This is a genomic window from Paraburkholderia pallida (assembly GCF_004524855.1).
GTDB classification, from domain to species: Bacteria; Pseudomonadota; Gammaproteobacteria; order Burkholderiales; family Burkholderiaceae; genus Paraburkholderia; species Paraburkholderia oxyphila.
The window spans coordinates 1545771-1602154 of sequence record NZ_CP038148.1; the positions used below are offsets into that span (position 1 = coordinate 1545771).

Sequence of the window (56384 nt, forward strand, 5' to 3'; positions counted from 1 at the left end):
ACGTTGGGCGCGTAGGTCGAGCCGGCGTCACTGGCCGGACCGGAGCTGGCCGCACCGGCTTGCGAGTTTTGAGTCATGGAGAAAGCTTCCCTCTGTGTGTCGTCTGTTTTGTCTGATGTTTATTGGGGTCGGCCAACCGGGGCGCGAGGCATCGCGTCTCGCGCTGCCGCCCGGGCTGTCATAATGCACGACTGCATCCGGCGCGGCGGGCCGTTTTCGGGGGCGCGAACACACGCCTTCGAAATCGTCCAGTCCCCGGGAAAGCCGACATTATCGCGAAAACGTCATGTTTGAAGAAACCCGTGCCAACGTTCCGCTCGCCGAGCGGCTGCGCCCGCGCTCGATCGACGAAGTCATCGGCCAGAAGCATCTGCTCGGGCCCAACAAGCCGCTGCGCGTCGCCTTCGAGTCGGGCGAGGCGCATTCGATGATCCTCTGGGGGCCGCCCGGCGTCGGCAAGACCACGCTCGCGCGCCTCATGGCCGACGCTTTCCACGCCCAGTTCATCGCGCTCTCGGCGGTGCTCTCGGGCGTGAAGGACATCCGCGAGGCCGTGGAAATGGCGCAGATGCACCGCGCGCATGGCCATCAGACGCTCGTGTTCGTCGACGAAGTCCACCGTTTCAACAAGAGCCAGCAGGACGCCTTCCTGCCGCACGTGGAGTCGGGCCTGTTCGTGTTCATCGGTGCGACGACGGAGAATCCGTCGTTCGAGGTGAATAGCGCGCTGCTTTCGCGCGCGGCGGTCTACGTGCTCAGGAGCCTTGACGAGGAGCAGCAGGGCGAGCTGCTCGCCCGCGCGAGCGAGGAGCTGGGCGGCCTGACCTTCACCGACGAAGCGAGAAAGGCGCTGATCGGCTCGGCCGATGGCGACGGGCGCAAGCTGCTGAACAATCTCGAAATCGTCGCGCGCGCGGCCGCGCAGCAGAAGAAGCGCGAAATCGACGGCGAGCTGCTCGGCAGCGCGCTCGCCGAAAACCTGCGCCGCTTCGACAAGGGCGGCGACGCGTTCTACGACCAGATCAGCGCGCTGCACAAGTCGGTGCGCGGCAGCAATCCGGACGGCGCGCTCTACTGGTTCTGCCGCATGCTCGACGGCGGTGCGGACCCGCGCTATCTCGCGCGGCGCATCGTGCGCATGGCGTGGGAGGACATCGGCCTCGCCGATCCGCGCGCGGCGCGCATCACGCTCGACGCCGCCGAGACCTACGAGCGGCTCGGCTCGCCCGAGGGCGAACTGGCGCTCGCGCAGGCCGTGATCTATCTCGCGGTCGCGCCCAAGTCGAATGCCGGCTACAACGCGTACAACGAGGCGCGGCGCTTCGTCGGCAAGGACCAGTCGCGCGCGGTGCCTATCCATCTGCGCAACGCGCCCACCAAGCTCATGAAGGAGCTGGGCTACGGCCACGAGTACCGCTACGCGCACGACGAACCCGACGCCTACGCGGCCGGCGAGACCTATCTGCCCGACGGCATGCGCGAGCCGCGCTGGTATCAGCCCACGCCGCGCGGGCTCGAAGGCAAGATCGGCGAGAAGCTCGCGCGTCTGGCCGATCTCGACGCGCAATGGCGCGAAGACCACCGCGACGAAATCCGCGAGCGCAAGCGCAAGGGCTAGCCCGCGCCGGTGCGCTAAAATCGGCAATTCACACAACGAAACTGCGTCTCACAATCCCATGCTCGACATCCAGCTGCTGCGCAAAGACCTCGACGGCGTCGCCAGGCGCCTCGCCGACCGCGGCTATACCCTCGACGTCGCGGCGTTCACCGCGCTCGAAGCGGAACGCCGCGCCATCCAGACCCGCACCGAAGAACTGCAGGCGCGCCGCAACAGCCTGTCGAAGCAGATCGGGGCGATGAAGGGCCGCGGCGAGGACACCTCGGCGGTCATGGCCGAAGTGGGCGGCATCGGCGACGAAATGAAGGCCTCGGCCGCCAAGCTCGACGACATCCAGACGAAGCTCTCGGACCTGCTGCTCGGCGTGCCGAACCTGCCGCACGAGAGCGCGCCCGTGGGCAAGGACGAAAACGACAACGTGGAAGTGCGCCGCTGGGGCACGCCGCGCGAGTTCAGCTTCGAAGTGAAGGATCACGTCGACGTGGGCACGCCGCTGGGTCTCGATTTCGAGACGGGCGCGAAGCTCTCGGGCGCGCGCTTCACGATGCTGCGCGGCCAGATCGCGCGCCTGCACCGCGCGCTCGCGCAGTTCATGATCGACACGCACACGCTGCAGCACGGCTACACGGAAACGTACACGCCCTACATCGTCAATCCGGAAATCCTGTACGGCACGGGCCAGCTGCCCAAGTTCGCCGACGATATGTTCCGCGTGGAGAAGGGCGGCGCCGAGAACACGGTCACGCAGTACCTGATCTCCACCTCGGAGATCTCGCTCACGAACACCGTGCGCGATAGCATCGTCGAAGGCAGCGCGCTGCCCATCAAGCTCACCGCGCATTCGCCGTGCTTCCGCTCGGAAGCCGGTTCGTATGGCCGCGACACGCGCGGCATGATCCGTCAGCATCAGTTCGACAAGGTCGAGATGGTGCAGATCGTCGCACCGGAAACGTCGTACGACGCGCTCGAGCAAATGGTCGTGCATGCGGAAACCATTCTGCAGAAGCTCGGCCTGCCGTATCGCGTGATCACGCTGTGCACGGGCGACATGGGCTTCTCGGCCTCCAAGACCTACGACCTCGAAGTGTGGCTGCCAGCGCAGAACACCTATCGCGAAATTTCGAGCTGCTCGAACACCGAAGCGTTCCAGGCGCGCCGCATGCAGGCGCGCTACCGCAACGCCCAGGGCAAGCCGGAGCTCGTGCATACGCTAAACGGCTCGGGCCTCGCGGTGGGCCGCACGCTCGTGGCCGTGCTCGAGAACTACCAGGAAGCGGACGGCTCGGTCACGGTGCCGGAGGTGCTGCGTCCGTACATGGGCGGTGTCGCGCGTCTCGAAGTGGGTGCCTGAGCGTTGCGCGCAGATCGGGCCATGTGAATCGCTTTGCCCTCGAAACTTTTCTTCGACAAGGGCTTGCAAGATTCAAAAAATGTTCTATAATCTTCGCTTCTCTGGTCGCCGACCAAGACCGGAGAAGCAGTAAAAAGTAGTACCCCGGAGAGGTGGCAGAGTGGTCGAATGTACCTGACTCGAAATCAGGCGTACGGTTTCCCCGTACCGTGGGTTCGAATCCCACCCTCTCCGCCAAATTCAGAAAACCCCTGCATGCCTAACAGCTGCGGGGGTTTTTGCTTTGCGGCCGCTACTTCCCCGTATGCCCGCGCCGCTCCAGCGAGCGCAGGAACGTGCCCGAAATCGCCGAGGTACCGTGGTGCACGATCTTCTCGTCGATGAGCGCCCACACTGACATGCCCACGCCGCGCACGCGCTGGCAGAACGACAGATCCTCCGAGAGATAAACGCCTTTTTCGCCGACAGTGTCGAAGAACGCGTAGAAGTTGCCGTCGGGCAGATACGGCGCGTATTGCGCGGGCGGCCGGTAGCGCTGCGTGACCGGCACGAGCGCCTCGAGCGCATCGCGCCGGATCAGGAAGATACCGGTGCCGATGTGGTTGACCTCGACCCAGCCGTTGCTGACCGTGCTGCTGCCTTGTTCGTCGGCGCGAATCGCCGTGTTGTAGTCCACCGTCTTTTCCTGCCATTCGCGCAGGGAGAGGCCCACATCCTCGCTCGTGATCTGCTTGTCCATATCGAAGAACCGGTATGGGCACGCAATGCCCGCCACCGGCTTGTTGCCGGCGATCAGGCGCGGGACCGCCTCGCGCGAGAAGTCCATGTCCGTGTCGAGGAACAGGACGTGCGTGTACTCGGGATGGCTCAGGAAATAATTCGCGAAGAAGTTGCGTGCGCGGATGATGTGCGACGAAGCCGTGTGGATGTACTCGAAGCGCACGCCGCGCTCCTTGAAGGTCTCCATCAGGCGGGCCAGCGCCATCGCGAAGTCGAAATGCACCGAATTGTCGTAGGTGGGCAGCGCGATCAGAACGTTGAGTGGGGCGTTCGGTTGCGCACCGGGCGCGGCGCCCGGAGTCGGGTCAGGTTGGGTCATGATCAGGCGTTCCGCCCATGTCGTTGTAAGATATTTCTCATTTTTGAGGGTGGCTTGCGTGCGAACAATCGGACGGCTCCGAATCATCGCGAATCGGCGCGGGCCGGACGGGGCGGACACCCCGGTACAATGAACCCTTCGACGCAGCTCCATTGTTGAATTCGCTGCGAGGCGCCTCGCGCGCCGTCGCGCTCACTTATCGTTCACAGATGGCTATCACCTACAAATCTGCCGACGACCTCGCGCGTCTGCGCATTTCCGGCCGGCTCGCCGCCGACGTGCTCGCCATGATCGGCGAACACGTCAAGCCCGGCGTCTCCACCGACGACCTCGACGCGATCTGCAACGACTATATCGTCAACACGCTCAAGGCAGTGCCGGCCAACGTCGGCTACCTCGGCTTTCCGAAGACGATCTGCACCTCGGTCAACGCGGTGGTGTGCCACGGCATTCCGAACCGCAACGAGGTCCTCAAGGACGGCGACATCATCAACATCGACGTGGCCGTGATCAAGGACGGCTATTTCGGGGACACGAGCCGCATGTACACCGTGGGCACCGCGAGCGCGGTCGGGCGCCAGCTCATCGACACGACTTACGAGGCCATGCTCGCCGGCATCCGCCAGGTGAAGCCAGGCGCCACGCTCGGCGACGTCGGCCACGCGATCCAGCGGCGCGCCCAGGCCGACGGCTTCTCGATCGTGCGCGAGTACTGCGGCCACGGCATCGGCAAGGTCTATCACGAAGAGCCGCAGGTGCTGCACTACGGCCAGCCGGGGCAGGGCGTGCGCCTGAAGCCGGGCATGGTCTTCACGATCGAGCCGATGGTGAACGCGGGCCGCGCCGGCACGGCGGTGCAGCGCGACGGCTGGACGGTGGTGACGAAGGACCGCTCGCTCTCCGCGCAATGGGAGCACATGGTGGCGGTCACCGACGACGGCTACGAACTGCTCACGCCCTGGCCGGACGGCACGGGCGCGTACGAGGCCCCGTGAGGGCCGCGGTGCGTCGGGCTGTGCGGCTCATCGAGCAGCCTGTCAAGGCCGTGTGTGTGGCGTTTGCGGGGCAATTTTGTTAAATAAGGATTTGACTCTCTCGCCAGTTCGGTTAAAGCTACGCGTTAGTGCTTTATTGGGGTTTACGACTGCATGAGTCCGTCACTGACCGTTCGCCGTATCGCTGCCGATCAGGGTGCCGTGCTCCGCGAGCTTCGAACCGCTTCGTTGCGCGACGCGCCTTATGCGTTTGGCGACTCGCTCGAAGATGCGCTGTCCGCCGATGCAGCCGTTTTTGACGCCGCGGCTGCGCGTCACGCGGATTCGCATGCCGCCACCTCGTTCATCCTCTACACAGAGGGTCATCCTGCCGGCCTGATCGGCGCGAACTTCGAGAACGCGCCGGCCCGCCGCGCGTTCGTGTTCGCGTTGTGGGTGGCGCCGGCGGTGCGGCATTTGCGCGGCGGCGAACTGCTCGTCAACGCGGCCATCGAGTGGCTCGTGAGCGAAGGCGCTGCGCAGGTCTACGCCTGGGTGACCGATAACAACATCACCGCCATGCGCTTCTATGAGCGGCTCGGCTTCGTCGCCACCGGCGACCACGCGCGCAGCACGCAAACGCCCGAGCAGTGGGAAACGCTGCTCATGCGTGACGTCGCGCTGGTGCCCAAGAGCATGTCGGCCCAATAACGGAGCACCTGCCCAGCGTCCTTTTCCCGTGCTTTTCATGCCATGACGTGTGCACCGCACGTCATGCGCCGGCACCCCCGCCGTCTTTGCATCGTTCCCTATGTCGCAGCATTTTGAGCCATTAAAAATAATGGCTACGCGCGTCGACGCCTGTAAAATACGCAAAATTTTTCGCCGATCGCCATGTCGCCCAAGAAATCGCCATATTTTGAACTGAAGAGCGGTTCAGTCGATACGCTTTTGTTCGTGGTTAAAACGACTGAACTCGATGCGATGCGCGCCGAGCTTACGCGGCGTTTCGAGGCGACGCCCGAATTTTTCGCCAACGACACGGTGGCCATCGACGTGCGGCGCCTCGCCGACGGTGAGCAGGTCCCGCTCGCCGACATCGCGCGCCTGCTCGAAAGCGTGCGCATGCGCCCCGTGGGCGTGGTCGCCCAGCCCGCGCAGCATGGCTGGGCAGCCGTTGCGGGCCTGCCGTTCCTCGAAGCGCGCGACAAGCGCGTCGCCAGCGGTGTAAGCGGGGCAAACGGGACGAGCGGTGCGGCCGGCACGGGCGGCGATACGCCTGCCGCCGCGCAAGAAGCCGACGCCACTGTCAACGCTGCGAACACCGCTGCACCGGGGCAGTCCGCCGATACCGGCGCAAATGCAGCCGCGAAGCCGGGCGACGCTGCGGCAGCGGCCTCGGGCGCTTCCGCCGTGCAGCCGGAACTCTTCCCCCAGGACGCCGCGGAAGCGGACAGCCCCAATGCGGGCGCGGGGAGCGAATTCGACATCGCCGCGCCGCGCGTGACGAACACGGAGCCGACGCTCGTGATCGACCGGCCGCTGCGCTCGGGCCAGCGCATCTACGCGAAGGGCGACCTCGTGGTGCTCGGCATGGTGTCCAACGGGGCGGAAGTGATCGCCGAAGGCAACATCCATATTTACGCGCCGTTGCGCGGCCGCGCGCTCGCGGGCGTGCACGGCAATCACGACGCACGCATTTTCTGCACGAGCCTCGAGGCGGAACTGATTTCGATTGCGGGGATCTACCGTACCGCTGAAGTTCCACTCGCCGCCGAGGTAAAGGGCAAGCCGGCGCAAATCCGGCTCGACGAAGAGAAACTCTTGATCGAACCGTTGAGGCTCACCTGAGTGCCGCGCGAGCGTGAGCAACACGCGAGCGCGAGCGGCACGCGATGAGACCAAACTGGGAAACTGACGAACGCAAGGTAAGGGAATGGCAAAAATCATTGTGGTGACTTCGGGCAAGGGTGGCGTCGGTAAAACGACCACGAGCGCGAGTTTCGCATCGGGCCTCGCGTTGCGTGGCCACAAGACCGCGGTCATCGATTTCGACGTGGGCCTGCGCAATCTCGACCTCATCATGGGTTGCGAGCGCCGCGTCGTGTACGACCTGATCAACGTGATCCAGGGTGAGGCGAACCTCAATCAGGCGCTCATCAAGGACAAGAAGTGCGAGAACCTGTTCATCCTGCCGGCCTCGCAGACGCGCGACAAGGACGCGCTCACGAGGGAAGGCGTGGAGAAGGTGATCGAAGATCTGCGCAAGATGGACTTCGAATACATCATCTGCGACTCGCCGGCCGGCATCGAATCGGGCGCGCTGCTCGCGATGCATTTCGCTGACGAAGCGCTCATCGTGACGAACCCGGAAGTGTCTTCGGTGCGCGACTCGGACCGCATCCTCGGCATGCTGTCGTCGAAGACCAAGCGTGCGATCGAAGGCAAGGATCCGATCAAGGAGCACTTGCTGATCACGCGCTACAACCCCAAGCGCGTGAGCGAAGGCGAAATGCTCTCGCTGTCGGACATTTCGGAGATCCTGCGCATCGAGCTGATCGGTGTGATCCCGGAATCGGAAGCGGTGCTGCATGCATCGAACCAGGGCCTGCCCGCAGTCCACCTCGACGGCACCGATGTCGCCGAGTCGTACAAGGACGTAGTGGCGCGTTTTCTCGGCGAAGACAAGACGCTTCGTTTCACCGATTACCAGAAGCCGGGGCTCCTGCAGCGCCTCTTCGGTAGCAAGTAAGGGAGGCGCACGTCATGTCGTTTCTTTCGTTTTTTCTCGGCGAGAAGAAGAAGTCCGCCTCGGTAGCGAAGGAACGCCTGCAGCTCATCATCGCTCACGAGCGTGCAGGCGGTCATCCGCCCGCCGATTATCTGCCGGCCCTGCAACGCGAGCTGGTCGCGGTGATCTCGAAGTACGTGAAGATCTCCGACGACGACATCCGCGTGAGCCTCGAGCGCCAGGACGACCTCGAAGTGCTCGAGGTCAAGATCGAGATTCCGCAGGCCTGATGCACCCGATGCGCGCGGGGCGATTGTGCGCCGCGCGCATCTCGATATTCCCACCGCATCGCTATCGCTTTGCGTGCAGGCGCGTGCGCGCGTGGATGCGCGTGCCCGTGCCCTGCGTGACGCACGCGTGTCGCGCATGAGCGGTTACGCGCCGCTTTCCCCACCGAAATATTCGGTTTCACTTCACCCCTCGCGGTAACAACGCCGTTGTCAGCGCAGGCGCGTGCTCGCGCATTGATCGGGTAACGCCACTTTCGGCGTCCAACTCGAAGGGGAGATTTACATGAACAGCTCCATCCGCCTGCTCGTTGCCAAGGCCGCCATTGTCGTCGCGGGCGCTTGCGCCGTCGCGGCGCCCGCACTCGCGGAAGAAGTCATCGTCGTCGCGCCCAGCGCGCCGCCGCCCGAGCGCGTCGAAGTCGTGCCGGCGGCGCGCGTCGGCTATGTGTGGGACAAGGGCCACTGGCGCTGGGATCACGGCCACTACGTGTGGATCGGGGGTCACTGGCAGGCCGAGCGTGTCGGCTATCACTGGGTGCCGGGCCACTGGGTCGCGCACGGTCCGAACTGGCGCTGGATCGAAGGTCACTGGGCAGCGTGAGCCGGCGGTTAATGCGCCAACCCGGGTCCAGGAGAGAAACACTATGAGCAAAAAACTGCTTGCTGCCGCGGCGCTCGCGCTCATGCTGGCCGGCTGCATCGTCGTGCCGGCGCGGCCCGTGTATGTGCGGCCCGCTCCCGTCGTGGTCTATTGACGTCACGCCAACGCGACGCGCCGCTTCACGGCGCGCCAGGCCCGGCGCACATCAGCGGTCAGAGGTTGGGTCCGCTGCGGTGTAGCCGGGCCTGTCGTTTTGTGGAGCGGCTTCCTGTGCCGCCATCGTCACGGGTGCGTCGGCCGCGACGCTGGCGTCGTTTGCCGCTTCAGACTCGCGCGCAGCGGTCTCTGTGTCTGCGGCCCGTGCCGCGCTTGCGATCGCCATGGGTGGCTGCGCATAGCGCAGCGAGAGCGTCTCATAGAGCGGCGGCGCAAAGATGCGCGAGATGCGGCTCGCAATCAGCGCGGTGGCCATCAGCGAGATCACGAGCGCGTGGCCGTCGATCATCTCCATGACGATCACGAACGAGGTGATGGGCGCCTGCGTGACCGCCGCGAGATAGCCGACCATCGCGAGCGCGATGAGCATGGGCAGTTGCAAGTTGCTGAAGAGCATGTGCAACACGTTGCCGAAGCCCGCGCCGATCGACAGGGAAGGGGCGAAGATGCCGCCCGGAATGCCCGGCAGGTAGGAGCCGACCATCGAGGCCATCTTGAGGAACGGATACGCGACCGACAGATGCTCGCTGCCGTCGAGCAGGCCACGCGCTTCGGCGTAGCCGCTGCCGAACGTCCTGCCGCCCGAGACGAGACCGATCAGCGCGATGGCGAGCCCGCAAAGCGCGGCGAACGCGATGGGGCGCTCGCCGTGCAGCTTGCGCAGCGGCTCCGGAATCCAGCGCTGCGTGTTGAGCAGCAGCCAGGCAAAGATGCCGCCCGCGATGCCGGTGACAAGCGCGGTGATGATCACGGCCACGGCGAGCAGATCGGGGAAGTGCGCACCGATCTGGATCGTGCCGAAGTACGTGTAGTTGCCGTTCAGGCCGAGCGCAATCACGCCGGCGATGATGATCGAGGTGATGACCACGCCGCTTGCGCGCGCCTCGAAACTGCGCGTGAGTTCTTCGATCGCGAACACGATGCCCGCCAGCGGCGTGTTGAACGCCGCGGACAGCCCCGCGGCCGCGCCGGCGAGCACGAGCTTGCGCTCGATGAGCGCGTTCGAGCGCGGGTAGAAGCGGCGCATGTTGAACATCAGCGCCGCGCCTACTTGCACCGTGGGCCCTTCGCGGCCGATCGTGAAGCCGCCGAGAATGCCGAGGAAGGAGATGGCGATCTTGCCGGCGAGAATGCGCAGCGTGAGCAGGCGCGTTCCCGTATCGCCCGTCTTCGTGTGCAGCGTGGCGATCACCTGCGGAATCCCGCTGCCTTCTGCGCCGCGAAAGAACGTGCGGGTGAGCCACACGGCGGCGGCCGCAACGGCGGGCGTCACGATGAGCGGTAGCCAGACATGCTGATGCTGCACGCGCAGAAAGGCGTTGTAGCCCCAGTCGATGAGACGCGCGTAAAACACCGCGACGAGGCCGACCGCGATCGCGCCGAGCCACAGCACGCCGTACTGCCGCCACAGACGTCGCGCGCGGCGTACGAGCAGCGAAATAATGTCCGGATTCACGGTCCGCATGGATCTATTCGGGGCGCAAAGGAATCATTGTAGCGGCGTGAGCGGGGGCTGTCGGATTCATCTCTGTGACAGATCACGGGTTTCCGGGTCCCGCATCAGGTGCCGGATCGCATAAAGTAGGGTTCGATGAATGGCGAACGGCTCCGCAATTTGTCCTCTGAGCCGCTTCGCGCTCCGTTAAAATCTCGGGAAAATTCAGGCAAATCAAGGAAATCGGGCCTCGCAGGTCCGCAGCACAATGAAACGAGTTTTGATTGTCAAAGTGACCTCGCTCGGCGATATCGTCGAGGCGCTTCCGGTCGTGGCCGATGTCCAGCGCGCCTTCCCCGGCGTGAAGGTCGACTGGGCCTCCGACGAGTCGTTCGCCGATATCGTGCGCTGGAACGCCGGCGTCGACCGCGTGCTCTGCGCACCGCTGCGCCGCTTCAAGAAAGCGCGCCGCTGGAGCGACTTCAAGGCGATCTGGGCGTCCATCTCCGAGCTGCGCGCCGAGCGCTACGACGCGATCGTCGATATCCATGGTGTCTACAAGAGCGCGATCATCGCGTTTCTCGCGCGCGGGCGGCGGCGTTTCGGCTACCTCGCGCAGGATCTCGGCGAGCGCGGCGCAGCCTTTGCCTATAACGGCCGCTTCGGTCCGCGTCCGAAGTGCGATGCGTGGCTCGGCATGCGTATCAGCACGGGCGAGGCGCTGGGCTACAAGGTCGACACGCCGCCCGACTTCCAGATGCGCATTCCGCGCGACGGCACGGCGCTGCCCGCGCCCGACGCGCCCACGGCGCTGATCTTCCACGCCACCTCGAAGGAAGAGAAGAAGTGGCCGGTCGAGCATTGGGGCGAGCTGTGCCACGCCCTCATTGCGCGCGGCCTGCGCATCGAATTGCCATGGGGCTCGGACGCCGAGCACGCCACGGCGCGCGAGATCGCCGCGCTCGTGCCTGGGGCGACGGTGCTGCCGCGCCTCACGGTCTCGCAAGTTGCGCAACGCATCGAAGACTCCGCGCTCGTGGTGGGCACCGACACGGGCTTCGTGCATCTCGGCCACGCGCTGCTCAAGCCCACCGTGATGATCTTCGTCGCGACCGACGCGGAGCATCTTGGCGTGCGTGCGCCCAACCGCTCGATTTCGGTCGGCGACGGCCATCACGTGCCGCCTGTTGCGGTCGCGCTCGATGCCGTCGATCGCGTCTATCCCGCACGTGACGGCGGCGGTGCGGCGAAGGGGCCGCTCGCTACTGCGGCCTGATCTCCTCCACGCGCGCTGTCTTCGCGGCGCCCTTCCCTGGGCGCCGCTTTCTCCCTGTTCGCACGCTGTTTTCCCGCTGCTTTCCATTACATAGTTGTTAAAAGTGTCGCCGTTGCGTAGCACGCGGCGCGCCGACAGCGCGTGCGCCTGCGAGGCGTTGCGCAGGCTGTAACACGGGCCACACCGCTACTTACAAATTGCAACGCCTCAGACGTTCGCCGTCGTGTTCAATCCAAAGCGTCCGCAGCCCGCATGGCCCATGCAGGGCAAAGCCGGACAACAGACATTGACTCGATGGGAGAACGAAGTGAAACGACTGACGCGTACCCTGATTGCAGGTGCATTGCTCGCAGCGGCGCTGAGCGGGTGCGTCGTGGTGCCGGCGGGTGGCTATTACGGCGGAGGCTACCACCACGGCTACTACTACTGATGAGGCTCCCGTGGGGCGCGGCGGTGCGCTCAGGCGAGCAGCAGCTCGACAGCGACCACCGCCGCGATGGCCGCGGCATTGGCAAGCAATGCTTCCAGCACGACTGAGCGCCAGCTTGCCGTGCGCAGCCGGAAGGCCAGGACGAGCGAGATACCCAGCGCGAGTGCGATCATCAGCACGACATCGGCGTTGCTCAGATGCAGGTTCATCGTTGACCTCGCTGGCAGACAGACGCGGACTTCGTCCATTCGAGTATAGGCACGCTGGTCTCGCTCACGAACAAAAAAGCGGAATCCGCCTCGCGGACTCCGCTTTTTTATTACCGGTGCGTTGCCGGGCGCACATGGGCCGGCGCGCCTTTACAACTCACGTCAGCGACGTGTGACGCGTCTCGCGCATGCACAAGACGCCGAACAGGCTCACGGCTGCCGCGATCGACACATACGCGCCGACCCACGAGAGGCCGCCGCGCGCCGCGAGCACCTGCGCGATGTACGGCGCCACCGATGCGCCCAGGATACCGCCCAGGTTGTACGCGACACCCGCGCCCGTGTAGCGCACGCTCGTGGGGAAGAGCTCGGGCAGCAGGGCGCCCATCGGCGCGAAGGTGGCGCCCATCAGGAACAGCTCGATCACGAGGAACAGCAGCACGAGCGGCAGCGAGCCGCTGCCGAGCAGCGGCTGCATCGTGAAGCCCGAGAGAATGGCCGCAATGCAGCCGACGATCAGCACCGGCTTGCGGCCGAAGCGGTCGGAGAGCCAGGCCGAGATCGGCGTGGCGATGCCCATGAAGACCACCGCAATGCAGAGCATGCCGAGGAACGTCGGGCGCGGGATATGCAAGGCGCTCACGCCGTGCGAAAGCGAGAACACGGTGGCGTTGTAGAACAGCGTGTAGCAGACCACCATCGCGAGCGCGCCGAGCAGCGTCGGCCACCAGTGCTTCGAGAGCAGCGCGGCAACCGGCACGCGCACGCGCTCCTCGCGCTCGATGGCGGCCTTGAACGCGGGCGTTTCGGCGATCTTCAGGCGCACATAGAGGCCCAATGCGACGAGCACCGCCGAGACGATGAACGGCACGCGCCAGCCCCAGTCGCGGAACTGCTGGTCGGAGAGCGTGGAGGCAAGGCCGAAGAACAGGCCGTTCGAAGCGAGAAAGCCCACCGAGGGCCCGAGCTGCGGAAACATGCCGAACCAGCCGCGCTTGCCTTGCGGCGCGTACTCGGTCGCGAGCAAGGCCGCGCCACCCCATTCGCCGCCGAGGCCGATGCCCTGGCCAAAGCGCAGCACGCACAGCAGGATCGGCGCGAGGCTGCCGATCGAGTCATAGCCGGGCACGAAGCCGATCAGCGTGGTGGAGAGCCCCATCACGAGCAGCGAGGCGACGAGCGTCGATTTACGGCCGATACGGTCGCCGAAATGACCGAAGATGAACGAGCCGATCGGCCGCGCGACGAACGCGATGCCGAACGTCACGAACGCGGAGAGCGCCTGGGCCGTGGCCGAGCCGTGCGGGAAGAACACGGGGCCGATCACGAGCGCGGCGGCCGTTGCGTACACATAGAAGTCGTAGAACTCGATCGCGGTGCCGATGAAGCTCGCGAAGATCACGCGCGCGGTGTTTTGCTGCTTCGCTGCGTTCGCCTGATCGGCGCTCGCGGGCGAAATGGGCGAAGTGGACATCGATGGGTCTCCAATTGTTGTAATGCGCACTGACGCGCTGCATGGGGCACGCGGGGCGGCGCAGGCGTCTTTTTGTTCAGGATTCGAAGCCCTGCGGACGGGCGGCATGGCGGTTGGGCCTCAGGTCCGGGGCGCACCCGCGGCTCGCCGTCCGCGGATGCCCTGGCGGCATCTTTGCGCAGGCAACGATTCGTCAGTATGCATCGCGCAGCACCGGCTGTGTGCGCGACGCGGGAACCGGCGGGGTGGCGCGCGGATAAGGGCGAGCGGCACGAGAGGTGGCCGTGCGTCGCTCGGGTGACGCATTGGCACGGCGCGGGTGGCGCCATGCAATGCGCGAGGCCGGTCAAATGCCGGCGTGGGATAGCGGAAAATTATAACGACCGTGCGCAACGCACAGCAAGACTCCAGCAAGCCCGGCGCGTGGGCTTTGCAAGGCGCGATGCTACGGGGCTCAGTTGAAGTTCTGCGCTTGCGGCGAGGCGAGCGTGCGCAACTGGAACTTGCCGTTGTCGTTGAAGAGCCAGTCTTCGAACAATTCGATCTGGCCGACGGAGTTGAGCAGATGCGCCGGCGGCGGAGGCAACGGCGCCGAGCGGCGCAGCGTGACGAGCGCGGTGGCCTCGGCGTCGTAGTCGCCATTGGAGCGGTACACCGACGATTTCGTGATCTGCCCGTCGCGATTGACGGTGAACGAGACCACCACGAGCGAGCGCAGCATCGCCTGCGGCGTGCCTTGCAGCACATAGGACGGATTGCGCTCGACGATGCGCCTGGCGATGGCGGCGCGATAGTCGTCGAGTGCGGCGCTGTTGATTGCCTGAGGCGGGATGACCAGCAACGGCCGTGGCGGCGGTGTGATCGTGCAGCCGCTCGCGAGCGCGAGCAGCAAGAACGGAACGAAGCGCTGCAACAGGCGTGTGCAGGCGGAGGGATTGCCAGGGGCGCTCACGGCTGCAAGGCCGCTGCGCGGGCGGACGCGGATGAGCATGGCGAGCAGGCTCGAATGCGAAACCAGATTCGAGCTTAGTCGAAACGCGCGGGGTTTCAATCCGCAGTCACCCGCGTCGTGAATCCGGGTGCGCGATCATGGCCGCCAGGGAGAGGGCGGCGCGAGGCAGACGACAGGAGAGGCGTATCGAGCGCTTACTCGACAGGGAACTGCGCGCACGGATCTGCGGCCACGGTGGCGCAGGCGTACGAGTACTGGCCGCTCTTCATGAAGAGCTCTTTGCCGACTTCGAGGTTGTCGCGAAGATCGGGCGAGCTTTCCCAGGCGATGTAGCTCGAGCACATGACGGCGAGCAGAACGACGATCGAGAATGCGAATTTTTCAAGCAGTTGAAAGCGGTGCGGCATCATGAATCCCCTTAATGGACGGGATTGTACCGCAATACTAGGGTTTTCACCTAGGTATCTGCCATATAGCTGGCATGATATGTGGAGGTGATATGTGTTTGCGACCCTTAAATTCGGCAAGCTGTTCAGCAGCGGGAATGATGTGCTGCACTCGCTGCTACGGTTGGCGGTGCCAGAGCGGTCGCGAGTACGGATGCCCTGCGCATCGAATGCTCGCCGGTCCAAGTAGCGCAAGGTCTCCCGTCTAGCGGCGTGCCAGGATACGAGCCTCATTTCATGGGGAAGAGGATCCGGTCTATGCCCTGTTCGCAATGGAATACGCTCGAAGTGCCGCTAGAGAACGGATGGCAATGTGTCCTGATTCCCGCCGGTCAGTATCGTGACGCGTTGTGGCTGCAACAGGGGAGCAGGATTCAACCTTACCCGTTGAGGCGGCCTCAATGGGGATGGCCTGATGGCCGGGACGCGTTGCACTACGCGATGGATCGCACGCGCGAGGTATGGCCCTTGCGCCAGATCGACGTTTGCCCGTTCGCCGCCCGCCACAACGAAGCGGAACGGCGACGTGGCAATCACGAATGCGGCACGAACAACGCGCAGCGGTACAGATCAATTGCACAGCGAGGATTCTGTGCGCAAAAAATCCGCCATCTCACTTTCGGACATATCTGATTGCAGGCCACATACCGTCTGGCCAGCATGAGAATTCGACCGATTAAGGAGACGCATCAGATTGGCGGAAATTGATCCGGTTTCAAACCTGCTCACTGGCAGGCAGGCGTACCGCCTCGACGTGCCAGGAACGCCCGCCGCCGCCGCGCTCTCGGTGGTGTCGTTCACGGCCACGGAAAAGATGAGCGAGGCAAGCGTAGTGCTGATCGTGGCGACGCATCCGCAGCAACTCGCGCGCGCCGACTTCCTCAACCAGGACGCCACGTTTTCCATCACACAGGAAGATGAAACCACGCGGGAAATGAGCGGTGTCATCGAGCGTATCTCGGTGCTTCAAACCTCGCACGACGAGGTTACGCACGAATTCCTGCTCAGGTCGCACGTTGGACGGCTGGCGACGACGACGCGCACGAAAATCTACCAGCACGCGAGCACGCCCGACATTCTGGCGGCGGGGCTGCGCGAGCACGGCCTGCGTGAGCATCAGTTTACTTTCAGGCTGCGGGGCACCTATCCGAAGCACGATTTCCGTATGCAATACGGCATGACCGACGCCGCATATGGTCACATGATGCAGGAGAAATCAGGCATCTTTTTCTATATTCAGGAGAGCGAATACGGCGACCAGGTGGTCTATGGCGATGACGTGGATCACTACATCTACGATCCCCGCCTGATCGTACCGTACCGCGAAGCGGCGGGACTGGAGGCTGGCGGCGTCGAGGCGGTCACGTCGATCAAGAGCCACTCCGTTGTCGTGTCGAAGTCGGTGATTGTCGCGGACTATAACCCTCAAGAGGCGTGGGAGCGTTTTCGGGATACGGCCAACGTTGCCCCGGGCGATACCACGACCTACGGCCAGCCCTATGTGTACGGGACTCACCACCTCGACCAGGCCGGGGCGAAATGGGAAGCCCAACTACGGCACGAAGCGGCCATCGCCTGGCAGGTCGTCTATGAAGGCGAAAGCAACGTACTGGCCTTGCAGCCGGGGCGCGTGTTCGAAACGGATATCGTGCTGCCCGATGCGCCGGAAGGCCAGCTTGTTGTCGAGATCACGCACAGCGGCGCACGCGACAAGCCCTATACGAACCGCTACAGGGCCATCCCCGCCGACCGGCGTTTCCGCCTGAAGCTGGAACCCGAGAATTGGGCCAGGGTGAGCGGCACACTTTCAGCGCGCGTGACCAGTCCGGATTCCTACACGTATTCCTACATTACGTCGGAAGGCCACTATGTCGTTCGTTTCGATGCGGACTTCGAAACGTGGCCAAAGGGCGGCGAGAGCGTACCGCTGCGCCTTGCAAAGCCGTTCGCGGGCAAGTTCCAGACCGGTATGCACTTCCCTGGTCTGGACGATGCCGAAGCAGTGGTGACCTGCCGCGATGGCGACCCGGACAAGCCGGAAATTACCGGCTTTCATCACCACAGCCAGGCGCGCGACCTGGTGACAAATGACCGGCGCTGGCTCTCGCGCAACATGATCCGCACGCAGAAGAACAACAAGATTCGCTTCGAGGACTGGGCGGGCCAGGAAGGCGTCAAACTTAGCACGGAACACTCGGGCAAGTCGCAACTGAACCTCGGCTACCTGGTTAACAACAAACTCGAATACCGGGGCGAAGGCTTCGAGGCGAGAACATCGGGCTACGGGGTGAATCGCGCGGGCAAGGGCATGATGCTGACCGCCTACGACCGCCCCGCCGCGACCGGCAAGCAACTGGACATGCAGGAGACCATTGCGCAGCTTGAAAGCGCACTGGCGACCGCGAAGGCTCTGGCCGCATCCGCCAGCAGCGCGAAGGCCGAACCCGCCGACACCGACGCCCAGCAGCAGATCAAGGACGATCTGGACGGCCTCAAGCAGCCGGGGCTGCTGATGAGCACGCCCGCATCGGCGGCGCTTGTCGCGGACCAGGGCATCCAGTTCGCAGCAGAAGACAACATTTCAACCGTGGCCGGAAAGAATGCCGACTGGAGCGTGCTCAAGCGTTTCACGGTCGCGGCGGTCGAAAAGATATCGTTGTTCGTGCAGAAGGCCGGCATCAAGATTTTTGCGGCCAAAGGCCCGGTCGATTTTCAGGCCCAGGACGGCCCAATGTCGCTCACGGCTGCAAAGGACGTGAACTTTGCCAGCGTCAACGGCAAGGTCAATCTCGCCGCCGCGAAGGAAATTATCCTGGAGTGCGGCGGCGCGTTCATTCACCTGAAGGACGGCAGCGTCACTCTAGGCGGTCCCGGTGATCTGTTCCTCAAGACGATCACTGTGCAAAAGAAGGGGAAAGAGTCCGTCCGCATTCCGCTCGCGGCACTGCCTATTGCCCCCGACCAACGCCTGTTCAGTAACCTCGTTGATCTGTCCGACGCTGGCTTTGCCACCGCGAGCATCGATCACGCGTGGGCGAACCTGACCTATCTTGCCACCGACAAGGCGGGTAACAACCTGGCATCCGGAACACTCGATGATGCTGCTCTCGGGTCTCGCTTCTATAGCCGGGAACCGAAGGACGTTGACGTATGGATTGGAACCCCAGGATGGGAGCCTACCGAAGAAACCCTGTCGGACGATGATAGTGAGGAAGAAAACGAATGAGTTCCAATCCGATGTCAGATACGCCGGAAGTCTATGTCGTGCAGCCTGGAGACACGCTGAGCGGGATTGCGCGGACCTATGGCACGACAACTTACGCGCTTGCGGGTATGAACAGGCTGCAGAATCCAGACCGGCTAACCGTTGGTCAGCGACTGGTAGTCAGTACCAAGAAGGTGTGTGCGGTTGTGCCACTGTTCATTGATCGGGACCGAAATCCAATCAAGGGACTACGCTACCGTATCGAAAGCCGGTTTGCATCGGCCTTTGAAGGGGTGAGCAAGCTAAACGGTCTTGGCGAGCGTTTCATCACAAAAGCCGAAGGTGAATTTGTTCGCATTCTGGTGCGCAAACTCGATGGTACGTGGAAGCTTATACATGAAACCCAGGCGTCGATTGGCGAGAAACTTGTCACCCTGAAGAGCGGCAAGATAAAGCTGAGTACAAGGACGCAACCACATCCCCAGACGCCGGACGGCGTGCCGGTTGACGATCCACCGCCGGCCCCCAAGTCCAAGCCTGTTCCGATTGGTACGCCAAAGCAGGCGAAGGGCGACATGCATCATCCAGCGGCGCAAGGCGCGGACAAGGGCATGAAGGGGCAGCAGAGCAAGACCGCGCAAGGTGCGACCGATACGAAGTTCAGCAAGGATCGGCCCGACCTGCAAAAATATTTCGCGTTGTACACAGGCGAAAGAATTACGGACACGGATTGGAATGAAGCCGCCAGGGCCATCCAATGTGAAATCGCGGTCATTCAGGCGTTCGCTCATGTCGAATCGGGAAAGTCACCCTTTGACCACCATAATCGCCCAACAATCCAGTATGAGCGGCATAAATTCGCCAAGCATACAGGCCACAAATACGATGCTCTGAATGCGGACATTTCAGGGGGACCCTATACGAACAAGAAGTTCGACAAGGCTGGCCATCCTATTGCCGCGAACGACCGTTATGTTGCGGACGCCTACGAGCGTTTTGAGCGCGCATATGGTCTCGACGAAGATGCTGCCATTATGGCCTGCTCGTGGGGCAAATTTCAGGTACTCGGTGAAAATTATGAGGGTTTGGGATTTCCAACCGTACAGAAATTTCTGGAGGCCGCGTGCACTTCCGAACGCGAACACCTTCTCAGGCTTTTCGTGCCCTTTGCAATGACGGTGCGAGATGCGAAATACGGACACGGCACATTGAGAAATGCGTTAATTCAAAAAAATTGGACAAACGCCGCATGGCTCTACAACGGCCCAGGTTACCGCAAATATGGTTACGACAATCAACTCAAGGCTGCTTATGAAAAAATCAAGGCTGGTAGTTTTCGCGTTTAGCGCGCTTATTGGATTGAGCAGCCAGGCTGGTTATTCGGAAAGTGTAATGCTCAACAGCACGAAAGGCGTGATCGATTACGACAAGCTAGAAAGTGCTGTAAAGCAACGTCCAGAATTCTTTATTTGGAATGGTGTCCAGTCCTTCCGCGCGAGTTTCAACAGCGGGAATGTCTATTTTCTTGCGTCAAGCACAATGCTTTCGCCAATCGAAAAACCTGTTAGCCACGGCTATCCGGGTGGGCGCGGCTGGTGCGAATTCGATTTCTTCGACCAGAATTACAAATATGTCAATGGTATCCGCGTCAATATTCAGGACCACGCGGACACCAATGTCTGTAACTGGATCGAAGGGGTGTCAGCCGCGACATACAAGGGTCAGCCCGCATTGCTCACGACGGTTCAATACCATCGCGGTATCGATCCCGCTAAAACCGTAGATGAGATTGGGAACAGCTACCACCGTTTCACCGCCCTGCTGATATTGACGCCTCACCAGGACGGTTCGCTCTCGATTCGCCAGGACGATAGCTGCTTGGGGCCAGGGAATCAGATTGGTGAACTTGCTATTGCACGCAAGCGGATCGCAGAATGCAGCCAATAGCGAACCGTCGGCACCCGGACGCGGTGCCGTTTTTCGTTTCGCCGCCAGCCTGGGTGCTTGTCCACGAACCCACGCCAGGAGAGTCGCACGTTGCGACGGAAAGCGCGGATGAAGGCCGCGCGATCCTCTGCTTTCTGTCACCCCTCGACGCGCTGATTGAGGTCGCGCGCTTCGCGCAGTTAGGGCAGATGTATCATGTCATGCCCGCCGCGCACCTTGACGGCGGACTTTTTCGTGATGCGGACGGACGCGGGCTGGTGGCGTGCATCCATGCCGGATGGCCGACGTATGCGGGGCGTATTCTGCTGCGCCCAGGCGGCGCGCTGGGCCGGTACGATCAGATGATTCATATATGGGCCAACGATCCGCCCTGGTTCGAAGTCGATCCGGCGACCCTGAAGATGATCGACCACTTGCACGAACAGGCGGGCCTGTTTGCCTGGCGCGAGACGCACCGGGCGATCCACGAATGGAGCGGGGCGCGTATGAGCAAGGCGGTCGGTCAGGCGCTTCGCAGTGCGCCGGCATTGGACTGTTCGACCCGGAGTTCGGGCAGTGGCACGTTGTCGCTCCTCCGGAGGATTGAGCGGCGCAGTTATCGATGTGCACGTGGGTCGTTTTGTGGGTCGAAAAACAAAATCCCCGTAAACCATTGAATTTACGGGGATTTGTCCTTGGATCTGGCGGAGGCGGTGAGATTCGAACTCACGGAAGGGTTACCCCTTCGCCGGTTTTCAAGACCGGTGCATTCAACCACTCTGCCACACCTCCGGAGCCGCGCATTGTAACCCGAAACGCTGTCGCGCCGGCAGCCCTTGAATCATCTCGATTTGGGCGTCAGGCCGGCTCTTTGAGAAACAGCTCCTGCAGATCGTTGAGAAAGCGCTGACCCAGCTCCGTGGGCACGATCTTCTCGTAGTCGCGTGCGATCAGGCCGCGCTTTTCCGCTTCCTGCAGCGCGGGTTCGATCGTCGTAATCGGCAGCCCTGTGCGTTCCATGAAGCGATGCACCGGGAAGCCCTCCACGAGCCGCAGCGCGTTGAGCATGAACTCGAACGGCAGATCGCGCGCGCTCACTTCGTGCTCTTCCTGGATCGGCTTGCCCGCGCGCGCCTCTTCGATGAACGTGGCCGGATGCTTGTAGCGCATCTGGCGCACGATGCGGTTCGGGAACGACAGCTTCGAGTGCGCGCCCGCGCCAATGCCGAGGTAATCGCCGAAACGCCAGTAGTTGAGGTTGTGGCGGCTCTGCCGGTTCGGCTGCGCGTACGCCGAGACTTCATAGCGTCCGAAGCCCGCCTCGGCCGTACGCGCGTGGATCCACTCCTGCATGTCCGCCGACAGGTCGTCGTCGGGCACGGGGGGCGGGAACTTCGCGAACAGCGTGTTCGGTTCGAGCGTGAGGTGATAGAGCGACAGATGCGGCGGCGCGTACGACAGCGCCGTTTCGATATCGGCCTGGCATTGCGCGAACGTCTGCTGCGGTAGCGCGAACATCAGGTCGAGATTGAAGTTGTCGAAGGTATTGGCCGCGACCTCCACAGCATGGCGCGCCTGAGTGGCGTCGTGAATGCGCCCGAGCGCCTTCAGATGCGTCTCGTTGAAGCTCTGGATGCCCACCGAGAGGCGGTTCACGCCGCTCGCGCGAAACTGCGCGAACTTCGCCGCTTCGAAGGTGCCGGGGTTCGCTTCGAGCGTGATTTCCGCGTCGGCGTCGAGCGGCAGCAGCGCGCGCACGTCGGAGAGCAGGCGATCGAGCCCCGCCGCCGAGAGCAGGCTGGGCGTGCCCCCGCCGATGAACACCGTGTGCACCTGGCGGCCCCAGACGAGCGGCAGCGCCTGTTCGAGGTCGGCGCGCAGCGCGTCGAGGTAGTCGTCTTCGGGAAAGCGCTCGCCTTTCCATTCGTGCGAGTTGAAATCGCAGTACGGACACTTGCGCACGCACCACGGGAAATGCACGTAGAGCGACAGCGGCGGCAGCGAGGTGAGGCGAATGCTGCCAGGCATCGTGAACGACTGGACCACGTCGATGCCGGTTCGATGCTGCTGGCTCACGCTAGCTCCTCCAGCCGCGCGAGCAGTTGCCGCAAGGCGATTGCACGATGGCTCGAAGCGTTCTTCAGCGCCGGGTCGAGCTCGGCGGCCGTGGCTTCGAGGCCCGGAATGTAGAAGTACGGGTCGTAGCCGAAGCCGTTCTCGCCGCGCGGCGCGTCCAGAACCACGCCGTGCCAGCGGCCTTCTGCGATCAGCGGCTCGGGGTCGTCGGCGTGGCGCACGAGCGCCAGCACGCAGTAGTAGTAGGCGCGGTGGTCGGCGTGGGCCTTGAGGTTTTCGACCAGCAGCGCGTTGTTCGCCGCGTCGCTTTTCTCGCCGCCCGCAAGCTGCGCGTAGCGCGCCGAATAGACGCCGGGTGCGCCGCGCAACGCGGGCACGCACAGGCCCGAATCGTCGGCGAGAGCGGGCAGGCCCGTGAGCTTCGCCGCATGGCGTGCCTTGGCGAGCGCGTTCTCGACGAACGTGACGTGCGGCTCCTCGGCTTCGGGCACGTTCAACGCACCTTGTGGCACGAGCTCGATGCCCGCCGCGCCTAGCAGTGCAGCGAACTCGCGCAGCTTGCCCGCGTTGTTCGAGGCGAGCACGACACGCGAAAGCGTAGCGACGCCCGGCGTGGCGACGCCCGGCGTAGCGGCACCCGTTTCAGGCGAATTAGCCATGCGCGATCCCCAGCGCGGCCTTCTGCTTTTCGATCAGCGAGGCAATGCCGCCTTGCGCGAGATCCAGCAGCGCGTTCAGTTCGTTGCGCGAGAACGGTGCGCCTTCGGCGGTGCCTTGCACTTCGACCATGCCGCCCGAGCCCGTCATGACGACGTTCATGTCGGTGTCGCATTGCGAGTCTTCGGCGTAGTCGAGATCGAGCACCGGCACGCCTTCATAAACGCCCACCGAAATCGCCGCCACGTAGTCGGTGATCGGCGAGCGCTCGATGCGGCCCGTCGCGAGCAGCTTCGTCACGGCGTCGTGCGCCGCCACGAACGCGCCCGTGATGCTCGCCGTGCGCGTGCCGCCGTCGGCCTGCAGCACGTCGCAATCGAGGTTGATGGTGCGCGCGCCGAGCGCTTCGAGGTCGAATACGGCGCGCATGGCGCGGCCGATCAGGCGCTGGATTTCCTGGGTGCGGCCGGTCTGCTTGCCGCGCGCGGCTTCGCGGTCGCTGCGCGTGTGCGTGGCGCGCGGCAGCATGCCGTATTCGGCGGTGAGCCAGCCCTGGCCCTTGTCACGCAGGAACGGCGGCACGCTTTCGGAGACGCTCGCCGTGCACAGCACCTTGGTGTCGCCGAATTCGACGAGCACCGAACCTTCGGCGTACTTCGTGTAGTGGCGGGTGATGCGGACGTCGCGAAGCTGGTCGGCGGCGCGGCCGGAGGGGCGCTGGATGGATTGGGTCATCGTCGGGTGTGCGCGAGGGCACGAAGCAGGAAGGGGAAACCGTAATTTTACCGCCTTCGCGCGGTGGGCGAAGCGCGCTTACTGGGGCGCGAGCGGGGTGCCGCTCGTAGCGCCGGGCGTGCACGGCAGTGGCGTTTCCAAAAATGGGATAATACGGTTTCTCCGCCCCGCGTCATCGCAAGCACGAGACCACGCCGGGCGCCTCGACTTCTCTTGCCGTGACCCGCGCTTTTCACGAAGCGCGCCGCCATGGCTTTTTCGCGAGACGAACCATGATTTACAGCATGACCGGCTATGCCAGCGCCACGCGCGAGCTCGTAGCGGCATCGGGCACGGGCGGCGCCAGTGTCTCCGTCGAACTGCGCACCGTGAATTCGCGCTTTCTCGATCTGAACTTCCGCATGCCCGAAGACGTGCGCGTGTGCGAGCCCACGTTGCGCGAAATGCTGATGACGAAGCTCTCGCGCGGCAAGGTCGATATCCGCATCAACATTCAGCGCAGCGAGCAGGCCGCCAACGCGGGCGCGCTCAACCGCGATGCGCTCGACCAGCTCGCGACGCTCGAGCGCGCCGTGCTCGAAGCGTTCCCCGACTCGGGCCGCCTGCGCACCGGCGAGATTCTGCGCTGGCCCGGCGTGCTGGCGGAAAGCGGCGTGGCGCCCGAGGTGCTGCGCGACGCGGTGCTCGGCTGCGGCAAGCAGGCCATCGCCGACCTGATCGAGGTGCGCGCGCGCGAAGGTGCGCAGCTCGCCAACATGCTGCTCGCGAACGTCACGGAAATGGAGGCGATCGTCGCGAAGATCACGCCGCTCGTGCCGGACCTGATCGTCAAGCATCAGCAGAAGATCGTCGAGCGGCTGCAGGAAGCGCTCGGCATCGCCGCGCCCGAAAGCGCGAACGGCAACGGCAATATCGGCAATATTTCGCGTGAAGAGATTGCCGAGCGCATCCGCCAGGAAGTGACGATGTACGGCATCCGCATCGACATCGCCGAAGAGCTCTCGCGCCTCACCGCGCACCTGACCGAAACGCGTCATGTGATCGAGAAGGGCGGGCGCGTGGGCAAGCGCCTGGACTTCATGATGCAGGAGCTCAATCGCGAAGCGAATACGCTCGGCTCGAAGGCGGCAGCGAAAGAGCTCGCCGATGCCTCGATGACGCTCAAGCTGCTCATCGAGCAGATGCGCGAGCAGGTGCAGAATCTCGAATAAGCATGGCGCGCCGCGCGTATGGGCAACACGTGCGCGGCGCGTTCGAAGCCACGCAGCGCAGGTAGCAACTCAAGCAGCAAATTCAGCAGCAAATCCAGCAGCAACTCAGGAAGCAACGAACATGACCGACCAGACCAGCAGCCACAGCGGCCACGCCGGCAGCAAGGCCGAAACGAAGCCGCGCAATCCGTACGCGGGCGTCTATCCGGGCAATCTTTTCATGGTGGTCGCGCCCTCGGGCGCGGGCAAGTCCACGCTCGTGAACGCGCTGCTCGCCGAAGACAGCGCGATTCGTTTGTCGATCTCGTACACCACGCGCGCGCCGCGTTCGAAGGAGCGCGACGGCGAGCACTATCACTTCACGAGCGTCGACGATTTTCTCTCGCGGCATGCCGAGGGCGAGTTCCTCGAAAGCGCGGAAGTGCATGGCAACTACTACGCCACGTCGCGCGTGTGGATCGAAGACCAGATGAAGATCGGCCATGACGTGCTGCTCGAAATCGACTGGCAAGGCGCGCAGCAGGTGAAGAAGCAGTTCCGCAACGCAGTGGAAATTTTCATCCTGCCGCCCTCGCTCGACGCACTCGCCGACCGCCTGAAAAAGCGCGGCGAAGACGAGCCCAACGTCATCACGCGACGCCTGCTTGCAGCGGGTAGCGAAGTGGCGCACGCAAGCGAAGCGGAGTACGTCGTGATCAACGAAAACTTCGATCGCGCGCTGCAGGAGCTGCGCAACATCGTGAGCGCAACGCGTCTGCGTTTCGCGTCGCAATACGCGCGGCACACCGAGCTGTTCGTGCAGCTCGGCATCCACCAGCCGCAGCCCGGCGCATCGGGCACATAAGGTAGAATAAGAACCTGCTGAGAATGAGAAGGAACCCGACATGGCCCGCATCACCGTCGAAGACTGTCTGAAACAAATTCCGAACCGCTTCGAACTGGCGCTCGCCGCGACGTATCGCGCACGCCAGCTCGCCCAAGGCCACACGCCGAAGATCGAAAGCCGCGACAAGCCTACCGTCGTCGCGCTGCGCGAGATCGCGGCCGGCCAGGTGGGTCTGGAAATGCTGAAAAAGGTGCCCGTCTAACGGCGGCCCGTTGTACTGTGCCGTACCTCGCAGTACCCTGTGTATAGCCATTTGTCATGTAATTCGTGCTGGGCGTCACACGCAGTGCGCCAACTGTCAACGCCAGACCTGATACGGAGGGGAACATGAGCACCACGCCCTCGCCGGCCACCGAGGTGGACCAGGAAGCCGAGACTGCGAGCCCTGCGCGCAATTACATCGACGCGGTCCTCGAACAGTCGTTTCGTCATCTGTTCGGGCCGACCGCCACACCGGAGCAGCCGCGCAAGCACGGTGTCGTCTCCATCGCCAATCTGACCGCGGCGCTTTCCGGTTACCTCACGCCCGAGGAAATCAAGGAAGTCAAAGCGGCGTTTCACTTCAGCGACGAAGCCCACCTCGGGCAATATCGTCAGAGTGGCGAACCCTATATCACCCATCCCGTCGCCGTTGCGGAGATTTGCGCCGGGTGGAAGCTCGACGCCCAGTCGATCCAGGCCGCGCTCCTGCACGACGTGATGGAAGACCAGGGCGTGACCAAGGCGGAGCTCGCCGAGCGCTTCGGCGCGAAGGTCGCGGAACTGGTCGACGGCCTGTCGAAACTCGACAAGATGGAGTTTCGCAACCGCGAGGAAGCGCAGGCGGAGAACTTCCGCAAGATGCTCCTCGCGATGGCGCGCGACGTGCGCGTGATTCTCGTGAAGCTCGCCGACCGGCTGCACAACATGCGCACGCTCGGCGCGGTGCCGCCCGAGAAGCGCCGCCGCGTGGCGCGCGAGACCATCGACATCTACGCACCCATCGCGCACCGGCTGGGTCTGAACAATACCTATCGCGAGCTGCAGGACCTGAGCTTCGCGAACTTCAATCCGAATCGCTACGCCACGCTCGAAAAGGCGGTGAAGGCCGCGCGCGGCAATCGCCGCGAGGTGGTGAGCAAGATTCTGGAGTCGGTGCAGCGCGCCATTGCCGATGCGAAGCTCGACGCCGAAGTCACCGGCCGCGAGAAAACCATCTTCAGCATCTACAAGAAGATGCGCGACAAGCAGCTGTCGTTCTCGCAGGTGCTCGACGTGTACGGTTTTCGCGTGGTGGTGGAGTCGCCGCTCGAGTGCTACACCTGCATCGGCGCGCTCCATGCGCTCTACAAGCCCGTGCCGGGCAAGTTCAAGGACTACATCGCCATTCCGAAAGTGAACGGCTATCAGTCCCTGCACACCACGCTGGTGGGCCCGTTCGGCGCGCCCATCGAGTTCCAGGTGCGCACGCGCAAGATGCACGAGATCGCCGAAGCGGGCGTGGCCGCGCACTGGCTCTACAAGAACGGCGGCGCCGATCTCAACGACGTCCAGAAGCGCGCGCACCAGTGGCTCAAGTCGCTGCTCGACATCCAGAGCGAGGTGGGCGACTCCAGCGAATTCCTCGAGCACGTCAAGATCGACCTGTTCCCAGACGCGGTCTACGTCTTCACGCCGAAGTCGAAGATCATGGCGCTGCCGCGCGGCGCCACGGCGCTCGACTTCGCGTATTCGATCCACAGCGACCTGGGCAACCAGTGCGTCGCCGTGAAGATCAATAACGAGCTGCTGCCGCTGCGCACGGAACTGAAGAGCGGCGACATCGTCGAGGTGATCACCGCGCCGTATTCCAAGCCGAATCCGGCATGGCTCGGGTTCGTGCGCACCGGCAAGGCGCGCTCGGCCATCCGTCACTATCTGAAGACGATGCGGCTCACGGAGTCGGTCCAGCTTGGCGAGCGCCTCGTCGATCAGGCGCTCAAGGGCTATGGCTACCAGCTCTCGGAAGTCTCGCCGGAAGTGTGGGAGAAGCTGGTCCAATGGACCGGCAACAAGAACCGCCAGGAGATCTTCGCCGACATCGGCCTCGGCCGGCGCGTGGCGGCGGTCATGGCCAAGCGCATCGAAGTGCTGATGAGCGGCCAGGACGCCGACGCCGACGATCATCACCATTCGCCGCGCGACCCGAACGCGCCGCATGCGCCGCCCGTGGTCATCACCGGGACGGAAGGCATGTCGGTGCAGCTCTCGGCCTGCTGCCGCCCGATTCCGGGCGACGACATCATGGGCTATATCGGCATCGGCCTCGGCATGGCGATCCATACCACCGACTGCCGCGTGGCGCAGCGCATCCACCGGCGCGATCCGGGCCGCTGGATCGACGTGGCGTGGGCGCCGCAGCCGGGGCGTCTGTTCGACGTCGCCGTGAAGGTGCTCGTGAAGAACACGAAGGGCGTATTTGCCCGCGTGGCCGCCGACATCACGTCCGCCGACGCCAACATCGTGCACATCGCGATGGACGACGACCTCGCGCAGGAGTCCAACATGCTGCGCTTCGTGATCCAGGTGAGCGACCGCGTGCATCTCGCGAACGTCATGCGTCGTGTGCGCACGAATCCGGACGTCATGCGCATCACGCGCGAGCGTCCCAGCGACGAAGGGCATCATCGCCACGAGGGTGGCATGCGCATCGAGCGCGAGCGCGCCGATTATTGACGGCACGGGCGGCCCCTGAGCGGGCCGCTGCTCGCGCACATACCCTTCGATGGGGCACCGGTCCTGTGGGGCTGTGCTGCCGCTTGCCGTGTCGTTCGCCTTGTTGTGCTTCCCGGCCCGATCTTCTGCGGCCGTCCGGCGCCGCCCCTGTGCGCCGCGCCCTGGGGCGACCCCACGAACTCTTTTCAACCGGAAACGAGGGCACGCAATGAACGTAGCTGACTTGACCGGCCTCGCGCTCGACTACTGGGTGGCGCGCAGCCTGCCGGATTTCGTGCGGGAGATCTATTTCACCGATAGCGGCGAGACCGTCGCGGTGCGCGGCAACGATCGCGGCCGGCCGTGGGACGGGCGCTTCGAGCCCTCGACATCGTGGGAGGCCGCCGGCGTCGTGCTCGATCGCGCTCAGCGCCTAGAGCTGAGCGAGCGGCAAGGCGACGAGCCGGCGCGCTGCGTGGCTTACTTCGAGGGCAGCCAGCACAAAGTGGAGGCGCATGGCGCGACGACGCGCGAGGCATTGCTGCGTGCGTTCGTGAAGAGCCGCTTTGGCGACACGGTGGAGCAGATGCTGCGTCAGCCGCAGGCCGTGCTGGGCGCGAGCATGAGGCTGGTGGGGGAGCCGGGTGCGATCGGCGACGTGGAGGACTTGCCGCGCCCGGATGCGCAGATCGGCGATATCGGCACGGAGCCCCGCTAGCCACGCAAACGGGACGCCACAAAGACAAAGGGCCTTCCTGAATCAGGAAGGCCCTTCGAAGGGTGGCGCGGCTGGCAGGATTCGAACCCACGACCCCTTGGTTCGTAGCCAAGTACTCTATCCAACTGAGCTACAGCCGCACGCTAAGACGATACTACTTACTGCAGTGTACTACCTGAGATTTGCACAGATGCTTCAGGCAAAACTCGAAAAAGTTGGCGCGGCTGGCAGGATTCGAACCCACGACCCCTTGGTTCGTAGCCAAGTACTCTATCCAACTGAGCTACAGCCGCACGCAGAAGTGAGATTATAGCAACGTTTTCAAAAAAGGGAAGGCCCTTATCGCGATTTGTCTGAGGACGCGCTTCGTGTAACCTGAGGGGAGGGTCACAGGGACCGTAGTTGCAAGCAACGTGTAGTGAAGCGAACCATCATGAACAAGGCATTTGTCAAAGAATCGACCGACAACGACGACGACGATCTCGAAGCCGGTCATCCCGAAATTCCCGCCGGGACCAAGAACTACATGACGCCCGCGGGCTACGAGCGCATGCGCAGCGAGCTGCTGCACCTGATCGACGAAGAGCGGCCCGAAGTGGTCAAGCTCGTCTCGTGGGCCGCCTCGAACGGCGACCGCTCCGAGAATGGCGATTACATCTACGGCAAGCGCAGGCTGCGCGAAATCGACCGGCGTATCCGCTTTTTGACCAAGCGGCTCGATCTGGCCGAGGTCGTGGACAGCAGCCGCCAGGAAAGCGTGGAGCAGGTGTTCTTCGGCGCGACCGTCGACTACGGCACCGAGGATGGCGAGTCTCATACGATCACGATCGTGGGCGTCGACGAGGTCGACCTCGACCTTGGCCACGTGAGCTGGGTTTCACCCATTGCACGCGCGCTCCTGAAGGCCAAAATCGGCGACCAGGTGACGTTGCGAACGCCGGCCGGGCCTGAGCCCGTCGATGTGCTCGACGTGCGCTATCCGGCGCCCGGAGCGTAAGCGGCCCGGCAGGGCGCGCGCTGGCCTGGCCCCTATGGCGCGGTGTGCGCCAGCACCCGCGCAGAAATGAAAAAAGGCGCCGCAAGCGGCGCCTTTTCAGCTGCACAGCAGGCCGATGTGGCCTGCATGGTGCGGCTTAGAAGCGGTGACGCATACCAACCGTCACAGCGACCTGATCTTGACGGGTCGAAGCCGAACCCAGACCGTTCAGGTAAGCGCCGATGCCAGCGTCGTTCGACGACACGTGCTGCCAGTCGCCTTGCAGGTAGACGTCGGTGCGCTTCGACAGTGCGTAGTCCGACTGCAGTGCGACCGTGTTGTAGTTCGGGTTCACGCCGCCGCCGAGGTTCGCGCGGGTGTACGTGTACGCGCCTGCCAGGCTCAGGGCCGGGGTCAGAGCGTAACGGACGTTGCCTTCGAAGTTCTGGAAGCGTGCGCTGTTGCCGCCGAGGCCGATGTTCTTCGACGTGCCAGCTTGCGTGCTCGAGATGGCGACTGCGTTGCCCAGCTGCGTTTGCGTGTACACGAAGCCAGCCGTTGCCGGGCCGAACGTGTAGTTGATGCCACCGCCGAACGTGCTTTGACGGCCTGCAGCGAACGTCCATTCACCCGTTTGCGCGCCCGAGTTGCTCACGGCGTTTTGCAGGTTGTTGACGTCGTTGTTCAGGTGCAGGTAGCCAGCTGCGACGTTCAGGCCGCCCCAGTTGTACGATGCGCCCACGCTGTATGCGCGGTTGTTCGCGAATTCGGTGCTGTTCGAGAACGAGTACGTGCCGCCGAACTTGAAGCCAGCGTAGTTGACGCTCGAGTACTTGACCGTGTTGTTGAAACGAACCGAGTTGTTCAGGTTGTCGTTATCGAACGGGTGCGCAGCGATCGTGCCGCCGTATTGCGTGCCGGTGTTCGACAGCGGTGCAAGGTAGTCGACCACGGAGTCGTACTGACGACCGAGGGTGACCGCGCCGTACTGGTCGCTTGCCAGACCGACGAACGCTTGACGGCCGAACATGCGGCTCGACTGGCCGGCGTTGCCGTTCGCGATGTTGAAGCCATTTTCCAACGTGAAGATCGCCTTCAGGCCGCCACCGAGGTCCTCAGCGCCGCGCAGGCCCCAACGGCTGCCGTTGATCGTGCCGCTCGATTCCTTCCAGAGGCTATGGCCACCGGAGTTGTTTGCATAGGTGATGCCGGCGTCGATCAGGCCGTACAGCGTAACGCTGCTTTGCGCGTGCGCAGCCGTTGCAAAAACGCCCGTGAGGGCAGCGACCATGAGAGTCTTTTTCATCTTTGTAAACTCCGAGAACAGAGGTGGGTTTCGTTGAACCCTGTTTGGGAAACCGTCCACGCGATGGGCAGCGAGAGGCAATACTCGCGTGGCGCGTTAATCCGTCGAAGTCGGTTTCCGGACAGGCAGAGTGTAGAGACGGTGCTCGGAAAGGAGGCATTCCGATTCACGCAATAAAGTATTGCGAAATCGGAAATGATATGGGGATTCGCGTTAGGCCTTACTGGTTGGGGCTTTCAGCGAGATTCAGGAAGACAGGGGGAGGGTGTCAACCGAACGGCGTTGTGCGATCGCTACACCAATTGATGGCGAAAAACAACGCTAATCCGGGTCAATCACGATTATTGCTACCCACGTAACAGATGGTTGTGCTGGACAGCGTTAATGAGCCAGCGGTCCTGCGGCTATACTGCAATGGCTGCTTTTCGAAGCAGACTTTTTCGTTGACGAAAAAGATCTCCAAACCTTTGTCAGCGCGGCCCACAGCCGCGCTTTTTTTTGCCCGCGTCCCGCCGGTCGCGCGTGCGCAGTCCCTCAGAGCCCCTCGTAGCCTTACCTGGCGGGCTCTTCCGGCGGCTCCGGCTGCAGGCTCCAGTCTTCCATTACATAGTGTCGAGCGTCCATAGGGGAACACAGCAGGTTGTGCCAATGGTCGCCGTGCCATGACCCGTACGCCTCGAGTTCGGCCGTCGTTCCGGTCGCCGGATCGGTGCCGTCGATCTGCACGAGCCAATGAAACCACTGTCGTAGTGCTGTCAGCATGGTTCCCTCCCATTGCACGCTAACGGTATTCATGATGGATTGAATGTATTACTCGAACAACCGGTAAAAACACTTACGTTTGACACGCATTGTTACATTTGGGGCAATTTTTCCTGATCCGGCACCGGTCTTCCATTAACCGGTAAAAAAGTAGTCCTCATGCATATTCATTTCTCACGCATATATATCTGCATGCCTTTTGATGCTTGCTGGTTTATCTCTGAGATGGGATTGCTGTTATAAAAAATTCGCTTGACTGGCGATTGACGTTCCCCGTATAACGACGATTCTGAATTACCTTTCAGCTTCAATTCCAATCGGGAATGCAGAGAGGCAAGTCAGTTGGCTTTCGGCGTGAGGATATTGCCCGCGTCATTATATTTCTAGGGAAACTGAAAGATGGAAACCGGTATTGTCAAATGGTTCAATGATGCGAAGGGCTTTGGCTTCATCACGTCTGACGCCGGCGGCGACGACCTGTTCGCGCACTTCTCGGAGATCCGCTCGGAAGGCTTCAAGTCGCTGAAGGAGAACCAGCGCGTCTCGTTCGACGTCAAGGTCGGCCCGAAGGGCAAGCAGGCAGCGAACATTCAGCCGCTCTAAGCGCGGCGCGCGAGCGGGCCGGCGCGCCTGCTCCCCGCGACGAGCAGCCCTGGAGACCCCAGGGCTTTTTTATTTTTGGACGCAAGAAATCGCGTAATAAACTTGCGCGTCTTTAAGACGTTCCTGTAATCAACGGGAAAACCCCAATTCAAAAATCCCGCCGGCGGGTTGATTAAGCCACGCCGCCAGGAAAGCCGCCGTGGCGTGAAGATCCTGCGCGCTTCGCCCAAACAAGGCATACTTGGGCGCACTTCTCATTCTCGTCTTGCCGTTTCACCATGTCCGACACCCTCTTGAGCGCCGAACTTCCGTCCGGCGATGGCCCGCTGGTTTTCGTGGATCTAGAAACGACGGGCGGATCGGTGGGCGATCACCGCATCACCGAGGTCGGGGTTGTCGAGGTGAAGGATGGGCAAGCCACGCGATGGAGTTCGCTGGTCGATCCGCAACAAGCGATACCACCCTTTATCCAGCAGCTCACCGGCATTACCGACGCCATGGTGCGTGGGGCGCCCAAGTTTGCCGACATTGCACCCGCGCTGTTCGAGCGGCTCTCGGGCAAGCTCTTCATCGCGCATAACGCCAGTTTCGACCGCGGCTTTCTGCGTGCCGAGTTCGAGCGCGCCGGCTTTGCGTTTAATCCCGACGTGCTGTGCACGGTGCGCCTGTCGCGCGCCCTGTTTCCCGCCGAGAAGCGCCACGGCCTGGACGCGCTGGTGGAGCGCCACGCGCTCGTGCCGGCCGATCGGCACCGCGCGCTTGCCGACGCCGATCTGCTCTGGCAATTCTGGCAGCGCCTGCCCGGGCTCGTGCCCACCCAGATGCTTGCGACGCAGGTCGAGCGGCTCACGCGCCGGCATTGTCTTGCGGGCGATATCACCGACGATCTGATCGATACTGCGCCAGCCGGTCATGGCGTCTACGTGTTTTACGGCGAAAACGACGTGCCGCTCTATGTTGGTCGCAGCGTGCGCGTGCGTCAGCGTGTGCGTTCGCATTTGTCGGGCGAGCGGCGTTCATCGCGTGAGCAGCGCATGGCGCAGCAGATCCGGCGGGTCGAATGGCAGGCGACAGGCGGGGAGCTGGGCGCGCTCTTCGTCGAGGCGCGATGGATCGCGCAATTGCGCCCCTCGTTCAACCGCGTGCCGCGGGTTTCGAAACACGACCCGGCGGACGCGCCCTGGCCATTCGATGGTGCCGTGCTGGTGGAGGAGCGCGATGCCGCGCACGACCAGCCCGTGTTGCATGTGATCGATCGTTGGTGCTACCTCGGCGTGGCGGCGAGCGCGGCGCAGGCGGCCAGTCTCGTTGCCGCCTCGGCTGCGGCCGCTGCACCGTTCGAACTGTCGACGTGGCGCATTCTGCAGAGCCGCCTCGAGAAGGGCCTGCGCGTACTGCCTTTGCAGGACCTCGTTGCCGAAGGCCTGACGAACGCGGCCTGACGCGGCCCGAGAGCCGGCGTCTGCTGGTCGATTGGGCGGCTTAAGCCGTACCGCCTACGCCGCCCCCTTCGCAGACATGTCCAAGCGCGTGCGTCATGGCCGCGGCACGCGTGGAGTCGTAGCGCGTCAATTCTTTCCAGTTTGCAACCGCACGCGCGACGCGCGCCGGGCAGTCATCCGCCGCACGCGTGGGCTGCACGCGCGAGAGTGCGCCGATGAGCTGCGCCGTCAGGCGATCGAGTTGCGGACGCGTGACGGTCGCGAGATCCGGCGCCGGCCCGGCGGGCGGCTGCGACGACTGCCAGTTCGCGAAGAGCGCTTGCTGCACTTGCGTGCTTGCATCGATTTGATCGCGGAAGAAGCTGCGTGCGAACGCCGGATCGACGCCTGCTGCCGCGGCGCGTTTCTGCACGTCGGCGAGCAGTGCGTTTTCGCGTGGCGTGTCCGTGATCGGCTTGTGGTTGAGCCATTTCCAGTGCGCGACGGGCTCGGCCAGCGAGAGGCGCTGCGCCACGAGCGCGACGAGATTGGTTAGCGCGGTGTCGTCGCCGTCGGCGTGCGCCGAGCTGGCCGGCAAGATGATCAGGAGTGCAGCGGCGCAGGACGCGAGGGCGCGGAATGCGGATTTCATTGAGCGAGGGCAGGCCGGCTGGCCGAAGAGGGAAAAGCGAAGGATAGCCGGTTATGGGGCGCTTGCTGCTTATTGACGAACGTGCGAGAGAGGGGCCGTCGTCGCGAATATCGTCAATGCGCCGTCAATGGGCTTAAAAACAATCTGGATTGTCGGTGCGTTTGCGCACGTTTTGCGCACGATATAAACCGCGCGCGCGCTCTATCGAACGCGCGTGCGTTAAGCGAGCTGAGGCTCGTCAGTATGGGCGCGACCGGCCGCGCGCACCATCGTTGCGATAGTGCGATTCTGTGCGCGCAAAAACACACGCCAATACCCGCTCGGGCCGGCCGCGTGTTTTGCACGTCTAGCGCCAGTGCGCTTCCCCGTCACTGCTGTTCGTGTGCCTTGCGCTGCTCGTCGAGAAATGCCCGCACGTGAGCGGGCAATTCATCGCCGAGAAACTCGACGGCCACCGGTTCCGGATCCGGGCTGAATACTTGGTCCGGGGTCGGAATCCTTGGCGGTTTGGCATCCATGATCTTTCTCCTATGTAAGGCAATTATCCGACTGCGCCCTTCAATCGCGCTAGTGCCCGCCAACGCAACGGAGTTTTTCTGGTGCGCGTGTTGCTTTATTTGCACATCGGGATAACTTATTAACTGAGTGAGAATATACTTTGATAGTTGCACTTAACGATGCCGGCGTGCCGCTTCAGTCTGCGGGGCGCTCCCGCGTCGTGTAATCGCCGCGCCTGCTGCGGCGCCGCAGCTCTCCACCGGGTGGTGCTGGCCACTGCCACGCAAGCGCGGAGGCCTCTTGCTGCACCGCGTCGCAAGCATGTGCGTGCGGTGCGTGCCGCCCTTGTGCGACTGCAGACCCGTTACCCGCTATATCGGCCCATTATCGGGCGAGCTTGACCCGAGAACTTTAAACATAATTAAAACGGTGTAAGCGTTCGTATCGGCCGAACGGGGCTCTCGTCATATGTCTGCATTTTGCGGCGAGTTAATGCCAGCACTCCCATAAATGGTCGCTGGCGTGAACCCCCGCATATTGATGCGGCCCTGCTGCCCCCTCAGGACTGCGCCGGCGCCGGCACCTGCTGCACATGGGCGTGGTTCGCCGGTACCGCGCGCACGTTCACCTGGCCGTGAATGCGCGCCTGATGGCCGTCCGCGAACATGTAATAGGGGAAAGGGTGAGCGGGCTCGGACGCCGCATCGAGGCGCGCGACGAACTCGGGCGCGAGCGTAAAGTCGAGCGCACCCAGCGACTCCTCGAGTTGCGCGGCCTTCGTCGCCCCAACGATGATGCTGGACACGCCTCGCTTCTGATACAGCCAGTTCAGCGCCACCTGTGCCATCGGCCGGCCGGCTTCATGCGCGATGCGCTCGAGTTCGGCGACGATCGCGAAGTTGCGCGGCGAGAGCTTGTCGAAGCCGGGCGGCGGCTTCGGCCCGACGGTTTGCAGCCGGCCCGCGCCTGCTACGGCCGTGAGGCCCGCTGCGCCATCCGCGCCCGATTGCGAAGGCCGATACTTGCCCGATAGCACGCCCATGCCGAGCGGACTCCAGGGCACGAGCCCCATGCCCAGTTGCGTCGCGAGATCGGCGAACTCGTGCTCGGCGTTGCGCTCGATCAGCGAGTATTCGAGCTGCATCGCCGCGACGGGCTCGAAGCCGCGCCAATCGGCGAGCGTCTGCGCGCGGCCCGCATACCAGGCCGGCACGTCCGAGAGCCCCACGTAGCGGATCTTGCCCTCGCGCACCGCGTCGTCCATGGCGCGCATCACTTCGTCGGCGGGCGTCATGCGGTCCCAGGTGTGCAGGTAATAGAGGTCGATGTAATCGGTGCCGAGGCGCTTCAGCGAGCCTTCGAGCGCGCGCAGCAAGTTCTTGCGATGATTGCCGCCCGCGTTGGGATTGCCCGTTTGGGCGTTGTACGAATACTTGGTGGCGATCACGAGCTGCTCGCGCAGGCCGCGCGCGGCGGCGAAGCGTCCGACCCAGGTTTCGCTCGTGCCTTCCGTGTAGAGATCGGCGGTATCGATGAAGTTGCCGCCGGCGTCGACATAGAGATCGAAGAGGTGGCGCGCGCTGGCTTCGTCCGCGCCCCAGCCCCATTCGGTGCCGAACGTCATCGTGCCAAGGGCGATGGGGCTCACGCGCAGGCCCGAGCGGCCGAGCAGGGTGTAGGTGTCGAGTTTCATGGTGAGTGTCCGATCCCGCGCGAGGCGCGCAGGTGAGTGCGAGTTGAGTGATGAGTACGGCCTCATCTTGCGCTCGATCATTCTGTGGAAAAATCGGGTCTATCTGAAAGGACTGTGAAGCCGAGCTTCACAATGGAGGGCAGATGGATTCGACCTTCGCCGCGATGCCAGGCGCACCCGCTCTCGCGACGCGCCTGCCTGCACTGCTCGCAGTCGCTGCCGTCGCGCGCCACGGCAGCTTCACGCGCGCGGCACTCGCTTGCGGGTTGTCCACGTCGGCGCTTTCGCAAAGCGTGCGCGCGCTCGAAACCCAGCTGGGCGTGCGGCTCTTCAACCGCACGACGCGCCGCGTCGCGCTCACCGAAGCGGGCGCGCAGTTTCTCGCGCGCGTGCAGCCGGCGCTCACCGAGATCGAGGCGGCGTTCGATGCGCTCGACGCCTCGCGCGATCAGCCCGCCGGCGCGTTGCGCATCAATCTGCCGCGCGTCGCGAGCGAGCTGCTCGTGCTGCCGCATCTCGCGGAATTCATGGAGCGGCATCCGCAAATCCGGCTCGAACTCGCGCTGGACGACGCCTTTGCCGATCTCGTGGGCGAGGGGTTCGACGCGGGCATCCGGCTCGGCGAATCGCTTGCGCCGGGCATGGTGGCGGTGCCGATCGGCGGCCCGATCCGCCTTGCCGTGGTGGGGGCGCCGGCGTACTTCAGGCGCCACGCGCCGCCGGCCACGCCCGACGATCTCGCCGCTCACGATTGCCTGCACTACCGCTTCGCGACGGGCGGCGTCTACCGGTGGGAGTTTGCGCGGCGCGACGAGCCACAGCGCGTGTTCGACGTGCTCACGCAAGGGCGCTTCATGACCAACGACTTGCGGACGATGGTCCGGGCCGCCGAAGAAGGCGTGGGCTTGCTGCACGTGATCGAGGATTATGTGCGCGCGCAACTCGACAGCGGGCGCCTCGTGCCCGTGCTTCAAGACTGGTGCCCGTCGTTTCCCGGCTTCTATCTGTACACGCCTGGGCGCGCGCAATTGCCGCCCAAGTTGCGCGCCTTCATCGAATTTCTGCGCGAGAAGCGGGGGATTGTCTGAGGCGCTGGGTGGTTTTCAGCATCGTCTGATTCGGCTGCCTGGCGATCTTCGCTATCTTCAAAAAGCTTCGACTCAAGCAGCGTGCGGGCATCGGCCGTCGGTAGCCCGCCGCCTCTGCGTTTGACGTCATCTCGAACTTCAATCCTCCATCCGGGCATCGCGCAAATCTGTTGCGTGAACACACAATGAGCCATCAAGACGGCACCGCACCGGCCGCTATTGCGTCCGACGACTCGACCGCACAAGCCTTGCTCGCGCGTGCCGACCAATACTTCGACAACGGCCAAATGGCGGAAGCGCTGCGTGGCTATCAGGACGTGCTTGCCACGGAACCCCGCCATCTGCACGCATTGCATCGCATCGCACTCGCGCATTTTCGTAACGGCGAGCAGGCTATCGCGCGCGACTGGCTGGAGCGCGCAATCAACGTCGCGCCAGAGCGTGCCGAATTGTGGGAGCATCGCGGCCTGCTCGCGGCACTGGCGAACGAGCACATCGCAGCGGAGGCCTTCTATCACCGGGCCCTCGCACTTTGCGGCGGCTCGGCCAGTCTGCATCGCAATCTGGGCGACGTGCTGAAGCTCGCCGGTCGCCGCGCCGAAGCGTGTACGGAGTACGAAAAGGCGCTCGGGTTCGATCCCGGGCTTCACCCCGCCGTGCGCCGCCTCGCCACGCTCAGCCTCGAAGACGGGCGCCACGAAGCGGCCGTGAATTATCTGCGCCGCGCATGGGCGCTTGGTGCCTCACGCCTCGCCGATGGCGTCGATTTGATCAAAGCGCTGTCGCACCTTGGAAATGCCGCGGAGACGGACGCGCAGATCGGACGCATGCGCACGACTTTCGCTGCGGATCCCAACGCGCTCGACAAACTCGCATTCCACCTGAACGAACTGCACCGATACGAACTGGCGTACGAAGTCGCTACGCAAGGGCTCACGGTGGACGCCGCGGTCGCCGGCCTGCATCACAACGCCGCCTATGCTTCGAACATGCTCGGCGAATTCGCGCGCATGCGGCAGCACAGCGTCGAGGCAGCGCGTCTGATGCCCGACGACGCGCATCTGCAGTTCAACGTTGCCGTGTCGCTGCTGCGTGACGGTGAGTTTGAGGAGGGCTGGCGCCATTACCGCTGGCACGAACGTCTGCCGCAGAACAGCACGTTGGTGCAGCCACGCTTCCCGGAGTGGTGCGGCGAGCCCCTTGCCGGACGACGCTTCTTGCTGGTCGGCGAGCAGGGACTGGGCGACCAGATCCAGTCCCTGCGCTACGCCGACTGGCTGCAGCGCCAGGGGGCAATCGTCGATGTCTGGGTTGGCGAGGCGCTCGGCGACGTGGCGGCGTGTGCGAGCGGGGTGAACAGGGTCTGGACTGCGCTGCCGCCCGGTCCCTACGACTTCTGGAGCCGCATGTTCCGCTTCCCCGAATACATGAAGCTGAGCGCGAGCATGTTGCCGCTCGCGATGCCGTACCTCAGCGCACCTTCCGGGGACGTCGACCGTTGGCGCGAGCGGCTTGCCGGCGCGATAAACACGGACGCGCCCACGCGCCGAATAGGTCTGGTGTGGGCCGGCAATCCCGATTACGAATTCGACCGCTATCGCTCCATCGCCCTGCGCGCGCTGCATCCGGTGCTCGCGCGTCGCGGCGTGGCGTGGTTTGCGCTGCAAAAGGGCGCGGCGCAGAGCGAGGTGGAGGCGCTGCGGCCCGGCATCGACATCACACCGCTCGGGCCGGAGATCGGCAGCTTCACCGATACGCTCGCCATCGTGCAGTCGCTCGACCTCGTGATCACGGTGGATACATCGGTTGCGCATCTGGCGGGTGCTGCGGGCGTGCCGGTGTGGATTCTGCTGCCGACCTGCACCGACTGGCGCTGGATGACGGGCCGCAACGATACGCCGTGGTATCCGTCGGCGCGGCTTTTCAGGCAGCGCGAGCTGGGGCGTTGGGATGACGTGGTCGGGGAGGTGGGTGAGGCGCTGGATGCTTCTTTGTCGTCGCACCGCTAATGATGCGGGCGGGCCGCCGTGACGTGGAAAGCCGCGGCGCAAAGCAAAAAGCCCAGTCGAAGACTGGGCTTTTTGCTTGAATCTTGGTGGTGCCGGAAAGAGGAATCGAACCCCCGACCTTCGCATTACGAATGCGCTGCTCTACCGTCTGAGCTATTCCGGCGTCACATCAGAGAAGGAAGATTATAGGAAGGATTCGCAGAGTATGCAAGCCCTTCCTTCATCTTTTTTATTTTTTCGCTTCCTGGTGGTAGCGCGTCACGCGCTCCACCTCGTTCTTCGAGCCGAGGAACACGGCCACGCGCTCGTGCAGGCTCTTCGGCTGAATGTCGAGAATGCGTTGTTCGCCGTTGGTGGCCATGCCGCCGGCCTGCTCGACGATGAACGACATCGGGTTCGCTTCGTACATGAGGCGCAGCTTGCCCGGCTTCGACGGGTCACGCTTGTCGGCCGGATACATGAAGATGCCGCCGCGGTTCAGGATACGGTGCACGTCGGCGACCATCGAGGCGATCCAGCGCATGTTGAAGTTCTCGCCGCGCGGGCCGTCCTTGCCCGCGTTCAGCTCGCCAATGTACTGCTGCACCGGCTCATACCAGTGCCGCGCGTTCGAAGCGTTGATCGCGTACTCGCGCGTCTCTTCGGGAATGCGCATGTTGCTCTGCGTGAGCACCCACGAGCCGAGTTCGCGGTCGAGCGTGAAGCAGTTCACGCCGTTGCCGGTCGTGAGCACGAGCACGGTCTGCGGGCCGTAGACGGCGTAGCCGGCCGCGACCTGTTGGGTGCCGGGCTGCAGGAACGATTCTTCGGTGGCCTGCTGGCCGTCCGGGCAGCGCAGCACCGAGAAGATCGTGCCGATCGAGACGTTCACGTCGATGTTCGACGAGCCGTCGAGCGGGTCGAACACGAGCAGGTATTCGCCCTTCGGATAGTTGGCCGGGATCGGGAAGAAGGTTTCCATTTCCTCGGACGCCATGGCCGCGAGGTTGCCGCCCCATTCGTTCGCATCGAGCAGGATTTCGTTCGACAGGATGTCGAGGTTCTTCTGCACTTCGCCCTGGACGTTCTCGCTGCCGGCGGTGCCGAGCGCATCGCCGAGCGCGCCCTTGCTGACGTTGAAGCTGATCGCCTTGCACGCGCGCGCGACAACTTCGATCAACAGGCGCAGATCGGCGGGGAGGTTGCTGTGCTCGCGCTGCTGCTCGATCAGGTATTTCGTGAGAGTGGTACGACGTTGCAATGCCATTGCAGTACTCCGGATGCGCTTGGGAATAGCGCAATTCTACCCGCTGGACCGAGGGCGGCCCGCTTGCGGCACTGCAAAAAAAGTCCGCCGATGCCCGGCCTGGCGCGCCGGGCGGCCCGTGCGGACAATCCCCAAAAAGCGCCCGATCGCGCCGGGGCGCATGGCAGACAGAAAAATAATGCAGAAAAAATGCGCACAAAAATGCCGGCCGCGAAGGCCGGCAGCGTGTCTGGCGTGTGCGCAATCGGCTGGCACGCGGCGAGGGAGGACGGCGTCCCGCCGCGTACCGCGCTGAGTCAGGCTTACGCCAGCGCCTTTTCCACGATCTCGCGCACGTCGCGCGACTTCGCCTGTGCGGCGACCTGCTCGAGCGCCGCGCGCATCGCCTCGCGCAGCGCGGGCGTGAAGCGGCGCCACAGCTCGAGATTGCGCGCAAGGCGCGCCGCAACCTGCGGGTTGATGGCGTCGAGCGCGATCACCTGCTCGGCCCAGAACGCGTAGCCCGAGCCGTCCGCCGCGTGGAATTGCGCCGGATTGGCCGCGCAGAAGCTGAAGATCAGCGAGCGCGCGCGGTTCGGATTCTTCAGATTGAAGGCCGGGTGGCGCATCAGCGCGCGCACGGTCTCGATCACCGGACGCTGCGCCGTGCCGCGTTGCGTGGCCTGCAGCGAGAACCACTTGTCGATGACGAGCGGCTCCTTTTCGAAGCGTGCGTAGAAGTCCTCGAGCGCCTTTTTCGCATAGTCGCTGCCTGTGGCCGCCGCGGCGTTCATCAGCGCCGAAAGCGCGGCCGCGCGGTCGGTCATGTTGTTCGCACCGTCGTATTGCGCGGTGGCGAGCCGCACGGCGTCGGCGGGGTCGTCGAGCTCCGAGAGGTAGGAGAGCGCAAGGTTCTTCAGGCCGCGGCGGCCCGCCGCTTCCGGCGTGGGCTCGTAGGCGCCCGGCGTGAGGTTGGCGTCGTAGGCGGCGAGCCATTCGGCCTTGAGCGCCGCGGCGAGGCCCTTGCGCACGAACTGGCGCGCGGTGTGCACGGCGGCGGGATCCGACTCCGCCATTTGCTCCGCGAGGTAGGTTTCGGAAGGCAGCATCAGCGCGAGCTCGCGGAACGACGGCGAGAGCGACGCATCGGTCAGCACGTGAGCAAAGGCTTTCACGAGCGCGTCGTTCAGCACGAGCGGCTGTCCGGCGCCGGCGCGGGCGGCCAGCGCGAGCAGCTCGCGCGTGGCGAGGCGCTGGCCCGCCTCCCAGCGGTTGAACGGATCGCTGTCGTGCGCGAGCAGGAACGCGAGCTCGTCGTTGCTGTAGTCGTACTCCACGATGACCGGCGCCGAGAAGTTGCGCAGCAGCGAGGGCAGTGGCTTGTGTGCGACGTCGACGAAGGTGAAGGTCTGTTGCGTCTCGGTCAGCTCGAGCACGCGTGTCGTGCCCGTCGCGCGCTGTTCGCCTTCGAGCGTCAGCGGCAGGTCCGCGCCGTCGGGGCCGATCAGTCCGATCGCAAACGGGATCAGGAGCGGCCCGTTCTGCGTTTCGCGCGCAGCGGGCGAACCGTTCGCATAGCCTTGCGCGAGCGTCACGCTATAGCGCTTCGCGGCTTCATCGTATTGCGTGGTGACGGTCACGCGCGGCGTGCCCGCCTGGCTATACCAGCGCTCGTATTGGGCGAGGTCTCGGCCATTGGCGTCGGCCATCGCGCGGCGGAAGTCGTCGCAGGTCACGGCCTGGCCGTCGTGGCGCTGGAAATACAGATCCATGGCCTTGCGGAAGCCATCGCGGCCAAACAGTGTCTGATACATCCGCACGACTTCCGCGCCTTTCTCGTAGACGGTCATCGTGTAGAAGTTGTTGATCTCGACGTAGCTCTCGGGGCGCACCGGATGCGCCATCGGGCCCGCGTCTTCGGCGAACTGCATCTGGCGCAGCACGCGCACGTCCTCGATGCGCTTGGTCGCGCGCGCGGCCTCGTTCTCGTCGCCGCCCGACATGGCCGCCGAGAACTCCTGGTCGCGGAACACCGTGAGGCCTTCCTTCAGGCTCAGCTGGAACCAGTCGCGGCACGTCACGCGGTTGCCGGTCCAGTTGTGGAAATACTCGTGGCCCACCACGGCCTCGATATTGGCGAAGTCGACGTCGGTGGCCGTTTCCGGATTCGCCAGCACGTACTTCGTGTTGAAGATGTTGAGCCCCTTGTTCTCCATCGCGCCCATGTTGAAGTCGCTCACGGCGACGATCATGAAGCGGTCGAGATCGAGCTCGAGGCCGAAGCGCCGTTCGTCCCAGCGGATCGAGTGGATGAGCGAGTCCATCGCGTGGCGCGTCTTGTCGAGATCGTGCGGCTCGACCCACACCTGCAGCAGCTTTTCCTTGCCCGAACCGCTCTTGATGCGCTCTTCGAGCGCCACGAGCTTGCCCGCCACCAGCGCGAACAGATAGCTCGGCTTGCGGAACGGGTCTTCCCACTTCGCATAGTGGCGGCCGTCGGGCAGATCGCCTTCCGCGACGAGATTGCCGTTCGACAGCAGCACCGGGTAGGCGGCCTTGTCGGCGCGCAGCGTGACGGTGTAGGTCGACATCACGTCGGGGCGGTCGAGGAACCAGGTGATGCGGCGAAAGCCCTCGGCTTCGCATTGCGTGAAGAAGTTGCCGCTCGACACGTAAAGGCCCGAGAGCGTGGTGTTCGCTTCCGGGTTGCAGGCGCCGGTGAGCGTGAGCGTGAACGCGTCGGGCACGTTCTCGACCGTGAGGCCGTGCTCGTGCGCGCGCACGTGCTCGTACGGCTGGCCATCGATCTGCGCGCCGATGAATTCGAGCTGCTCGCCCATCAATTCGAGGTGCGCGTCAGGCCTGGCGTCGGGGTTGCGGCGCACGCGCAGCGTGCTCTTGACGATGGTGCGCTCGGGCACGAGGTCGAATTCGAGGTCGACGGTGTCGATCAGGAAGGCGGGCGGCGCGTACTCTTCGCGGCGGATCACGGTGGGCGTGGCGGTATCGGACATGGTCTCGTGCGGGAAAGCTTCGGGTCGGATGGCGATATGGGGAGGCCGCGCCTTGACAGTCAATGCGGCGGCCGGCCGTCCCATTGTACAAAGGCTCGGTCGGATTGTCCGAAGTGGCCCGAAGGCGTGGGCCGCGGCGCGGCGCCGAACTTTCGCGCCGGCGCGCGAGTCAGTATGATCGGGGCCTGTCGCGAAAACGACTGCGAGACGACAGCCTTTCACCACCCCTGGCAAGACTGCAACGAGAAGACCATGATGCCCGACCGATGGACCCGCCGCGCGCTGCTCATGCTGGCGGCGCTTGCCGTGACGCTGTCCGGCTGCACCACCTATGTGACGAGCGATGTGACTGCGTTCTCCGCGTGGGAGGGCGGCAGCGACGCCACGCGCACCTACGCGTTCACGCGCAACCCGGACCAGCAGCAAAGTATCGAGCAATCGACCTACGAGAATCTCGTCGCGGGCGGCCTCGCCCCGTATGCATTCCGCCAGGTGCCCGAGCAGCAGGCGCGCTATCTCGTGGGCCTCGCCTACGGCAGCCGCATGGACACGGTGACGGTCGCGCAGCCGGTCTTTTACAACCCGTGGCCTTCCCCGTACTGGGGGCCGGTCAATCCGTGGGGGCCTTGGGGTCCCTGGGGCCCCGCCTACGTGAACCAGACCTACCCGGTGTATTCGCATGCGCTTGGCATACGCATCACGGAAAAAGCGAGCGGGAAGGAAGTCTATAACGTCACGGCACGCACTTCGGGCGACGATCCTTCGCTCGTGCGCGTGATGCCGTATCTGGTGCGCAGCGCGCTCTCGAACTTCCCGCTGCAGAACGGCTCGGTGCAACAGGTCAGGCTGCCGGTGGACAAGAACGGCGGGGCGCCGAACGAGGCGCCGGCAGCCGCCGCGTTGCCGCCGGCGGCTACAGCCGCGCCAGCAGGGGCTGCCCCGGCAAAGTGACCGGTCAGCGTGACGGCTGGCATGAAAGAACGAAAGCGCGCCGGAATCGAAGGTCAGGCGCGCTTTGCTTTTGGGGCGCTCACGCGTCCTGTTCCCCGTTGCGTCAGACGCCCACGCCCATGATCGCGAGCACGCCGAGCACCACGAACAGCACGGCGGCAATGCCGTGCACGAGCCTGGTCGGCAGCTTGTGCGCGAAGCGGTCGCCCAGCAGGATCGCGGGCACGTTCGCGATCATCATGCCGAGCGTCGTGCCGGCCACCACGCCGAAGAAGTCGTGAAAGCGCGCGGCGAGCGCAACGGTCGCGATCTGGGTCTTGTCGCCCATCTCGGCAAGAAAGAAGGTGACGACGGTGGCCCCGAACACGCCCAGCCGCGTGCGGTTGACGTTGGCTTCGCCTTCGTCGAGCTTGTCGGGCACGAGTATCCACAGGCCCATCGCCACGAAGGACGCGGCGAGCGCCCAGCGCATCACCGAAGGCGTGACGAGCGAGCCGAGCCAGGTGCCGAGCGCGCCCGCACCCGAGTGATTGACGAGCGTGGCGACCAGCACGCCGAGGATGATCGGCATGGGCTTGCGATAGCGCGCCGCGAGCACGAGCGAGAGCAACTGCGTCTTGTCGCCGATTTCGGCGAGCGCGACCGCGCCAGTGGAGACGAGAAAGGCTTGATTCACGTTTTGATGATCCTCGGGCCGAGATGAGTGCGAGCGACGACCCACGACCCGCCGGGCCCTGTAGCGGCGGTCATGAGTCATCGGTCTCGCCAGGCCCGAGGCTGCATCCGCCATGGCCACGCAGGCCAAGTCTGTTGACGGACGCCCCCGCCTGACGTGCGCGGCGCGCGGCAAGTCCTTAGCGGCTGGCCGGGTGGCACGAGGCGGGGCGGCTACTCCCCAATGAATGAGAAATTATAGCATCGGCATTTTCCGACAAGATGCGTTGCCGATCCTGTCAGATTTGCGGTCTTTAGCGCTTCGCTTCATCACGGCTGTGCACGCGCGCACCGGCCGCATAGGTCTCGAACACGGCGCGGTCGTCGCCGAGCAGGGCGAGTGCGAACAGCAGCTCTTCGAGCGATTCGGCGCGCGCGGTGCGGCGCGCGAGCAGCGGCGTCGCCTTCGGGTCGAGCACGACGAAGTCCGCTTCGCTTTGCGGCGCGAGCGTGCCGATCTTGTCGGCGAGGTCGAGCGCGGCCGCCGCGCCCGCCGTGGCGAGCCAGAACATGCGCGTGGCCGTCAGGTGATGGCCGCCCATGCGCGCGACCTTGTGCGCCTCGTTCATGGTTTGCAGCATCGAGAACGACGTGCCGCCGCCCACGTCCGTCGCGAGCGTGACGGGCATCTGCGAGGCCTGGGCCTTGTCGAAGTCGAACAGGCCGCTGCCGAGGAACAGGTTCGAAGTCGGGCAGTGCGCGGCCACCGTGCCGGTCTGCGCCATGCGCTGCCGGTCTTCGTCGTCGAGCCAGATGCAGTGGCCGTACACGGCGCGGCGACGCAGGAGTCCGTAACGATCGTAGACGTCGAGATAGCTGCGCTGGCGCGGGAACAGCTCCTTCACCCACTTCACTTCGTCGAGATTCTCCGCGACGTGGCTCTGAATGAAGATGTCGCCGTGCGCCTTCGCGAGCGCCTCGCACGCTTCGAGCTGCGCCTCGGTCGAGGTGGGCGCAAAGCGCGGCGTGAGCGCATACATCTGGCGGCCGTTGCTGTGCCAGCGCGAGATCAGCTCGGCGCTGTCGTCGTAGCCGGACTGCGGCGTGTCGCGCAGGAACTCGGGGCAGTGGCGGTCCATCAGCACCTTGCCCGCAATCATGCGCATGTTCTTCGCGGCGCTCGCCGTGAAGAGCGCATCGGCCGACTGCTTGTGCACCGTGCAGTAGACGAGCGCCGTGGTGGTGCCGCAGGCGAGCAGCTCGTCGACGAAAAAGCGCGCCGTGTCGCCCGCCACGCCTTCGTCGGCGAAGCCGCGCTCGGTCGGGAACGTGTACGTTTCGAGCCACGGCAGCAGACCCGGCGCGGGCGAGGCGATCATGTCGGTCTGCGGGTAGTGGATGTGCGTATCGATGAAGCCAGGCACGATCAGCTTGTCGCGCAGGTCGTGCACCGTCGCGCCGTCGGCTACGCTGGCGCGCAGCGCCGACCAGTCGCCCGACGCGGTCACGCGGCCGTCTTCGACGATCACGACGCCGTCTTCGTGGAACACGGCGGCATCGGGCGACTGCGCGGGGTCGCCGGTGAACGTCAACAGTTTTGCGCGATAAGCCGATTGAGTCATGGGAACATCGTCTCCAAAAATTTCAGGTATTCATAAGCAGGATTCGCGCGTGCCTTGCGTCTTCGCAGATGGCGCGCTGCGTGCGCGCCGCTCCTGAAAACGCGGCGCGCAAAAGCCCTGGGGCCGGCGCTCTCGCGCCGGTCCACATTGGGGGTGAAGCCCTAATTTGGAACGTCCTGCGTTGGGACGTCCTGCGCGGGATCAGGCCACGGCGCTGCTCCAGTACTGATCGAGCTTCGCGATCAGCGCAGCGCGTTCTTCGGGCGTCACGAACGACGCCTCGAAGCTGTTGCGCAGGATCGTGTACACCTCTTTGTCGTCGAGCTTCAGCGCAACGATGATCGCGCTGTAGTTCTCGTTGACATAGCCGCCGAAGTAGGCGGGATCGTCGGAATTGACGGTCACCGCGACGCCTTCGTCGAGCAGCTGCTTGAGCGTGTGCTTCGTCATGTCGTCGAACACGCAGAGCTTGAGGTTCGAGAGCGGGCAGACGGTGAGCGCGACGCGCGTGTCGGCGAGGCGCGTGACGAGCGCAGGGTCTTCGATGCTGCGCACGCCGTGATCGACGCGGTCGACCTTGAGCAGATCGAGCGCTTCGTAGATGTAGGCGGGCGGCCCTTCCTCGCCCGCATGCGCGACGAGCTTCAGGCCCTTCGCGCGCGCCTTCTCGAACACGCGCTCGAATTTCGAGGGCGGATGGCCGCGCTCGGACGAATCGAGGCCCACGCCGACCATGCGCGGATAGCGGTCGAACAGCGGCAGCGCGGCGTCGAACGTGGCGAGCGCATCGGCTTCGCTCAGATGGCGCAGGAAACAGAGGATCAGCTTGCTCGTGAGGCCGCGCTTTTCAGCGTCGGCGAGCGCGCGGTCGATGCCCGCGACCACGGTTTCGATCGCCACGCCGCGCTCGGTGTGCGTTTGCGGATCGAAGAATATTTCGGTGTGCACGACGTTGTCCGCGAGCGCGCGCTCGCAGTAGGCCATCGTCATGTCGTAGAAGTCCTGCTCGGTGAGCAGCACGCTCGCGCCCGCATAGTAGATGTCGAGGAACGACTGCAGGTCGGTGAACGCGTAGGCCGCGCGCAGGGCTTCGATCGACTCGTACGCGAGCTTGACGTTGTTGCGCTGCGCGAGCGCGAAGATCAGCTCGGGCTCGAGCGAGCCTTCGATATGGATATGCAGCTCGGCCTTCGGAGCGCGCGCAGCTTTCTGCACGAGCGGGTTCGCAGGGGTCGTGATGGTCATGGTTCGCTCAATCGAGTTCGTTAGTGAATGACATCACGCGGAATGGATTGTGCCGGGGACCGCAACGCCAGCATGCTCTCGCGCATGCAGGCCTGCCGCATGCGCCTCGATCGCCTGCAGCAATTGCGCGGCGGCCGAGATCGCGATGACTTCGGGCGACTTGTCGACGATGCCGTCCACGCCGAGCGGACACTGCATACGCGCGATCTGCAGCGGGTCGATGCCGCGCGCGGCGAGCCGGTGCTCGAACTGCTTACGCTTCGTGTGCGAGCCGATCATGCCGAAGAACACGAAGTCGCCGCGGCGCAGGATGCGCTCGGCAAGATCGAGGTCGCGCGAATGATCGTGCGTCATCACGATGAAGCTCGTGCCGGGCGGGGCGGCGTCGATGGCTTCGTCGGGTGCGTCGTTGGCGTCGATCGCGACGTTGGGCGCACCCAGCGCCGCGAACGCTTCCGGCGAGGGAAACGCGGCGTCGCGCTCGTCCACCCAGCGCACGTGGCACGGCAGCGTGCCGAGCACGCGCACCAGCGCCGCGCCCACGTGGCCCGCGCCGAACAGCACGACGGGCCAGTCGTTGGGCGCGATGGTCTCAGTGAGCAGCATCGTGCCGTCGCCTTGACCCGGCGTGCCGGTGTCCCAGAGCAGGCAGTCGGGCGTTTCCACGCCCGGCTCCGGCTCCGAAAGCATGACGGTCGCGACCGCCGCCGCGCTTTCTGCGCTCGCGTCTTGCCGATCCAGGCCAGCAGTGTGGCCAACTGCGCCGCCCGGCGGCGTCCCATTCCGCGAGGAGCGGAATGATACGCTACGCACGGTCGATGCGCCCGCCGCGAGCCGGTGCGCGAGCGTCGAAAGCCAGCCGAGGTCGGACACGTCGAGGCGCTCGAACGCGAGCACGACGGCCCCGCCGCAGCACTGGCCGAGGCTCGGCCCAAGCGCGAAACGCTCGAGGCGCCGCGCGTGCGGTGTGCGCATACCCTCGCGCAGCACCTGGCGCGCGGTCTCGATGGCCTTCCATTCGAGGTGACCGCCGCCAATCGTGTGGCGGGCCGCTTCGCGCGTGACGATCATCTTCGTGCCGGCTTCGCGCGGCGCCGAGCCTTCGACGCGCGCGACAGTCACGAGCACGGCGGCGTCGCCATGCGCGAGCAGATGCTGCAGATCGGTGAGCCAGGCTTGCATCCGGCGGTTCTCCTACTTGACGACAACTTCAATGGGGGCGGCGGCCTGCGCGCTGGCCGTGCGCGCACGCAGGGCATCGAGCGCGTCGAGGATCGCTTCGGGCGTGGCGGGCGCGACGAGCGGCGCGGCTTCCCGGGCTTCGGGCACGGCGGCGCCGATCGCATCGCGGATCGCGAGCAGCACCGAGAACGGCAGCAGCAACGGCGGCTCGCCCACGGCCTTCGAGCGGAACACGGTGGGCTCGGCGTTCTCGTTGCGGTAGAGCTGCACGTTGAACGCCGCGGGCGTATCGCTGATCGCCGGAATCTTGTAGGTGGACGGCGCGTGCGTCATGAGCTTGCCGTCGCGGTTCCACCAGAGCTCCTCGCTCGTGAGCCAGCCCATGCCCTGGATGTAGCCGCCTTCCACCTGGCCGATGTCGATGGCCGGGTTGATGGACTGGCCCGCGTCGTGCAGCACGTCGGCGCGCACGAGCTTCCATTCGCCCGTGAGCGTGTCGACGACCACTTCGGACACCGCCGCGCCATAGGCAAAGTAGTAGAACGGATGGCCGGTGAGCGTCTTCGCGTCCCAATGCACCTTGGGCGTCGCGTAAAAGCCATCGGACCACAGTTGCACGCGCTTCATATACGCGAATTCCACGAAGTCCGCGAACGCGATTACCTGGCCGTTTGCGTGGACTTTGCCGTCCTCGAACACGATTTCGCCGGGCGTGCCGCCGTGCTGCGCGGCAGCGAGCTCGGCGAGGCGCGCGCGGATCGCGAGCGCCGCGTCTTCGGCGGCCTTGCCGTTCAGATCGCTGCCGGTCGAGGCGGCGGTGGCGGACGTGTTGGCTACCTTCGACGTGTCGGTCGCGCTCACGCGCACCTGCGCGAGCGGCAGCCCGAATACGCCGGCCACCACCTGCGCGACCTTCGTGTTGAGCCCCTGGCCCATTTCGGTGCCGCCGTGATTCACGAGCACGGAGCCGTCGCGATAGACGTGCACGAGCGCGCCCGCCTGGTTCAGGTGCGGGACGTTGAACGAGATGCCGAACTTCACCGGCGTGAGCGCGATGCCGCGCTTGAGCACGGGGCTCGTGCGGTTGAACGCGGCGAGCGCGGCGCGGCGCGCGGCGTATTGGCTCGACGCGAGCAGCTCGTCGGTGAGCGGCGCGAGCACGTTGTCCTCGACGCGCTGGCCATAGGGCGTGACATCGCGCTCGCCGATGCCGTAGTAGTTCGCGCGGCGCACCTCGAGCGGATCGCGCCCGAGTGACCTGGCGATGCTGTCGAGCATGACCTCCATCACGAGCGCGCCCTGCGGGCCGCCGAAGCCGCGGAACGCCGTGTTCGACTGCGTGTTGGTCTTGCAGCAGAGCGCGACGATCTCGACATCCGAAAGGTAGTAGGCGTTGTCGAAATGGCAGACCGCGCGCGTGGCGACCGCGCCCGAAAGATCGGCGGAATAGCCCGCGCGCAGCGCGATTTCCACGCGCGCGCCGAGGAGGCGGCCTGTGTCGTCGTAGCCGGCTTCGTATTCGTAGAGCGCGTCGTGGCGCTTGCCGGTGATCAGGAAGTCGTCGTCGCGGTCGGCGCGCAGCTTCACGGGGCGCCCCAGCTTGTGCGCGGCGAGCGCGGCCACGCAGGCGAACAGCGCCGACTGCGATTCCTTGCCGCCGAAGCCGCCGCCCATGCGCCGGCATTCGCACATCACGCGATGCACGGGCCAGTTGAGCAAGTGCGCGACCAGCTGCTGCATCTCGCTCGGGTGCTGCGTCGAGCTGTAGACGAGCATGCCGTCCTGTTCTTCGGGCAGCGCGTAGGCGACCTGGCCTTCGAGATAGAACTGCTCCTGGCCGCCCACGGCGAACGTGCCGGCGATACGGTGCGGCGCCGCCGCAATGCGCGCCGCCGGCTCGCCGCGCGTGAGGCGCAGCGGTGGCAGGACGTATTGCTGGCGCGCTTTCGCGTCGGCGATGGTGAGCACCGGCTCGAGCGGCTCGTAGCGCACGACGTCTTCGCTAGCGGCGAGTGCAGCCGCGCGGCGCGCGAGCGCGTGGCTCGTCGCGATCACGGCGAATACGGGCTGGCCCAAATACTGCACTTCATCGTGCGCGAGGACCGGGTCGTCGTGCAGGACCGGGCCGCAGTTGTTCTCGCCGGGGATGTCGGCGGCGGTGAGCACCGCGACGACGCCCGGCATGGCGCGCACGCGCTCGAGATCGAGCGATGCGATGCGCGCATGCGCAAGGCGCGAGAGGCCGAGCGCGGCGTGCAGCGTGCCGTGCAGCTCGGGGATGTCGTCGGTGTAGCGGGCCTCGCCGCTCACGTGCAGGTCGGCGGACTCGTGCGGCAACGGCGCGCCGAGCGCAGCCTGGGCCGCATGCGCGGCGGTTTGTGCAACGAACGGATCGGACTGGCGGTTCATGATGCATCTCCCGCAAGTGCAGCGCCGGGGGCCACGCCGGTTTCGTCGACGATTTCCGCCTCGGAGGCAAACACGAAGGCGTTCACGTCGCACAGCGCGAGCGGCGCGTCGTCGCGCGTTTCGAGCCAGCAGCGCCAGAGCAGATTGCGCGCGACCTTCAGGCGATATGCGGCGCTCGCGCGCATGTCGGTGAGGGGCTGATAGTCGGCGTCGAGCGCGGCCATGGCGCGCTGCGCGGCCGCTTCGTTCCAGTGTGCGCCCGTGAGCGCCGCTTCGGCATGCGCGGCGCGCTGCGGGATCGCGGCCATGCCGCCATACGCGATGCGCGCGTTGACGATCGTGCCGTCCTCGCCGATCTCGAGCGCAAACGCCGCGCAGACCGCCGAGATGTCCTGGTCGTAGCGCTTGGACACCTTGTAGGTGCGAAACCGCAGCGTCGGCACGGGGCGCGGCACGCGGATCGCCTCGACAAACTCGCCGGGTTCGAGCACGTTCTTCTGATAGCCCGTGTAGAACGCCGCGAGCGGCAGCGTGCGCACGCGCGCGGCGCGGCGCAGCACGACCGCGGCGTCGAGCGCGAGCAGCACCGGCATCGAGTCGCCGATGGGCGAGCCGTTCGCCACATTGCCGCCCAGCGTGCCCGCGTTGCGGATCGGCAGCGAGGCGAAGCGCGCCCACAGCTCGGCGAGCTCGGGATAGTCGACGGCGAGCGCCGCGTAGGCGTCTTCGAGCGGGACGGCGGCGCCAATCGTGAGCGTCTGCGCGTCGCGCGCGATGGCCCGCAATTCGGCGACCTGGCCGGTGTAGATCACGTCGCCCAGATCGCGCAGCAGCTTGGTGACCCACAGGCCGACGTCCGTGCCGCCCGCGAGCACGCGCGCTTGCGGATGCTCGGCGCGCAGCGTGGCGAATGCTTCGAGCGTGCGCGGCGCGAAGAACGTGGCATGGCCGTGCGCGGCACCACGCGCGTCGGGGCCTTCGTAGGCGAAGGTATCGCTGCGCGCGATCGAGCGCAGCGCGGCTTCGAGCGGCTCGCGCGCGAGCGCGACACGCGGATAGCTCGCCACGTCGAACATGCGTTGGGTTGCGTCGATGATCGGCCGGTAGCCGGTGCAGCGGCACAGATTGCCGGAAAGCGCCTGATCGATTTCGTCGCGCGTCGGCAGGCCCGCGTCGGCGCCCTGGCGCTCGTAGAGCGCCCACATCGACATGACGAAGCCGGGCGTGCAGAAGCCGCACTGCGAGCCGTGGCAGTCCACCATGGCCTGCTGGACGGGGTGCAGCGCGCCGTCGGGCGCGCGCAGGTCTTCGACGGTGAAGAGCGCGCGGCCGTCGAGCGTGGGGAGAAACTGGATGCAGGCGTTGACGGCCTTGAGCGCGAGACGGCCGTCGTCGTCGAGCTCGCCGATCACGACCGTGCAGGCGCCGCAGTCGCCTTCGGCGCAGCCTTCCTTGGTGCCACAGACGTGCAAATCCTCGCGCAGGTGCTGGAGCACAGTGCGCGTGATGGGCGCGTCATGCACCTCGTGCACGGCGCCACGACGGACGAAGCGGATGGTTTGCGTTGTCATGTGAAACCCGGGAGACATTGCGGATCAGGCGCGCGTTACGCAGGGAGCCGGGGCGCGCCTGGACTTCCAGTCCGGCCTCGCGCACGTAGATCGCCATCCAGTTCCGAATTTAGCACCGACAGCGCCCGGAAAGTATTCCTAATGGAAGATGGGGGTTATGCGGCGGCGCCCATGACAGAACGCTACATGATCCGGCCCTTTCGGGCGGTGGCGAGGAGGCGGGAGAGACGCCGCCGGATGAGGGGCGGCGCGGGGGAGAGGGTAGAGCCTCGCCGGGTGCGCGAGGAGGGGGGATGGCGCCGCAAGCGCCCGCGGTCACGGGGCGGCGCGCGGCGCGACGGCGCTTAGCGCCGGATGCCGGGCCACGCCACCTGGCGGCGACGGTTGCGCCACAGGCTGGCGAGCACCACGACGAACATGACCGCGAAGGCGAGCACCGACCAGAGCGGCAGCGTGAGGCCGAGGATCGGCGGATAGGTGGTTTCGCAGAGGCCCTGGACCTTGAAGACGCCGGGCAGCCAGTGCGCGGGCGGCAGGGCGTCGACGATCGGCTGCAGCGTGTCGAAGCCGCAGCTGAAGCTCGGCACGGCCTGCACCCAGGCGAGCTTGGCGGAGGCGAAGATGCCGCCCGCCGCCGAAATCACGACCAGCGCTTCGAGCGTGCGCACGGCACGCCAGCTGGCGAAGCGCGCGCCAAGGAACGCGAAGATCGCAATCAGGATAAAGAAGTAGCGCGAGAGGATGCACAGCGGGCAGGGGTCCTGGTGCTCGACATACTGGAAGTAGAGCGCCCCGCCCAGCAGCGCGAGGCAGATCAGGCCGAGGAGGACCAGCAGGCGGCGCTCGCGGCGCAGCCGCGCGTTATCGTCGTTCATGTGACTCGTTTATTCGGGTTGAACAGCGCAGCCGGCCTCGGGCAAGCCCTGGTAGCGGCGGCTGCAACGGCGTTTCGGGATTCTAGCGCGAAGGGGGGATCGCGCGAGCGAGCGCCCTTGACCCCGCGCAGGCGAAGCCTGCACGGGTCACCGCGCCCTTTTTTACGGTTAGCGCAGCGGCGCGAGCACCGCTTCCACGCCGCGGCCGATCGCGAGGATCGTGTCGTCGGCGTAGGGAGCGCCGGCCAGCATCAGCCCCACCGGCGCCTCGCCGGGATGGTGGATCGGCAGCGAGAGCGCGCAGGCGTCGAGGAAGTTGAAGGCGCTCGGGTTGCGCAGCACGAGCGCGTTGGCGCGCGCGAACGCGTCGTCATCGGCGACGAGCGGAGCGAGCGCGGGCGGCGCGATCGGCACGGTCGGGGCGATCACGGCGTCAAAGCGCGACCAGAGCGTGGCCTGCGCCTCGTCCATCACGGCGGCGCGCGCGGCGATCAGATCGAGATAGTCGGCGGCGCTCGCGGGCTCGCCCTTGAGGATGCGCACGAGCACGCGCGGGTCGTACTGGTCGCGGTGTTGCGCGAGGAGCGGGCGATGCCACGCGTAGGCTTCGATCGGCGAGAAGCCGAAGCGGTTGATGCCGGCGAGGCGCTCGAATGGCGAAAAGCGCACCTCGTTCACGATCGCGCCGGCCGCATCGAGGTGCTTGAGCGCCGTGTCCAGCGCCTCGGCCACGTAAGGGTCGATGTCGTCCGTCACGTAGTTCGTGAGGACGCCGATGCGCACGCCGTCGAGGTGCCGCGTTGCGGGCACGTGCGGGGCCAGTCCGGCGAGGATGCGGTCCACGAGCGCGCAGCACGCCACCGTATTGCCGATCGGGCCGAACGAGTCGAGCGTGGGCGAGAGCGGCACGCCGCCCGTCTTCGGGATGCGCGCGGCCGTGGGCTTGAAGCCGGTGAGGCCGCACAGCGCCGCCGGGATGCGGATCGAGCCGCCCGTGTCGGTGCCGAGCGCGACGGCGGCCATGCCATCGGCGACCGAGGCCGCCGCGCCCGACGATGAGCCGCCGGCGATGCGCTCGTCGCCGGCCACGCCGCGCCGGTAAGGCGAGAGCGGCGTGCCGTAGTGCGGGTTGAGGCCGAGCCCGGAGAACGCGAACTCGCTCATATTGGTGCGGCCGACGAGCACCGCGCCGGCGTGGCGCAGGCGCGCGACCGCGGTCGCGTCGGCGCTCGCGGGCGCGGCGTTCGCGAGCACCGTGGAGCCGGCGCGCGTGACTTCGCCTTGCACGTCGAACAGGTCCTTCACCGAGACGGGAATGCCCGCGAGCGGCGAAAGCACCGTGCCCGACGCGCGCAGCCGGTCGTGCGCATCGGCGGCGGCGCGCACGCGCTCAGGGTCGACGTGCGTGAACACGGTGGCGCCCTGGCCGTCCGCGGCGG

50 protein-coding genes, 5 tRNA genes and 1 riboswitch (2 of these 56 cut by a window edge) are annotated in these 56384 nt (G+C 64.9%); of the genes, 26 read left to right on the plus strand and 29 right to left on the minus strand.

Translation table 11 applies throughout. The annotated features are described in order from the left end of the window. Window positions 1-77: the beginning of a putative hydroxymethylpyrimidine transporter CytX gene (gene cytX / locus E1956_RS07010; RefSeq protein ID WP_134747966.1), read on the minus strand. Its footprint begins 1264 nt before the window's first position; 77 of the gene's 1341 nt are visible here — the first part of the coding sequence; it begins with the start codon at window positions 75-77; its stop codon lies off the left edge, out of view. 209 nt (window positions 78-286) lie between these two features. Between cytX and E1956_RS07015 the strand changes: the two genes are divergently transcribed. The 3 genes from E1956_RS07015 to E1956_RS07025 all read left to right on the plus strand — a co-directional run bounded on the left by E1956_RS07015 (window position 287) and on the right by E1956_RS07025 (window position 3206). Further along, a complete protein-coding gene (locus tag E1956_RS07015; protein WP_134747967.1) occupies window positions 287-1618 on the plus strand; it encodes a replication-associated recombination protein A in 1332 nt (443 codons plus the stop codon). Between the two features lie 58 nt (window positions 1619-1676). Further along, window positions 1677-2969 carry a serine--tRNA ligase gene (gene serS / locus E1956_RS07020; RefSeq protein ID WP_134747968.1) on the plus strand — a complete coding sequence of 431 codons (1293 nt, stop codon included), beginning with the start codon at window positions 1677-1679 and terminating at the stop codon, window positions 2967-2969. Between the two features lie 146 nt (window positions 2970-3115). Then, window positions 3116-3206 (plus strand) — tRNA-Ser (locus tag E1956_RS07025). Window positions 3207-3261: 55 nt separating this feature from the next. On the opposite strand, the gene E1956_RS07030 is transcribed toward E1956_RS07025, so the two are convergent. Beyond that, a complete protein-coding gene (locus tag E1956_RS07030; RefSeq protein WP_134747969.1) occupies window positions 3262-4068 on the minus strand; it encodes a hypothetical protein in 807 nt (268 codons plus the stop codon). 209 nt (window positions 4069-4277) lie between these two features. On the opposite strand from E1956_RS07030, the gene map reads away from it, so the two are divergent. The 6 genes from map to E1956_RS07060 all read left to right on the plus strand — a co-directional run bounded on the left by map (window position 4278) and on the right by E1956_RS07060 (window position 8664). Next, window positions 4278-5063 carry a type I methionyl aminopeptidase gene (gene map / locus E1956_RS07035; RefSeq protein WP_134747970.1) on the plus strand — a complete coding sequence of 262 codons (786 nt, stop codon included), beginning with the start codon at window positions 4278-4280 and terminating at the stop codon, window positions 5061-5063. A 153-nt stretch (window positions 5064-5216) separates the two neighbouring features. Then, window positions 5217-5753 (plus strand): GNAT family N-acetyltransferase, encoded by a 537-nt coding sequence (locus E1956_RS07040; protein WP_134747971.1) that lies wholly within the window; start codon window positions 5217-5219, stop codon window positions 5751-5753. 183 nt (window positions 5754-5936) lie between these two features. Beyond that, window positions 5937-6893 carry a septum site-determining protein MinC gene (gene minC, locus E1956_RS07045; RefSeq protein WP_134747972.1) on the plus strand — a complete coding sequence of 319 codons (957 nt, stop codon included), beginning with the start codon at window positions 5937-5939 and terminating at the stop codon, window positions 6891-6893. A gap of 85 nt (window positions 6894-6978) precedes the next feature. Next, a complete protein-coding gene (gene minD / locus E1956_RS07050) occupies window positions 6979-7794 on the plus strand; it encodes a septum site-determining protein MinD (protein ID WP_134747973.1) in 816 nt (271 codons plus the stop codon). A 14-nt stretch (window positions 7795-7808) separates the two neighbouring features. Continuing rightward, window positions 7809-8063, plus strand: a complete 255-nt coding sequence (gene minE / locus E1956_RS07055; protein WP_028215841.1) for a cell division topological specificity factor MinE — start codon at window positions 7809-7811, stop codon at window positions 8061-8063. A gap of 283 nt (window positions 8064-8346) precedes the next feature. Next, window positions 8347-8664: a YXWGXW repeat-containing protein gene (locus E1956_RS07060; RefSeq protein ID WP_134747974.1), complete on the plus strand. Its 318-nt coding sequence runs from the start codon at window positions 8347-8349 to the stop codon at window positions 8662-8664. Between the two features lie 205 nt (window positions 8665-8869). On the opposite strand, the gene E1956_RS07065 is transcribed toward E1956_RS07060, so the two are convergent. Beyond that, on the minus strand, window positions 8870-10345 hold the full coding sequence (locus E1956_RS07065; protein ID WP_134747975.1) for a chloride channel protein: 1476 nt from the start codon (window positions 10343-10345) through the stop codon (window positions 8870-8872). Between the two features lie 238 nt (window positions 10346-10583). Here E1956_RS07065 and waaC point away from each other — a divergent pair, with 238 nt between their 5' ends. Beyond that, on the plus strand, window positions 10584-11591 hold the full coding sequence (gene waaC / locus E1956_RS07070) for a lipopolysaccharide heptosyltransferase I (protein ID WP_134747976.1): 1008 nt from the start codon (window positions 10584-10586) through the stop codon (window positions 11589-11591). Between the two features lie 307 nt (window positions 11592-11898). Further along, window positions 11899-12021 (plus strand): hypothetical protein, encoded by a 123-nt coding sequence (locus E1956_RS47365; RefSeq protein WP_256377765.1) that lies wholly within the window; start codon window positions 11899-11901, stop codon window positions 12019-12021. A gap of 29 nt (window positions 12022-12050) precedes the next feature. Here the strand turns inward: E1956_RS47365 and E1956_RS07075 are convergent, their stop codons facing one another. The 4 genes from E1956_RS07075 to E1956_RS07090 all read right to left on the minus strand — a co-directional run bounded on the left by E1956_RS07075 (window position 12051) and on the right by E1956_RS07090 (window position 15066). Continuing rightward, the gene (locus tag E1956_RS07075; RefSeq protein WP_134747977.1) at window positions 12051-12230 is read right to left on the minus strand and encodes a hypothetical protein; all 180 of its coding nucleotides are present in this window, start codon (window positions 12228-12230) and stop codon (window positions 12051-12053) included. A gap of 157 nt (window positions 12231-12387) precedes the next feature. Then, entirely contained in the window at window positions 12388-13704 is a 1317-nt protein-coding gene (locus E1956_RS07080; protein WP_134747978.1) for an MFS transporter, read from the minus strand. 454 nt (window positions 13705-14158) lie between these two features. Then, window positions 14159-14695, minus strand: coding sequence for an energy transducer TonB family protein (locus E1956_RS07085; RefSeq protein WP_134747979.1), 537 nt, complete (start codon window positions 14693-14695; stop codon window positions 14159-14161). Window positions 14696-14850: 155 nt separating this feature from the next. Continuing rightward, complete coding sequence (locus tag E1956_RS07090; RefSeq protein WP_322788515.1) at window positions 14851-15066, minus strand: hypothetical protein; 216 nt, start codon at window positions 15064-15066, stop codon at window positions 14851-14853. Between the two features lie 730 nt (window positions 15067-15796). Between E1956_RS07090 and E1956_RS07095 the strand changes: the two genes are divergently transcribed. The 4 genes from E1956_RS07095 to E1956_RS07110 are packed head-to-tail and all read left to right on the plus strand — an operon-like array spanning window position 15797 to window position 20910. After that, on the plus strand, window positions 15797-18328 hold the full coding sequence (locus E1956_RS07095) for a type VI secretion system Vgr family protein (protein WP_256377766.1): 2532 nt from the start codon (window positions 15797-15799) through the stop codon (window positions 18326-18328). Continuing rightward, window positions 18325-19653 (plus strand): LysM peptidoglycan-binding domain-containing protein, encoded by a 1329-nt coding sequence (locus E1956_RS07100; protein ID WP_134747980.1) that lies wholly within the window; start codon window positions 18325-18327, stop codon window positions 19651-19653. Before E1956_RS07095 ends, E1956_RS07100 begins: the two co-directional genes overlap by 4 nt. A 46-nt stretch (window positions 19654-19699) precedes the next feature. After that, entirely contained in the window at window positions 19700-20254 is a 555-nt protein-coding gene (locus E1956_RS07105) for a hypothetical protein (RefSeq protein ID WP_232071316.1), read from the plus strand. Further along, window positions 20242-20910 carry a hypothetical protein gene (locus E1956_RS07110; RefSeq protein ID WP_134747981.1) on the plus strand — a complete coding sequence of 223 codons (669 nt, stop codon included), beginning with the start codon at window positions 20242-20244 and terminating at the stop codon, window positions 20908-20910. The genes E1956_RS07105 and E1956_RS07110 overlap by 13 nt, the downstream gene beginning before the upstream one ends. Window positions 20911-20935: 25 nt before the next feature. Here the strand turns inward: E1956_RS07110 and E1956_RS07115 are convergent. From E1956_RS07115 to rph, 4 genes are all read right to left on the minus strand, one after another. Continuing rightward, window positions 20936-21025 (minus strand) — tRNA-Ser (locus E1956_RS07115). 66 nt (window positions 21026-21091) lie between these two features. After that, complete coding sequence (hemW, locus tag E1956_RS07120) at window positions 21092-22261, minus strand: radical SAM family heme chaperone HemW (RefSeq protein WP_418789248.1); 1170 nt, start codon at window positions 22259-22261, stop codon at window positions 21092-21094. Between the two features lie 44 nt (window positions 22262-22305). Then, window positions 22306-22968, minus strand: coding sequence for an RdgB/HAM1 family non-canonical purine NTP pyrophosphatase (rdgB, locus tag E1956_RS07125; protein ID WP_134747983.1), 663 nt, complete (start codon window positions 22966-22968; stop codon window positions 22306-22308). After that, on the minus strand, window positions 22961-23701 hold the full coding sequence (gene rph, locus E1956_RS07130) for a ribonuclease PH (RefSeq protein ID WP_028215854.1): 741 nt from the start codon (window positions 23699-23701) through the stop codon (window positions 22961-22963). Before rph ends, rdgB begins: the two co-directional genes overlap by 8 nt. 272 nt (window positions 23702-23973) lie before the next feature. On the opposite strand from rph, the gene E1956_RS07135 reads away from it, so the two are divergent. From E1956_RS07135 to E1956_RS07155, 5 genes are all read left to right on the plus strand, one after another. Continuing rightward, on the plus strand, window positions 23974-24912 hold the full coding sequence (locus E1956_RS07135; RefSeq protein WP_134747984.1) for a YicC/YloC family endoribonuclease: 939 nt from the start codon (window positions 23974-23976) through the stop codon (window positions 24910-24912). A 121-nt stretch (window positions 24913-25033) separates the two neighbouring features. Continuing rightward, entirely contained in the window at window positions 25034-25756 is a 723-nt protein-coding gene (gene gmk, locus E1956_RS07140) for a guanylate kinase (RefSeq protein ID WP_134747985.1), read from the plus strand. 40 nt (window positions 25757-25796) lie between these two features. Continuing rightward, window positions 25797-26000 (plus strand): DNA-directed RNA polymerase subunit omega, encoded by a 204-nt coding sequence (gene rpoZ, locus E1956_RS07145; RefSeq protein ID WP_006400783.1) that lies wholly within the window; start codon window positions 25797-25799, stop codon window positions 25998-26000. Window positions 26001-26125: 125 nt separating this feature from the next. Next, the gene (locus tag E1956_RS07150) at window positions 26126-28492 is read left to right on the plus strand and encodes a RelA/SpoT family protein (protein WP_134747986.1); all 2367 of its coding nucleotides are present in this window, start codon (window positions 26126-26128) and stop codon (window positions 28490-28492) included. A gap of 208 nt (window positions 28493-28700) precedes the next feature. Then, on the plus strand, window positions 28701-29189 hold the full coding sequence (locus tag E1956_RS07155) for a phage protein NinX family protein (RefSeq protein WP_134747987.1): 489 nt from the start codon (window positions 28701-28703) through the stop codon (window positions 29187-29189). A gap of 63 nt (window positions 29190-29252) precedes the next feature. Here E1956_RS07155 and E1956_RS07160 read toward each other — a convergent pair. Further along, window positions 29253-29329, minus strand: a tRNA-Arg gene (locus E1956_RS07160). Window positions 29330-29405: 76 nt separating this feature from the next. Beyond that, window positions 29406-29482, minus strand: a tRNA-Arg gene (locus tag E1956_RS07165). A gap of 140 nt (window positions 29483-29622) precedes the next feature. Here E1956_RS07165 and greB point away from each other — a divergent pair. After that, the gene (greB, locus tag E1956_RS07170; RefSeq protein ID WP_134747988.1) at window positions 29623-30186 is read left to right on the plus strand and encodes a transcription elongation factor GreB; all 564 of its coding nucleotides are present in this window, start codon (window positions 29623-29625) and stop codon (window positions 30184-30186) included. A gap of 136 nt (window positions 30187-30322) precedes the next feature. Here the strand turns inward: greB and E1956_RS07175 are convergent, their stop codons facing one another. Beyond that, window positions 30323-31471 (minus strand): porin, encoded by a 1149-nt coding sequence (locus tag E1956_RS07175; protein ID WP_134747989.1) that lies wholly within the window; start codon window positions 31469-31471, stop codon window positions 30323-30325. A 552-nt stretch (window positions 31472-32023) separates the two neighbouring features. Next, on the minus strand, window positions 32024-32233 hold the full coding sequence (locus tag E1956_RS07180) for a hypothetical protein (RefSeq protein WP_134747990.1): 210 nt from the start codon (window positions 32231-32233) through the stop codon (window positions 32024-32026). Window positions 32234-32632: 399 nt separating this feature from the next. Between E1956_RS07180 and E1956_RS07185 the strand changes: the two genes are divergently transcribed. Both E1956_RS07185 and E1956_RS07190 read left to right on the plus strand, forming a co-directional pair. Next, window positions 32633-32836, plus strand: a complete 204-nt coding sequence (locus E1956_RS07185; protein WP_027817418.1) for a cold-shock protein — start codon at window positions 32633-32635, stop codon at window positions 32834-32836. Between the two features lie 278 nt (window positions 32837-33114). Then, window positions 33115-34278 carry an exonuclease domain-containing protein gene (locus E1956_RS07190; protein WP_134747991.1) on the plus strand — a complete coding sequence of 388 codons (1164 nt, stop codon included), beginning with the start codon at window positions 33115-33117 and terminating at the stop codon, window positions 34276-34278. A 40-nt stretch (window positions 34279-34318) separates the two neighbouring features. On the opposite strand, the gene E1956_RS07195 is transcribed toward E1956_RS07190, so the two are convergent. The 3 genes from E1956_RS07195 to E1956_RS07200 all read right to left on the minus strand — a co-directional run bounded on the left by E1956_RS07195 (window position 34319) and on the right by E1956_RS07200 (window position 37100). Next, window positions 34319-34909 carry a chorismate mutase gene (locus tag E1956_RS07195; RefSeq protein WP_134747992.1) on the minus strand — a complete coding sequence of 197 codons (591 nt, stop codon included), beginning with the start codon at window positions 34907-34909 and terminating at the stop codon, window positions 34319-34321. A 368-nt stretch (window positions 34910-35277) separates the two neighbouring features. Continuing rightward, the gene (locus E1956_RS46060) at window positions 35278-35427 is read right to left on the minus strand and encodes a hypothetical protein (protein WP_167066521.1); all 150 of its coding nucleotides are present in this window, start codon (window positions 35425-35427) and stop codon (window positions 35278-35280) included. A 539-nt stretch (window positions 35428-35966) separates the two neighbouring features. After that, a complete protein-coding gene (locus E1956_RS07200) occupies window positions 35967-37100 on the minus strand; it encodes an aldo/keto reductase (protein ID WP_134747993.1) in 1134 nt (377 codons plus the stop codon). A gap of 143 nt (window positions 37101-37243) precedes the next feature. On the opposite strand from E1956_RS07200, the gene E1956_RS07205 reads away from it, so the two are divergent. Continuing rightward, window positions 37244-38188 carry a LysR family transcriptional regulator gene (locus tag E1956_RS07205; protein ID WP_232071318.1) on the plus strand — a complete coding sequence of 315 codons (945 nt, stop codon included), beginning with the start codon at window positions 37244-37246 and terminating at the stop codon, window positions 38186-38188. A 185-nt stretch (window positions 38189-38373) separates the two neighbouring features. Further along, entirely contained in the window at window positions 38374-40197 is a 1824-nt protein-coding gene (locus tag E1956_RS07210; RefSeq protein ID WP_134747994.1) for a tetratricopeptide repeat-containing glycosyltransferase family protein, read from the plus strand. Window positions 40198-40284: 87 nt separating this feature from the next. On the opposite strand, the gene E1956_RS07215 is transcribed toward E1956_RS07210, so the two are convergent. The 3 genes from E1956_RS07215 to pepN form a co-directional block, all read right to left on the minus strand. Continuing rightward, window positions 40285-40360: transfer RNA gene (locus E1956_RS07215), tRNA-Thr, on the minus strand. Between the two features lie 66 nt (window positions 40361-40426). After that, window positions 40427-41443 carry a class 1 fructose-bisphosphatase gene (locus E1956_RS07220; protein WP_134747995.1) on the minus strand — a complete coding sequence of 339 codons (1017 nt, stop codon included), beginning with the start codon at window positions 41441-41443 and terminating at the stop codon, window positions 40427-40429. A gap of 302 nt (window positions 41444-41745) precedes the next feature. Continuing rightward, on the minus strand, window positions 41746-44436 hold the full coding sequence (gene pepN, locus E1956_RS07225) for an aminopeptidase N (protein ID WP_134747996.1): 2691 nt from the start codon (window positions 44434-44436) through the stop codon (window positions 41746-41748). 252 nt (window positions 44437-44688) lie between these two features. Here pepN and E1956_RS07230 point away from each other — a divergent pair, with 252 nt between their 5' ends. Then, window positions 44689-45387: a DUF4136 domain-containing protein gene (locus E1956_RS07230; RefSeq protein ID WP_134747997.1), complete on the plus strand. Its 699-nt coding sequence runs from the start codon at window positions 44689-44691 to the stop codon at window positions 45385-45387. 103 nt (window positions 45388-45490) lie between these two features. Here E1956_RS07230 and E1956_RS07235 read toward each other — a convergent pair whose 3' ends face one another. The 8 genes from E1956_RS07235 to E1956_RS07270 all read right to left on the minus strand — a co-directional run. Then, window positions 45491-46063, minus strand: coding sequence for a TMEM165/GDT1 family protein (locus tag E1956_RS07235; RefSeq protein ID WP_197732821.1), 573 nt, complete (start codon window positions 46061-46063; stop codon window positions 45491-45493). An 8-nt stretch (window positions 46064-46071) separates the two neighbouring features. Continuing rightward, window positions 46072-46303: riboswitch (yybP-ykoY riboswitch) on the minus strand. A gap of 52 nt (window positions 46304-46355) precedes the next feature. Beyond that, complete coding sequence (guaD, locus tag E1956_RS07240; protein WP_134747999.1) at window positions 46356-47663, minus strand: guanine deaminase; 1308 nt, start codon at window positions 47661-47663, stop codon at window positions 46356-46358. 201 nt (window positions 47664-47864) lie between these two features. Beyond that, complete coding sequence (locus E1956_RS07245) at window positions 47865-48908, minus strand: adenosine deaminase (protein WP_134748000.1); 1044 nt, start codon at window positions 48906-48908, stop codon at window positions 47865-47867. Window positions 48909-48941: 33 nt separating this feature from the next. Further along, on the minus strand, window positions 48942-50090 hold the full coding sequence (gene xdhC / locus E1956_RS07250) for a xanthine dehydrogenase accessory protein XdhC (protein ID WP_134748001.1): 1149 nt from the start codon (window positions 50088-50090) through the stop codon (window positions 48942-48944). A 12-nt stretch (window positions 50091-50102) separates the two neighbouring features. Then, window positions 50103-52499, minus strand: coding sequence for a xanthine dehydrogenase molybdopterin binding subunit (gene xdhB, locus E1956_RS07255; RefSeq protein WP_134748002.1), 2397 nt, complete (start codon window positions 52497-52499; stop codon window positions 50103-50105). Next, window positions 52496-54070 carry a xanthine dehydrogenase small subunit gene (gene xdhA, locus E1956_RS07260; RefSeq protein WP_134748003.1) on the minus strand — a complete coding sequence of 525 codons (1575 nt, stop codon included), beginning with the start codon at window positions 54068-54070 and terminating at the stop codon, window positions 52496-52498. The genes xdhB and xdhA overlap by 4 nt, the downstream gene beginning before the upstream one ends. 344 nt (window positions 54071-54414) lie before the next feature. Further along, window positions 54415-54945, minus strand: coding sequence for a disulfide bond formation protein B (locus E1956_RS07265; RefSeq protein WP_134748004.1), 531 nt, complete (start codon window positions 54943-54945; stop codon window positions 54415-54417). Window positions 54946-55113: 168 nt separating this feature from the next. After that, window positions 55114-56384, minus strand: partial view of an amidase gene (locus tag E1956_RS07270; RefSeq protein ID WP_134748005.1) — the 3' portion only. 136 nt of this gene lie beyond the right edge of the window; the window shows 1271 of its 1407 coding nt (coding positions 137-1407); the start codon falls outside the window, past its right edge; its stop codon occupies window positions 55114-55116.

What these genes read in the sequence shown, in the direction of transcription:
- E1956_RS07015 (WP_134747967.1), top strand. Translation starts at nt 287, where the DNA reads ATGTTTGAAGAAACCCGTGCCAACGTTCCGCTCGCCGAGCGGCTGCGC.
- serS (WP_134747968.1), top strand. Translation starts at nt 1,677, where the DNA reads ATGCTCGACATCCAGCTGCTGCGCAAAGACCTCGACGGCGTCGCCAGG.
- E1956_RS07030 (WP_134747969.1), bottom strand. Translation starts at nt 4,068, where the DNA reads ATGACCCAACCTGACCCGACTCCGGGCGCCGCGCCCGGTGCGCAACCG.
- map (WP_134747970.1), top strand. Translation starts at nt 4,278, where the DNA reads ATGGCTATCACCTACAAATCTGCCGACGACCTCGCGCGTCTGCGCATT.
- E1956_RS07040 (WP_134747971.1), top strand. Translation starts at nt 5,217, where the DNA reads ATGAGTCCGTCACTGACCGTTCGCCGTATCGCTGCCGATCAGGGTGCC.
- minC (WP_134747972.1), top strand. Translation starts at nt 5,937, where the DNA reads ATGTCGCCCAAGAAATCGCCATATTTTGAACTGAAGAGCGGTTCAGTC.
- minD (WP_134747973.1), top strand. Translation starts at nt 6,979, where the DNA reads ATGGCAAAAATCATTGTGGTGACTTCGGGCAAGGGTGGCGTCGGTAAA.
- minE (WP_028215841.1), top strand. Translation starts at nt 7,809, where the DNA reads ATGTCGTTTCTTTCGTTTTTTCTCGGCGAGAAGAAGAAGTCCGCCTCG.
- E1956_RS07060 (WP_134747974.1), top strand. Translation starts at nt 8,347, where the DNA reads ATGAACAGCTCCATCCGCCTGCTCGTTGCCAAGGCCGCCATTGTCGTC.
- E1956_RS07065 (WP_134747975.1), bottom strand. Translation starts at nt 10,345, where the DNA reads ATGCGGACCGTGAATCCGGACATTATTTCGCTGCTCGTACGCCGCGCG.
- waaC (WP_134747976.1), top strand. Translation starts at nt 10,584, where the DNA reads ATGAAACGAGTTTTGATTGTCAAAGTGACCTCGCTCGGCGATATCGTC.
- E1956_RS07075 (WP_134747977.1), bottom strand. Translation starts at nt 12,230, where the DNA reads ATGAACCTGCATCTGAGCAACGCCGATGTCGTGCTGATGATCGCACTC.
- E1956_RS07080 (WP_134747978.1), bottom strand. Translation starts at nt 13,704, where the DNA reads ATGTCCACTTCGCCCATTTCGCCCGCGAGCGCCGATCAGGCGAACGCA.
- E1956_RS07085 (WP_134747979.1), bottom strand. Translation starts at nt 14,695, where the DNA reads ATGCTCATCCGCGTCCGCCCGCGCAGCGGCCTTGCAGCCGTGAGCGCC.
- E1956_RS07090 (WP_322788515.1), bottom strand. Translation starts at nt 15,066, where the DNA reads ATGATGCCGCACCGCTTTCAACTGCTTGAAAAATTCGCATTCTCGATC.
- E1956_RS07100 (WP_134747980.1), top strand. Translation starts at nt 18,325, where the DNA reads ATGAGTTCCAATCCGATGTCAGATACGCCGGAAGTCTATGTCGTGCAG.
- E1956_RS07105 (WP_232071316.1), top strand. Translation starts at nt 19,700, where the DNA reads ATGCTCAACAGCACGAAAGGCGTGATCGATTACGACAAGCTAGAAAGT.
- E1956_RS07110 (WP_134747981.1), top strand. Translation starts at nt 20,242, where the DNA reads ATGCAGCCAATAGCGAACCGTCGGCACCCGGACGCGGTGCCGTTTTTC.
- hemW (WP_418789248.1), bottom strand. Translation starts at nt 22,261, where the DNA reads ATGCCTGGCAGCATTCGCCTCACCTCGCTGCCGCCGCTGTCGCTCTAC.
- rdgB (WP_134747983.1), bottom strand. Translation starts at nt 22,968, where the DNA reads ATGGCTAATTCGCCTGAAACGGGTGCCGCTACGCCGGGCGTCGCCACG.
- rph (WP_028215854.1), bottom strand. Translation starts at nt 23,701, where the DNA reads ATGACCCAATCCATCCAGCGCCCCTCCGGCCGCGCCGCCGACCAGCTT.
- E1956_RS07135 (WP_134747984.1), top strand. Translation starts at nt 23,974, where the DNA reads ATGATTTACAGCATGACCGGCTATGCCAGCGCCACGCGCGAGCTCGTA.
- gmk (WP_134747985.1), top strand. Translation starts at nt 25,034, where the DNA reads ATGACCGACCAGACCAGCAGCCACAGCGGCCACGCCGGCAGCAAGGCC.
- rpoZ (WP_006400783.1), top strand. Translation starts at nt 25,797, where the DNA reads ATGGCCCGCATCACCGTCGAAGACTGTCTGAAACAAATTCCGAACCGC.
- E1956_RS07150 (WP_134747986.1), top strand. Translation starts at nt 26,126, where the DNA reads ATGAGCACCACGCCCTCGCCGGCCACCGAGGTGGACCAGGAAGCCGAG.
- E1956_RS07155 (WP_134747987.1), top strand. Translation starts at nt 28,701, where the DNA reads ATGAACGTAGCTGACTTGACCGGCCTCGCGCTCGACTACTGGGTGGCG.
- greB (WP_134747988.1), top strand. Translation starts at nt 29,623, where the DNA reads ATGAACAAGGCATTTGTCAAAGAATCGACCGACAACGACGACGACGAT.
- E1956_RS07175 (WP_134747989.1), bottom strand. Translation starts at nt 31,471, where the DNA reads ATGAAAAAGACTCTCATGGTCGCTGCCCTCACGGGCGTTTTTGCAACG.
- E1956_RS07180 (WP_134747990.1), bottom strand. Translation starts at nt 32,233, where the DNA reads ATGCTGACAGCACTACGACAGTGGTTTCATTGGCTCGTGCAGATCGAC.
- E1956_RS07185 (WP_027817418.1), top strand. Translation starts at nt 32,633, where the DNA reads ATGGAAACCGGTATTGTCAAATGGTTCAATGATGCGAAGGGCTTTGGC.
- E1956_RS07190 (WP_134747991.1), top strand. Translation starts at nt 33,115, where the DNA reads ATGTCCGACACCCTCTTGAGCGCCGAACTTCCGTCCGGCGATGGCCCG.
- E1956_RS07195 (WP_134747992.1), bottom strand. Translation starts at nt 34,909, where the DNA reads ATGAAATCCGCATTCCGCGCCCTCGCGTCCTGCGCCGCTGCACTCCTG.
- E1956_RS46060 (WP_167066521.1), bottom strand. Translation starts at nt 35,427, where the DNA reads ATGGATGCCAAACCGCCAAGGATTCCGACCCCGGACCAAGTATTCAGC.
- E1956_RS07200 (WP_134747993.1), bottom strand. Translation starts at nt 37,100, where the DNA reads ATGAAACTCGACACCTACACCCTGCTCGGCCGCTCGGGCCTGCGCGTG.
- E1956_RS07205 (WP_232071318.1), top strand. Translation starts at nt 37,244, where the DNA reads ATGGATTCGACCTTCGCCGCGATGCCAGGCGCACCCGCTCTCGCGACG.
- E1956_RS07210 (WP_134747994.1), top strand. Translation starts at nt 38,374, where the DNA reads ATGAGCCATCAAGACGGCACCGCACCGGCCGCTATTGCGTCCGACGAC.
- E1956_RS07220 (WP_134747995.1), bottom strand. Translation starts at nt 41,443, where the DNA reads ATGGCATTGCAACGTCGTACCACTCTCACGAAATACCTGATCGAGCAG.
- pepN (WP_134747996.1), bottom strand. Translation starts at nt 44,436, where the DNA reads ATGTCCGATACCGCCACGCCCACCGTGATCCGCCGCGAAGAGTACGCG.
- E1956_RS07230 (WP_134747997.1), top strand. Translation starts at nt 44,689, where the DNA reads ATGATGCCCGACCGATGGACCCGCCGCGCGCTGCTCATGCTGGCGGCG.
- guaD (WP_134747999.1), bottom strand. Translation starts at nt 47,663, where the DNA reads ATGACTCAATCGGCTTATCGCGCAAAACTGTTGACGTTCACCGGCGAC.
- E1956_RS07245 (WP_134748000.1), bottom strand. Translation starts at nt 48,908, where the DNA reads ATGACCATCACGACCCCTGCGAACCCGCTCGTGCAGAAAGCTGCGCGC.
- xdhC (WP_134748001.1), bottom strand. Translation starts at nt 50,090, where the DNA reads ATGCAAGCCTGGCTCACCGATCTGCAGCATCTGCTCGCGCATGGCGAC.
- xdhB (WP_134748002.1), bottom strand. Translation starts at nt 52,499, where the DNA reads ATGAACCGCCAGTCCGATCCGTTCGTTGCACAAACCGCCGCGCATGCG.
- xdhA (WP_134748003.1), bottom strand. Translation starts at nt 54,070, where the DNA reads ATGACAACGCAAACCATCCGCTTCGTCCGTCGTGGCGCCGTGCACGAG.
- E1956_RS07265 (WP_134748004.1), bottom strand. Translation starts at nt 54,945, where the DNA reads ATGAACGACGATAACGCGCGGCTGCGCCGCGAGCGCCGCCTGCTGGTC.